Source organism: Arthrobacter sp. UNCCL28, assembly GCF_900102805.1.
Lineage (GTDB): Bacteria > Actinomycetota > Actinomycetes > Actinomycetales > Micrococcaceae > Arthrobacter > Arthrobacter nicotinovorans_A.
Map to the genome: position 1 here is coordinate 1 of NZ_FMWE01000002.1, position 55,602 is coordinate 55,602.

At 64.6% G+C, this 55,602-nt stretch carries 54 protein-coding genes; 18 read left to right on the forward strand and 36 right to left on the reverse strand.

What is annotated here, in order from left to right; genetic code table 11:
- Positions 1-1,437: 1,437 nt before the first annotated feature.
- From BLQ01_RS04625 to ftsH, 11 genes are all read right to left on the reverse strand, one after another.
- On the reverse strand, positions 1,438-2,949 hold the full coding sequence (locus BLQ01_RS04625) for a DHA2 family efflux MFS transporter permease subunit (RefSeq protein ID WP_091550387.1): 1,512 nt from the start codon (positions 2,947-2,949) through the stop codon (positions 1,438-1,440).
- A gap of 105 nt (positions 2,950-3,054) precedes the next feature.
- Positions 3,055-3,957 (reverse strand): pantoate--beta-alanine ligase, encoded by a 903-nt coding sequence (panC, locus tag BLQ01_RS04630; protein ID WP_091550389.1) that lies wholly within the window; start codon positions 3,955-3,957, stop codon positions 3,055-3,057.
- A gap of 5 nt (positions 3,958-3,962) precedes the next feature.
- Positions 3,963-4,871: a Rossmann-like and DUF2520 domain-containing protein gene (locus BLQ01_RS04635; RefSeq protein ID WP_091550390.1), complete on the reverse strand. Its 909-nt coding sequence runs from the start codon at positions 4,869-4,871 to the stop codon at positions 3,963-3,965.
- Positions 4,864-6,384, reverse strand: a complete 1,521-nt coding sequence (locus tag BLQ01_RS04640; RefSeq protein ID WP_091550392.1) for a PH domain-containing protein — start codon at positions 6,382-6,384, stop codon at positions 4,864-4,866. The genes BLQ01_RS04635 and BLQ01_RS04640 overlap by 8 nt, the downstream gene beginning before the upstream one ends.
- 35 nt (positions 6,385-6,419) lie before the next feature.
- Complete coding sequence (locus BLQ01_RS04645) at positions 6,420-6,932, reverse strand: PH domain-containing protein (RefSeq protein WP_026540847.1); 513 nt, start codon at positions 6,930-6,932, stop codon at positions 6,420-6,422.
- Positions 6,913-7,434 carry a DUF3180 domain-containing protein gene (locus tag BLQ01_RS04650; RefSeq protein ID WP_026540848.1) on the reverse strand — a complete coding sequence of 174 codons (522 nt, stop codon included), beginning with the start codon at positions 7,432-7,434 and terminating at the stop codon, positions 6,913-6,915. The genes BLQ01_RS04645 and BLQ01_RS04650 overlap by 20 nt, the downstream gene beginning before the upstream one ends.
- Positions 7,431-7,976, reverse strand: a complete 546-nt coding sequence (gene folK / locus BLQ01_RS04655; protein WP_091550393.1) for a 2-amino-4-hydroxy-6-hydroxymethyldihydropteridine diphosphokinase — start codon at positions 7,974-7,976, stop codon at positions 7,431-7,433. Before folK ends, BLQ01_RS04650 begins: the two co-directional genes overlap by 4 nt.
- Entirely contained in the window at positions 7,973-8,332 is a 360-nt protein-coding gene (gene folB / locus BLQ01_RS04660; RefSeq protein WP_091550395.1) for a dihydroneopterin aldolase, read from the reverse strand. The genes folK and folB overlap by 4 nt, the downstream gene beginning before the upstream one ends.
- A gap of 11 nt (positions 8,333-8,343) precedes the next feature.
- The gene (folP, locus tag BLQ01_RS04665; RefSeq protein WP_026547155.1) at positions 8,344-9,249 is read right to left on the reverse strand and encodes a dihydropteroate synthase; all 906 of its coding nucleotides are present in this window, start codon (positions 9,247-9,249) and stop codon (positions 8,344-8,346) included.
- A 5-nt stretch (positions 9,250-9,254) separates the two neighbouring features.
- Positions 9,255-9,890: a GTP cyclohydrolase I FolE gene (folE, locus tag BLQ01_RS04670; RefSeq protein ID WP_026540852.1), complete on the reverse strand. Its 636-nt coding sequence runs from the start codon at positions 9,888-9,890 to the stop codon at positions 9,255-9,257.
- Between the two features lie 10 nt (positions 9,891-9,900).
- Positions 9,901-11,970, reverse strand: coding sequence for an ATP-dependent zinc metalloprotease FtsH (gene ftsH / locus BLQ01_RS04675; protein WP_026540853.1), 2,070 nt, complete (start codon positions 11,968-11,970; stop codon positions 9,901-9,903).
- Positions 11,971-12,435: 465 nt separating this feature from the next.
- Between ftsH and BLQ01_RS04680 the strand changes: the two genes are divergently transcribed.
- Positions 12,436-13,413, forward strand: a complete 978-nt coding sequence (locus tag BLQ01_RS04680) for a type IV toxin-antitoxin system AbiEi family antitoxin domain-containing protein (RefSeq protein WP_091550397.1) — start codon at positions 12,436-12,438, stop codon at positions 13,411-13,413.
- Positions 13,414-13,425: 12 nt separating this feature from the next.
- Here the strand turns inward: BLQ01_RS04680 and BLQ01_RS04685 are convergent, their stop codons facing one another.
- The 5 genes from BLQ01_RS04685 to dacB form a co-directional block, all read right to left on the reverse strand.
- A complete protein-coding gene (locus BLQ01_RS04685; RefSeq protein WP_026540855.1) occupies positions 13,426-14,253 on the reverse strand; it encodes a hypothetical protein in 828 nt (275 codons plus the stop codon).
- A 330-nt stretch (positions 14,254-14,583) separates the two neighbouring features.
- Positions 14,584-15,135: a hypoxanthine phosphoribosyltransferase gene (hpt, locus tag BLQ01_RS04690; protein ID WP_026540856.1), complete on the reverse strand. Its 552-nt coding sequence runs from the start codon at positions 15,133-15,135 to the stop codon at positions 14,584-14,586.
- A 31-nt stretch (positions 15,136-15,166) separates the two neighbouring features.
- Positions 15,167-16,237 (reverse strand): tRNA lysidine(34) synthetase TilS, encoded by a 1,071-nt coding sequence (tilS, locus tag BLQ01_RS04695; RefSeq protein WP_091550398.1) that lies wholly within the window; start codon positions 16,235-16,237, stop codon positions 15,167-15,169.
- 149 nt (positions 16,238-16,386) lie between these two features.
- Positions 16,387-17,508, reverse strand: a complete 1,122-nt coding sequence (locus tag BLQ01_RS04700; RefSeq protein WP_026540858.1) for a zinc-dependent metalloprotease — start codon at positions 17,506-17,508, stop codon at positions 16,387-16,389.
- 60 nt (positions 17,509-17,568) lie between these two features.
- The gene (dacB, locus tag BLQ01_RS04705) at positions 17,569-19,011 is read right to left on the reverse strand and encodes a D-alanyl-D-alanine carboxypeptidase/D-alanyl-D-alanine endopeptidase (protein ID WP_091551114.1); all 1,443 of its coding nucleotides are present in this window, start codon (positions 19,009-19,011) and stop codon (positions 17,569-17,571) included.
- Positions 19,012-19,223: 212 nt separating this feature from the next.
- Here dacB and BLQ01_RS04710 point away from each other — a divergent pair, with 212 nt between their 5' ends.
- The 7 genes from BLQ01_RS04710 (at position 19,224) to BLQ01_RS04740 (ending at position 24,182) form a co-directional block, all read left to right on the forward strand.
- Entirely contained in the window at positions 19,224-19,712 is a 489-nt protein-coding gene (locus tag BLQ01_RS04710; protein ID WP_026540860.1) for an inorganic diphosphatase, read from the forward strand.
- A 197-nt stretch (positions 19,713-19,909) separates the two neighbouring features.
- On the forward strand, positions 19,910-20,890 hold the full coding sequence (locus tag BLQ01_RS04715) for a hypothetical protein (RefSeq protein ID WP_091550400.1): 981 nt from the start codon (positions 19,910-19,912) through the stop codon (positions 20,888-20,890).
- Positions 20,887-21,690, forward strand: a complete 804-nt coding sequence (locus BLQ01_RS04720; protein WP_026540862.1) for a hypothetical protein — start codon at positions 20,887-20,889, stop codon at positions 21,688-21,690. Before BLQ01_RS04715 ends, BLQ01_RS04720 begins: the two co-directional genes overlap by 4 nt.
- Positions 21,691-21,736: 46 nt before the next feature.
- Positions 21,737-22,372: an RDD family protein gene (locus BLQ01_RS04725; protein ID WP_026547163.1), complete on the forward strand. Its 636-nt coding sequence runs from the start codon at positions 21,737-21,739 to the stop codon at positions 22,370-22,372.
- Positions 22,359-22,994: a hypothetical protein gene (locus BLQ01_RS04730; RefSeq protein WP_091550401.1), complete on the forward strand. Its 636-nt coding sequence runs from the start codon at positions 22,359-22,361 to the stop codon at positions 22,992-22,994. Before BLQ01_RS04725 ends, BLQ01_RS04730 begins: the two co-directional genes overlap by 14 nt.
- Positions 22,995-23,065: 71 nt before the next feature.
- A complete protein-coding gene (locus tag BLQ01_RS04735) occupies positions 23,066-23,665 on the forward strand; it encodes a hypothetical protein (RefSeq protein ID WP_026540881.1) in 600 nt (199 codons plus the stop codon).
- Between the two features lie 40 nt (positions 23,666-23,705).
- Complete coding sequence (locus BLQ01_RS04740; protein WP_091550403.1) at positions 23,706-24,182, forward strand: phage tail protein; 477 nt, start codon at positions 23,706-23,708, stop codon at positions 24,180-24,182.
- A 91-nt stretch (positions 24,183-24,273) separates the two neighbouring features.
- Here BLQ01_RS04740 and BLQ01_RS04745 read toward each other — a convergent pair whose 3' ends face one another.
- From BLQ01_RS04745 to BLQ01_RS04755, 3 genes are read right to left on the reverse strand one after another with little or no spacing between them, the layout of a single operon-like run.
- The gene (locus BLQ01_RS04745) at positions 24,274-24,849 is read right to left on the reverse strand and encodes a DUF3618 domain-containing protein (RefSeq protein WP_026540883.1); all 576 of its coding nucleotides are present in this window, start codon (positions 24,847-24,849) and stop codon (positions 24,274-24,276) included.
- Positions 24,846-25,277 (reverse strand): phage holin family protein, encoded by a 432-nt coding sequence (locus BLQ01_RS04750; protein WP_026540884.1) that lies wholly within the window; start codon positions 25,275-25,277, stop codon positions 24,846-24,848. The genes BLQ01_RS04745 and BLQ01_RS04750 overlap by 4 nt, the downstream gene beginning before the upstream one ends.
- Complete coding sequence (locus tag BLQ01_RS04755) at positions 25,274-26,287, reverse strand: hypothetical protein (RefSeq protein ID WP_175493354.1); 1,014 nt, start codon at positions 26,285-26,287, stop codon at positions 25,274-25,276. The genes BLQ01_RS04750 and BLQ01_RS04755 overlap by 4 nt, the downstream gene beginning before the upstream one ends.
- Before the next feature lie 184 nt (positions 26,288-26,471).
- On the opposite strand from BLQ01_RS04755, the gene BLQ01_RS04760 reads away from it, so the two are divergent.
- Positions 26,472-27,554 carry an FUSC family protein gene (locus tag BLQ01_RS04760; RefSeq protein ID WP_245232883.1) on the forward strand — a complete coding sequence of 361 codons (1,083 nt, stop codon included), beginning with the start codon at positions 26,472-26,474 and terminating at the stop codon, positions 27,552-27,554.
- A 4-nt stretch (positions 27,555-27,558) separates the two neighbouring features.
- Here the strand turns inward: BLQ01_RS04760 and BLQ01_RS04765 are convergent, their stop codons facing one another.
- The gene (locus tag BLQ01_RS04765) at positions 27,559-28,593 is read right to left on the reverse strand and encodes an NAD-dependent epimerase/dehydratase family protein (RefSeq protein WP_091550406.1); all 1,035 of its coding nucleotides are present in this window, start codon (positions 28,591-28,593) and stop codon (positions 27,559-27,561) included.
- A 10-nt stretch (positions 28,594-28,603) separates the two neighbouring features.
- Complete coding sequence (gene rfaE2, locus BLQ01_RS04770) at positions 28,604-30,319, reverse strand: D-glycero-beta-D-manno-heptose 1-phosphate adenylyltransferase (protein ID WP_254779227.1); 1,716 nt, start codon at positions 30,317-30,319, stop codon at positions 28,604-28,606.
- Positions 30,320-30,477: 158 nt separating this feature from the next.
- Between rfaE2 and BLQ01_RS04775 the strand changes: the two genes are divergently transcribed.
- The gene (locus tag BLQ01_RS04775) at positions 30,478-31,653 is read left to right on the forward strand and encodes a glycosyltransferase family 9 protein (RefSeq protein ID WP_175493355.1); all 1,176 of its coding nucleotides are present in this window, start codon (positions 30,478-30,480) and stop codon (positions 31,651-31,653) included.
- Here BLQ01_RS04775 and BLQ01_RS04780 read toward each other — a convergent pair.
- From BLQ01_RS04780 to BLQ01_RS04810, 7 genes are all read right to left on the reverse strand, one after another.
- Complete coding sequence (locus BLQ01_RS04780; RefSeq protein WP_026540890.1) at positions 31,619-32,314, reverse strand: SDR family oxidoreductase; 696 nt, start codon at positions 32,312-32,314, stop codon at positions 31,619-31,621. The genes BLQ01_RS04775 and BLQ01_RS04780 overlap by 35 nt on opposite strands.
- Before the next feature lie 28 nt (positions 32,315-32,342).
- A complete protein-coding gene (locus tag BLQ01_RS04785) occupies positions 32,343-33,794 on the reverse strand; it encodes a PfkB family carbohydrate kinase (RefSeq protein WP_091550408.1) in 1,452 nt (483 codons plus the stop codon).
- Positions 33,791-34,441, reverse strand: coding sequence for a D-sedoheptulose-7-phosphate isomerase (locus BLQ01_RS04790; protein WP_091551117.1), 651 nt, complete (start codon positions 34,439-34,441; stop codon positions 33,791-33,793). Before BLQ01_RS04790 ends, BLQ01_RS04785 begins: the two co-directional genes overlap by 4 nt.
- A gap of 116 nt (positions 34,442-34,557) precedes the next feature.
- Positions 34,558-35,826, reverse strand: a complete 1,269-nt coding sequence (locus BLQ01_RS04795) for a glycosyltransferase (protein WP_026540892.1) — start codon at positions 35,824-35,826, stop codon at positions 34,558-34,560.
- Entirely contained in the window at positions 35,823-36,926 is a 1,104-nt protein-coding gene (locus tag BLQ01_RS04800; RefSeq protein WP_091550410.1) for a glycosyltransferase, read from the reverse strand. Before BLQ01_RS04800 ends, BLQ01_RS04795 begins: the two co-directional genes overlap by 4 nt.
- Positions 36,923-38,011, reverse strand: coding sequence for a glycosyltransferase family 9 protein (locus BLQ01_RS04805; RefSeq protein WP_091550411.1), 1,089 nt, complete (start codon positions 38,009-38,011; stop codon positions 36,923-36,925). Before BLQ01_RS04805 ends, BLQ01_RS04800 begins: the two co-directional genes overlap by 4 nt.
- Positions 38,008-38,562, reverse strand: coding sequence for a D-glycero-alpha-D-manno-heptose-1,7-bisphosphate 7-phosphatase (locus tag BLQ01_RS04810; RefSeq protein ID WP_091550413.1), 555 nt, complete (start codon positions 38,560-38,562; stop codon positions 38,008-38,010). The genes BLQ01_RS04805 and BLQ01_RS04810 overlap by 4 nt, the downstream gene beginning before the upstream one ends.
- Positions 38,563-38,648: 86 nt before the next feature.
- Here BLQ01_RS04810 and BLQ01_RS04815 point away from each other — a divergent pair, with 86 nt between their 5' ends.
- Positions 38,649-39,611 carry a glycosyltransferase family 9 protein gene (locus tag BLQ01_RS04815; protein ID WP_091550415.1) on the forward strand — a complete coding sequence of 321 codons (963 nt, stop codon included), beginning with the start codon at positions 38,649-38,651 and terminating at the stop codon, positions 39,609-39,611.
- Positions 39,612-39,633: 22 nt separating this feature from the next.
- On the opposite strand, the gene BLQ01_RS04820 is transcribed toward BLQ01_RS04815, so the two are convergent.
- Positions 39,634-40,410 (reverse strand): sigma-70 family RNA polymerase sigma factor, encoded by a 777-nt coding sequence (locus tag BLQ01_RS04820; protein ID WP_091550416.1) that lies wholly within the window; start codon positions 40,408-40,410, stop codon positions 39,634-39,636.
- A 139-nt stretch (positions 40,411-40,549) separates the two neighbouring features.
- Between BLQ01_RS04820 and BLQ01_RS04825 the strand changes: the two genes are divergently transcribed.
- Entirely contained in the window at positions 40,550-41,290 is a 741-nt protein-coding gene (locus BLQ01_RS04825) for a GAF and ANTAR domain-containing protein (protein WP_026540898.1), read from the forward strand.
- Between the two features lie 84 nt (positions 41,291-41,374).
- Here the strand turns inward: BLQ01_RS04825 and BLQ01_RS04830 are convergent, their stop codons facing one another.
- Both BLQ01_RS04830 and helR read right to left on the reverse strand, forming a co-directional pair.
- Entirely contained in the window at positions 41,375-42,220 is an 846-nt protein-coding gene (locus tag BLQ01_RS04830; RefSeq protein WP_026540899.1) for a Cof-type HAD-IIB family hydrolase, read from the reverse strand.
- 81 nt (positions 42,221-42,301) lie between these two features.
- Positions 42,302-44,560: an RNA polymerase recycling motor ATPase HelR gene (helR, locus tag BLQ01_RS04835; RefSeq protein WP_091550418.1), complete on the reverse strand. Its 2,259-nt coding sequence runs from the start codon at positions 44,558-44,560 to the stop codon at positions 42,302-42,304.
- Between the two features lie 195 nt (positions 44,561-44,755).
- Here helR and BLQ01_RS04840 point away from each other — a divergent pair, with 195 nt between their 5' ends.
- Positions 44,756-45,496, forward strand: coding sequence for a class I SAM-dependent methyltransferase (locus tag BLQ01_RS04840; RefSeq protein ID WP_091550420.1), 741 nt, complete (start codon positions 44,756-44,758; stop codon positions 45,494-45,496).
- A 104-nt stretch (positions 45,497-45,600) separates the two neighbouring features.
- Here the strand turns inward: BLQ01_RS04840 and serS are convergent, their stop codons facing one another.
- Entirely contained in the window at positions 45,601-46,881 is a 1,281-nt protein-coding gene (gene serS / locus BLQ01_RS04845; protein ID WP_026540902.1) for a serine--tRNA ligase, read from the reverse strand.
- 112 nt (positions 46,882-46,993) lie between these two features.
- On the opposite strand from serS, the gene BLQ01_RS04850 reads away from it, so the two are divergent.
- A complete protein-coding gene (locus BLQ01_RS04850) occupies positions 46,994-48,055 on the forward strand; it encodes a diacylglycerol/lipid kinase family protein (RefSeq protein ID WP_026540903.1) in 1,062 nt (353 codons plus the stop codon).
- 34 nt (positions 48,056-48,089) lie between these two features.
- Here the strand turns inward: BLQ01_RS04850 and BLQ01_RS04855 are convergent, their stop codons facing one another.
- From BLQ01_RS04855 to BLQ01_RS04865, 3 genes are all read right to left on the reverse strand, one after another.
- A complete protein-coding gene (locus BLQ01_RS04855; RefSeq protein WP_026540904.1) occupies positions 48,090-48,320 on the reverse strand; it encodes a hypothetical protein in 231 nt (76 codons plus the stop codon).
- A 105-nt stretch (positions 48,321-48,425) separates the two neighbouring features.
- The gene (pheA, locus tag BLQ01_RS04860) at positions 48,426-49,358 is read right to left on the reverse strand and encodes a prephenate dehydratase (RefSeq protein ID WP_091550422.1); all 933 of its coding nucleotides are present in this window, start codon (positions 49,356-49,358) and stop codon (positions 48,426-48,428) included.
- A 33-nt stretch (positions 49,359-49,391) separates the two neighbouring features.
- Positions 49,392-49,718: a rhodanese-like domain-containing protein gene (locus tag BLQ01_RS04865; protein WP_026540906.1), complete on the reverse strand. Its 327-nt coding sequence runs from the start codon at positions 49,716-49,718 to the stop codon at positions 49,392-49,394.
- 155 nt (positions 49,719-49,873) lie between these two features.
- Here BLQ01_RS04865 and BLQ01_RS04870 point away from each other — a divergent pair, with 155 nt between their 5' ends.
- The 3 genes from BLQ01_RS04870 to BLQ01_RS04880 are packed head-to-tail and all read left to right on the forward strand — an operon-like array spanning position 49,874 to position 53,600.
- A complete protein-coding gene (locus BLQ01_RS04870; RefSeq protein WP_091550423.1) occupies positions 49,874-50,617 on the forward strand; it encodes a Type 1 glutamine amidotransferase-like domain-containing protein in 744 nt (247 codons plus the stop codon).
- Between the two features lie 25 nt (positions 50,618-50,642).
- Positions 50,643-52,046 carry an amidase gene (locus tag BLQ01_RS04875; protein WP_175493376.1) on the forward strand — a complete coding sequence of 468 codons (1,404 nt, stop codon included), beginning with the start codon at positions 50,643-50,645 and terminating at the stop codon, positions 52,044-52,046.
- Between the two features lie 54 nt (positions 52,047-52,100).
- Positions 52,101-53,600 carry a peptide MFS transporter gene (locus BLQ01_RS04880; protein WP_091550427.1) on the forward strand — a complete coding sequence of 500 codons (1,500 nt, stop codon included), beginning with the start codon at positions 52,101-52,103 and terminating at the stop codon, positions 53,598-53,600.
- A 93-nt stretch (positions 53,601-53,693) separates the two neighbouring features.
- On the opposite strand, the gene BLQ01_RS04885 is transcribed toward BLQ01_RS04880, so the two are convergent.
- Positions 53,694-54,422, reverse strand: a complete 729-nt coding sequence (locus tag BLQ01_RS04885) for a DUF4190 domain-containing protein (RefSeq protein ID WP_091550429.1) — start codon at positions 54,420-54,422, stop codon at positions 53,694-53,696.
- A 217-nt stretch (positions 54,423-54,639) separates the two neighbouring features.
- Between BLQ01_RS04885 and BLQ01_RS04890 the strand changes: the two genes are divergently transcribed.
- A complete protein-coding gene (locus tag BLQ01_RS04890; RefSeq protein WP_026547188.1) occupies positions 54,640-55,395 on the forward strand; it encodes an SDR family NAD(P)-dependent oxidoreductase in 756 nt (251 codons plus the stop codon).
- The last annotated feature ends 207 nt before the right edge of the window (positions 55,396-55,602 follow it).

Genomic DNA, 55,602 nt, shown 5'->3' on the forward strand with positions numbered 1-55,602 from the left:
ACTACCGGCACCACCCACACCCACCAGGGTCCAGGATCGCTCCGGAGCAACTTTTCAAACTTACCCGAACCAGCCGCACAAAGCAAACCAACCCCAGGCCTCCCACACCAACCCGGAAGCGCACCAAAGCACCACCGAAACCGGCAATCTGAAGGGAGTCTGTCACCATCATTTCCGCATCAGCGGCGGCGACTCGAATAACTTTACACGCGCCCCACCCCCACACCAAATCCACACCAACACCACCCAAAAACCCCGAAAACACAACGAAAACACCAACCCCACCCCCACAAAACACCCCCAAACACCAAAAACAAACCCCCGTGAACCCCATCACACAACACAACCCCCAAGACATGAGACGCGACGCGACGTGAGAGAGGATCAACCCCCGACCCCGGGGGTTGTGAGAGAGGACCCGCCCCCAACCCCGGGGGAAGTGAGAGAGCATCGGAAGGTGCAGGGACATCCGACAGCGCGCATCCAAAGGAAGAACGACCAAGCGCACCCCAGAATGTCCCACCCGACCAGCCGCCAACCCAACCCCTGGGAAGTGAGCGGGCATCCGGCCCAAGACCGGGGGACGTGAGAGAAGATCCGCCCCCAACCCCAGGGGAAGTGAAAGAGCGTCGGAAGGTACAGGGACATCTGGCAGCCCGCGCCCAAGGGAAGAACGACCAAGCGCACCAAGGAAGACCCCCATCCAAACAACAGCCACCCCGCAACCCGGGAGACATGAGAGAGGATCCACCCCAAACCCGGGGAAGTGCGAGAGCGTTGGGAAGGGGCGGAGGCATCCCGCAGCGCGCATCCCAAAGGAGAAACGACCAGGCGCACCTAGGAAGAGCCCCGCCCAGCCGCCAGCCAAACCCGGGGGGACATGAGAGAGGATCCGCCCCAAACCCGGGGGACGTGAGAGAGGATCCACCCCAAAACCCGGGGATGTGAGAGAGGATCCGCCCCCAAACCCAGGGGACATGAAGGAGCGTTGGGGAGGGGCGGGGCCGTCCGGCAGCGCGCGCCCAAGGGAAGAACGACCAAGCGCACCAAGGAAGACCCCATCCATCCAACAGCCGCCAACCAAACCCGGGGATGTGAGAGAGGATCCACCCCAAGACCGGGGGACATGAGAGAGGATCCGCCCCAAACCCAGGGGAAGTGAGAGAGCGTCGGAAGGGGCGGGGGCATCCGGCAGCGCGCGTCCAAGGGAGGAACGACCGAGCGCGCCGAGGATGACGCCGCCCCTCCAACAGTGCGCCCCCCTTCCCCTCCAGCAGTGCGCCCCCGCCGTCCAGCAGTGCGACCCAACCAGCAGCGGGCCCCGCCCCTCCGGCAGCCAATCGAAACCGGGAGGCCATGCCGCGCAGCACCCTTAAACCCAACAGCGCTCCCCCACCGAAGTGAAGGAGCGCTGCAGGAAACCGGGAGACGCGCGGATCAGTGGCCCCCGTGTCCTCCGGCACCTTCGGTCTTGCGCATCATGGCGCCGAGCACCACTGCCGCTACAGCGATCACTGTTGCGGCCAGGAAAGCTGCCTGCATCCCGGCCACCAAACCGGACGATGCCGAAACCACTGAGTAGATGGACACAAGCAGTGCCGTGCCGGCTGCACCGGAAACCTGCTGGGCGGTGCTGATGATTGCCGAACCGTGGGAGTAAAGGTGCGGCGGCAACGGGTTGAGGCCAGTGGTGAACGCCGGCGTGAACAGCAGTGCCAGTCCAAGGCTCAGGGTGACGTGCAACGCGACGACCCAGCCGAGCGCGCTGCCTTCGTCCAGGCGGGAGAACTGCCACAGTGTCAGGACCATAAGCACGGAGCCGGAGACGGTGAGCGGCAGGGGACCTACTTTGTCGAAAATCCGTCCGATGACAGGGCCCAGCAAGCCCATGGCCAGACCACCGGGCAGCAATGCCAGCCCGGTCTCCAGCGGCTGAAGGTGCAAGGTGTTCTGCAGGTACAGCGGCAACAGGATCACGCCGCCGAACAGGGCCATCATGGCAACGACCATCAGCAGCGTGGACACCGTGAACATCCGGAACTTGAAAGCGCGAAGATCCAGGAGCGGGGCGTCGGACTTCTGGAGCTTGAGCTGCCGGAAGACAAACAGCGCCAGGCAGAGAACCCCAACTACCAGTGCGATGACGGGAACTACGCCGGCCTCGGCGCCGCCAATCTGGCTGAGGCCGTACACCAGCCCACCGAAGGCGGGAACGGTGAGGATCACTGAAGGAACGTCCAGCGTGGTCTTCTCGCGTTCACCTACGTTGGTGAGGTACTTGGCACCAATTGCAAATGCAGCCAGGGCAACCGGCAGCACGAACACGAACATGAAGCGCCACGAGAAGTTGTCCAGGATGATGCCAGAAACGGTGGGGCCCATGGCCGGAGCAACCGAAATGGCAATGCTGACGTTGCCCATGACGGCACCGCGTTTGGACATGGGTACCAGCGTCAGGATGGTGGTCATGAGCAGCGGCAGCATGATGGCAGTACCGCCGGCCTGGACAATGCGCGCCAGCAACAACACGAGGAAGCCCGGTGCCAGAGCCGCTAGCAGCGTTCCGCCGCTGAATAGTCCCATGGCCAGCATGAACGCCCCGCGGGTGCTCATCCGCTGAAGGATGAACCCGGTGGTGGGAATGACAACTGCCATGGTCAGCATGAACCCGGTGGCCAGCCACTGCACGGTGGATGCACTGACTTGGAGGTCCGTCATGAGCCGCTGGAGGGCGACGTTCATGATGGTCTCGTTAAGGATCACCACGAAGGTTGCCACCAGGAGGGTGACAATCACCGTCACGGATTCACGTGACATCTTCCCGGACACAGGGGCTTGGGACGCCGGAACCTGCGGAGCCTGGGAAGCCGCCGGCTCTGCTGAGGCGACGGAACCGGATGCACCGGATTCAGGCTTTCCGTTGGCGTCGGACGTGACGTCGGTAGACATGAGGATTCCCCAAGGGTTGGATTTGGTGTCCGGCGATCGATGCCGGTGAAGACTAGAACAGTCTAAGCGCCCAAGCAATTCCCGTCAGCAGGAAAATTCCAAACGTCAGGAGAACAATGGGGCGTTATCAATCAGGCGTACCGGCCCCACCTTTGCCGCAATGATCGCCAGGCCTTCCCCGCGGAACGGAGTCTCCTTGCAGTTCTCGGCGAGCGGCTCCAGCGTGAGGGGATCGACGACGTCGAAATAGTCCAGTTCCACCAGCGGCTGGGATTGAACAAGCGCGACGGCGGAGTCAAGGTCAAGCGGTTCGTGCGCGTTTGCGCGGGACTCAATAAGGCGCAAAGCCCGCGAAAGGACGAGGGCGGCTTCTCGTTCCTCATCGGAAAGGAATCTGTTTCGGCTCGAAAGCGCCAGTCCGTCTTCACTGCGGACAATGGGCACAGGAACTATCTCGACCGGAAAGTTCAGGTCCGCGACCATCCGCTTCACCAATGCCAGCTGCTGCGCGTCCTTCTGTCCGAAGTAAGCCCGGTAGGCCGCCGTCGTGCCGTCCGCTGCAGCACCTCCGGGAAGCCCGTAGTGCAGCAGCTTGGCCACCACCGTGAGGGCTCCGTCGAAGTGGCCGGGGCGCGATGCACCCTCCCACTTTTCGCCCAATGGTCCGGAGGTTACGCGAACCAGCGGCTGGCCGCCGGGGTAAACCTCGTCAACGGACGGGGCGAAGACGAGGTCGACGCCTTCGGCATCCAGCAGGGCCATGTCGGCATCGAGCGTGCGCGGGTAGCGGTCCAGGTCCACGGCATCGCCGAATTGCAGCGGGTTGACGAAGATGGTGGCCACCACAACGTCGTTCTCCGCCACGGCTGTCCGGGCAAGCGATGCGTGGCCAGAGTGCAGGGCGCCCATGGTGGGCACAAGGCCCTGCGCGTTTCCGCCCTTGGCAGCAAGGAGGCGGGCGCTTTCGGCGCGCAGTTCGGCTGCAGTGGTCACGAGCTTGATGGCCATGATGTTCAGTTTCCTTCCGGCGACTTGGGTTCGCCGCCCAGCGCCTCGTCAATCTCGTTCAGTTGTTCGGGCCGCAGGATCCCACGGTTTTCTGCCCGGCGCGCGGTGGCCCGAGCCATGGCCTGGTATGCCGCGAGGACATCGCCGCCGGCACCGGCGTCGTATTCTTTCAGAGCCTGGGCGTGCGCGGAAACGGTACCAACATCTCCGCGCGCTACCGGACCGGTGAGTGCGGATTCGCCGGAGGCAAGGGCGTTCTCCAGCGTCGCGCGAAGCAGCGGACCGAGCATCGATTCAGGGGATTCGACGCCGATCTCCCGCAGCATCTGGGATGCCTGGGCCACCAGCGTGACCATGTGGTTCGAGCTGTGCGCGAGGGATGCGTGGTAAAGGGTGCGGTCGGCTTCGGCAATCACCACGGGCTCGGCACCCATCTCCACCACCAATGCCTGGGCGATCGGCAGCATGGCCGCATCGGCGGTGACTCCAAAGGTGCAATCCATTAGCCGGGTCAGGTCCAGGCTCATGCCCGTGAACGTCATGGCCGGGTGCAGCGCCAGCGGAATCGCGCCCACAGCCCTGACAGGGTTGAGGATTCCCACGCCGAACCGGCCGGATGTATGGGCCACGAGTTGACCGGGCTGCCAAGCACCAAGCTTCGCCAGCCCCGCCACCAACTCTCCGAGGGCATCATCCGGAACAGCCAACAACACCAGTTCCGAGCGTTCCACGATGTCCTGGATTTCCAGGACCGGAACACCCGGCAGCAGGTTTTCGGCCCGCTCACGGCTCGCCTCGGACACCGCTGAAACCCCGACGACGGCGTGCTCGGCCGCGCGCAAAGCGGCACCCAACACGGCACCCACCTTGCCGGCGCCGATGATTCCGACTCCGAGTCGTCCTGGCCTAGCCATCGTGGCGGTCCTCCTGTTGCGGTGAAGTTTGGGATTGTTCCGGCTGTTCTGCTGCGGCTGCAACCTCCGGAGCCTGGGGTGCCACCTGCGCCAGCCATTGCTCGCTGGTCTGCCGTTTCCGGGCTTCGCGGGCTCGGGCCGCCTGCTGATCGAACAGCTCCACAGCCTGCCCAACGCCAGCCTGGTACACCCGGGGAGAAACAGGTCCGGCGGTAGTGTGCAGGACCAGGTCGGCTACCCCGAAGCGGCGGGCCAACGGTCCCTGGTGAAGTGCCATGGACTGGGTCCGCTGATGTGGCACAAGGACCAGCATGCGCCACCACCGACCGGACCGGATCAACAGCGCTGTGCGTGTGGCAAGGAACCCATTGCGACGCCGGCCAAGAGGGGCCAACCAGCGTGCACGGCGGGGAGTCGTGACAAAACCATCCGTCGGGGCAACATCCGGGCCGGCCGGAGCCAACCCATCCAGCCCGGCCGTGAAGACGCGCTCCGGGTCTTCAACTCCCGGATCCGGCAGCACCAAGGACATCATCCGCAGGACATCCGGCTTCATGCCGACGGGCAACAGCATGGTGCGGGCGGCACCCTCGGTGCTGCCCGAGACCCCATAGCCCGCCACGTTGACATGCATTCGATACCAGCCGAAGATCCTCCACAGGGGCGGCTGCGTCACCATGACTGCCTGAATGCGGCCGGGAGGCACAGTCTGCGCCTGCGTATCAAGGAGGCCATACCGCAGGCGGATGCCGTCCGGGGAAATTGCGGCCGTGAAGTTGTAGCCCTTGTTGAAGGAGTTCCAATACGCCGCACCAATGCCCAGGATGGCAGGGATGAGCGCCAGGAACAGTGTCTGGTTTTCCGTGAAAACGGAGATGGCAACCACTGCGGCAGCACCAACGAGGATCCCCACGGTTTGCTCGCTCAACACCAGCGAACCGATGAGCCGCGCAGGAGGGACGGACAGCACCACGTGCTCGGGCGCCTCAGGAATTTCCTCCTCCTGACCGGGCTCACTGACAACGCCGGCGGCCCGGGCCAGGATGGTGGCGCGCAACTGCTTGGCCTGCGCCAGCGGGAGGTACGCCAACCGCACCGCCGACTCGCCGGCGTCGGCCACTTCAAACTTGAGTTCCGCGAGGCCGAAAATCCTCGCTAAAAGGGGCTGAACGATGTCAATTGCCTGGACTCTGTCCAAACGGGCCTGCCGTTGCTGCTTGAAAAGGAAGCCGGTGTTGACGCGGACGTACCCTTCAGCCACCTGGTAGCGCGTGAAATACCAGCTCAGGATGAAGCTGCCCACCGTCAACAGGAGCACCACGGCACCGCCGGCCAGAAGCCACGGCACCCGGCTGTTCAGGTTCGGATCCAGGACATCCCGGCCCTGCAGCATTCGTTCAAAAGCGTCACGGCCAAAGAAGAACCCGACGGCGGCAAGCGCCACCCAGCCACGGACAAAAGGCGACGCCGGGTGGACGCGGTTCCAATCGCCGTCGACCTTTGCTGCCGTCATATCCGGCGGGCCAACCGCCGCAGTGTCTTCCGGGCTCACAGCCCGGCCAGCCTGGCTTCTCCACGGGCCGAAAGTTGCTCGCGCAGCCGCGCACCTTCCTCGGCGGGAAGTCCGGGGAGGTGTGCGTTGGTACCCGTGGAAGCCGTGTGGAGTTTGAGGGTGCAGAGTCCCAGGCTGCGCTCAACCGGTCCCACTGCAACGTCCACGTACTGCATCCGGCCGTAAGGGACCACCATGGTGCGCTGGAAGAAGATGCCGCGGCGGATGAGGAGGTCGTCGTCGCGTTCTGCGTAGCCGATGGCACGCACTTGGCGGGGAATCAACACCAGCCGCCACAGCGCCAGGACAAGCATCACCGACGGAACAGCAATGGCGAGCCACAACGGAGGCCAGCGCCACCAACCGAGCAGCACAAAAACCAGCGGCAGACTCAGTACGGCCAGCAACAGCACGTTGCCGATGGCCCATTCCACCAAGCGCACCGTGACGTACTTTGGGGAAACCCGCAGCCACTGGACGCCGGGGGGATCAATCGCCACGGTATGCATATTCGCCTTCACCCTTGGTTTCGCCGCGACGGGTCCCCGGTCCTGCAGAACCTCCTTCAAGGTCCTCCGGCGGAATCCGGCAAAAACGCTCCACCACGAGTCCAACCACCACCATCACCACTCCACCTCCGCCCATCAACAGGGCGTTCCAAAGAATTCCTTCGCCGCCCCGCAAGCTGCCAATACGGAGGAGGTCCATCGAAATGCCGGCATGCCAGCCAAAGAGGAGCGTTCCAGCATAAGCGCAGGCTTGTGCAAGGACCAGCGTCCTGGCCGCCAGGATCGGGTTGAGCATGTTCTTCTTTTTGCCGTTGCGCCAGCGCAGCACACGGATCCCCATGATGAGCGTGAGACCGGCAATAACAGCCATGGTCACCAGCGCCGAGACCGGCAGGACCGGAGTGGGCATGCTGTACCGGTTGGTGGTGGCGGTCGCCAACCAGCCAACGACCACAGCGACGACGGCGATGAGCACCAGAACTACCGGGCGCATGGCTTTCATGGCTGCTCCACCGCTCCCGTCGCAGGTACTCCGGCGACGTCGCCATAGCCGTCGAAACGCCGGATATCGGGCATGTCAGCGGCGACGGCGGCCAGCTCAGCAACGCCCTGCCCGTTCAATTGCGCGTGCGGTTCCAGCAGCGACCACGGGTAGAGCACGAATGCGCGCTCAGCTGCCCGCGGGTGGGGCAGGGTCAGTACGGGGTCCTCGCTGACGACGTCGCCGTAAACAACGATGTCCACATCCAATGTTCGTGGGCCCCAGCGAACCTCACGCGTACGGTGGTGCTGCTGTTCAACCCGGTGGCAATGCTCCAGGAGCTGCATCGGGGTCAACGTTGTTTCCACCGCCATGACCATGTTCAGGAAGTCCGGCTGTCCTTCGGGGCCGCCCACTGCTTTGGTCTGCACCACGGGCGAAACACCCAGGAGACGCACCTCCGGCGGATCCACCAGGGCCGCCACTGCTGTGGACAAGGTGTCGTTGCGCTCCCCCAGGTTACTGCCGAGAGCCAGGATGGCCTTGGTGTAACCGGATGTCATGACCGCTCCCGATGCACGCTGACCGTAACATCGCCGAACGGCACCTCGATGGGGGCCTTGGGCTTGTGGACAGTGACGTCGACGGCGGCCACGCTGTAGTCCGCGAGGATGGCCTCGGCGATCCTGACAGCCAGGCCCTCGATCAGGTTCAAGGGCTCGCCCTCGATATGCCGGGTGATCAGCCCCGCAACCTCGCCGTAATGCGCCGTGTATTGGAGGTCATCGGTCTCGGCCGCCTTGGCGAAGTCCGTGTGCAACACGGCATCCACAACGAAAGGCTGGCCGTCACGGCGCTCGAAATCGAACACTCCGTGATAACCGACGGCGGTGACGCCGGTCAGCGTGATCCTGTCCACAGCGTTTCCTATCAGCGGGCGATACGGGCGGCGACCTTGACGGCGTCAAGGCTGGGGCCGACGTCGTGAACGCGGACAGCCCAAGCGCCCTTGGTGGCGCTCAAAGCGGTGATGGCTGCAGTTGCGGCATCGCGCTCCAACGGGGCAGCAGACTTGCCGGCGACTGTGAGCAACGAGCCCAGGAAGCGCTTACGGGATGCGGCCACCATCACCTTGTGGCCCAAAGTGAAAAGCTGATCCAGGTTCTTCAGGATCTCCCAGTTCTGGTTCTCGTTCTTGGAGAAACCCAGGCCGGGATCGATGATGACCTGCTCAGGGGCAACACCTGCCGCATAGAGCTTGTCGCGGACCCCGCTCAGCTCAGCCACCACATCTTCCGTCACGTTGTTGTAGTCCGTGAGGTTGTCCATGGTCAGGGCGTCGCCACGGCGGTGCGTAAGGATGTACGGAACCTTGGTCCGGGCAACGAGCTCGGGCATTCCAGGCTCGATGGTCAGGCCTGACACGTCATTGATGATGGCAGCACCGGCCTCGATCGCAGCGGCCGCAGTGGACGTGTGCATGGTATCGATGCTGACCAGGGCACCGGCCTTCACCAAGGCCTGGATCACCGGAATGACCCGGCGCTGTTCCTCCTCAGGGGAAACGGGCTCGGCACCCGAGCGCGTGGATTCGCCCCCGACGTCGATGATGTCCGCGCCGGCGTAGAACATGCGCAAGCCGAGCGCGATGGCGGTATCCGGCGTCCGGTGCGTGCCGCCGTCGCTGAAGGAATCCGGGGTGACGTTCAGGATTCCCATGACGAGCGTACGGTCCGTTGGCAGGTCCTCGAACCTGGCCGCCGGACGCGGTTTGCGGAGAACCGGCAGCGGGCTTGTGGCCGGGCCGGTTCCGGGTGCTGCAGCGAGGGAGTCCATAGTGCTTACCTTCCGAGTATGAGGCTCATGGCCTCGGCGCGGGTGGCCGGGTCATGGAGTTGACCGCGCACCGCGCTGGTGACGGTCTTTGCGCCGGGCTTGCGGATGCCGCGCATGGACATACACATGTGTTCGCATTCGACGACGACGATCGCGCCGCGCGGGTTGAGGTGCTTCACCAGCGCCTCGACGATCTGCGTGGTCAGGCGCTCCTGGACCTGGGGCCGGCGCGCATAGATATCCACCAACCGTGCCAGCTTGCTCAGGCCCGTCACCTTTCCGTCGTGTGACGGAATATAACCAACATGCGCCACGCCATGGAACGGCACAAGGTGGTGCTCACACGTCGAGTAGAAGGGGATGTCCTTCACAAGGACAAGCTCCTCATGGTCGAGGTCGAACGTGGTGGAAAGGACATCCGCCGGGTGCTGGTGAAGCCCCGCGAAGACCTCGGCGTACGCCTTGGCCACGCGCTTTGGCGTGTCCTGGAGCCCGCCACGGTCAGGGTCTTCACCGATGGCCAGGAGGATCTCCCGGACAGCGGCTTCAATGCGCGGACGGTCTACTTTATGGCTGTGCTGGGAGCCCACGGCGGAACCGTGGGCGGCGGCGAGGTCGTCGTCGTCGTCGAAATGAGTCACGGCAGATAGCTTAGCCGTGATGCGTGGAGTCGTTGCCGCCGTCAGGTCGCGGTGCCTGGAAGGATTCCTGGCTGCTGACCCCCTGGGCATGCGGAGCGACGACGTCCAGCGGCTCGTCCAGACGTGCCTTCTTGGCCTCTTCCTGGGCTTCCCGTTCAGCCTTTTCCGCACGGCTTTCAACCGGCGGGATGGACTGGACCGGGCGGGATTCCTTGGACAACCAGATCTCACGGAAATCGCGCTTCCGGATGTCGTGGAAGATCTCTGCAATCTCTGCCTGGTTCAGGGTTTCACGCTCAAGCAGTTCCAAGGCCAGGCGGTCCAGGACGTCCCGGTTTTCCGTGAGGATGGCGTAAGCCTCGTCGTGTGCCTGATCGATCAGGCGACGTACTTCCTCGTCCACAACGTAGGCGATCTGGTCCGAGAAGTTGCGCTCCTGCGCGGCGTCGCGGCCGAGGAACGGTTCCCCGCCACCCTGGCCCAGTTTCACCGCACCAACACGCTCGCTCATGCCGTACTGGGTGACCATCTTCCGGGCCGTGGAGGTGGCCTTTTCGATGTCGTTGGATGCGCCTGTGGAGGGATCGTGGAACACGATTTCCTCAGCAACACGACCGCCCATGGCGTAGGCCATCTGGTCCAGCAATTCGTTGCGGGTCACCGAGTACTTGTCGTCCTCGGGAATCACCATGGTGTAGCCCAGGGCGCGGCCGCGGGGAAGGATGGTGATCTTGGTGACCGGGGCGGAGTTGCGCAGGGCAGCAGCAACCAGTGCGTGGCCACCCTCGTGGTAAGCGGTGATCTTGCGCTCGAGTTCCTTCATGACGCGGCTGCGCTTCTGCGGGCCGGCCATGACACGGTCGATTGCCTCGTCCAGCGCGCGATCGTCAATCAGGTTGGCGTTGGAACGCGCGGTCAGCAGTGCGGCCTCGTTCAGCACGTTGGCCAGGTCAGCACCTGTGTAACCCGGGGTCTTCTTGGCCACAGCCCTGAGGTCGATGCCCTGGGCCATGGGCTTGCCCTTGGCGTGGACGTTCAGGATCTGCTCGCGGCCGATCATATCCGGGGCTTCCACCGTGATCTGGCGGTCGAAACGACCCGGGCGCAGCAGCGCAGGATCCAGGACGTCCGGACGGTTGGTGGCGGCGATGAGGATGACGTTGGTCTTGACGTCGAAACCGTCCATCTCCACGAGGAGCTGGTTCAACGTCTGCTCCCGCTCATCGTTACCGCCGCCGATACCGGCACCACGGTGACGTCCAACGGCGTCGATCTCATCCACGAAGATGATGGCTGGAGAACTGGCCTTGGCCTGCTCAAACAGGTCACGGACACGGGAAGCACCAACACCGACGAACATCTCAACGAAGTCCGAACCGGAGATGGAGAAGAAGGGAACGCCGGCCTCACCTGCGACAGCGCGGGCCAGCAGGGTCTTACCGGTACCTGGAGGACCGTAGAGCAGCACACCCTTGGGGATCTTGGCGCCCACGGCCTGGAACTTGGCCGGTTCCTGGAGGAACTCCTTGATTTCCTGGAGCTCTTCCACGGCTTCGTCGGCACCGGCGACGTCAGAGAATGTCACCTGCGGCATGTCCTTGTTGACCAACTTGGCCTTGGACTTGCCGAACTGCATCACCTTGGAGCCGCCACCCTGCATACGGGAAAGCAGGAACCAGAAGAGGACACCGAGCAACAGCACCGGAATGAGCAGCGAGAACAGGCCCGAGAACCAGTTGTTCTCGATCGGCTGGTCCGTGAAGCCCTTGTCCGGGTTGGCGTTGGTGACTGCCTTCACTACATCCGGACCGCGATCGGTGACGTAGAAGAACTGGACGTTCTTGCCCTTGTCCTGGCCATCCAGGTTCAGGTTGTCCTTAAGCACCAGGTCAACGCGGTTCTCGGCGTCGAAAATCTTGGCCTGCTCAACCTTCCCGCTTTGGGAAAGGAGCTCAAGGCCTTCCTTGGTGTCAATACGGGTTGAACCGCCCGGAGCCAGTGTTGCGAATGCCACCAGGAGCAAGCCAACAACGACAACAATCCAGATGCCCGGGCCCTTGAAGAAACTCTTAGCTTTCATCTGATCGGGGCTTTGCCCCGTCCCTCCTGGTAGTGCTGCAAGGCGCAACTTCTGCGCGCGAGTGGTGCTGCTTCAGTTTCAAGCTATACACCGTTCCCAGTAATTCACGCACCGGAAAGTCCAAAAGTTCCCTCTGGGCGTACACAGGATACTCGCGTCGGTGGCGTTGGAACAGGGCTTTTGCGCTTGGTGGGCGGGCGGGTTCCCACTGGCCTTCGCTTCCGGCGCACCCGTTGGCGCCGTGCGCACCCGTAACCACGGGCGCGAACGGCGGAAAAGGGTGCGGGCGTGCTGAGGAACGGGCGCGAACGGCGGAAACGGGTGCGGCCCGTGGGGCGCGTCGCCCCGCTAAGTGCTGTTAGCAGGGCACCACCTTGGCTACTTCCGTGTGGACTCGATGCTGTTTTTCCACATAGCTCGGACGGGTGCTTTCGACTTCGCGCTAGAACGGGAAGCGTGGAACCCATGACCATTCCAGAACTCATCCTCGCTGCAGATGCGACACGCATCGGGCATGACGCGCGGCACCTCGCGAAGCAGGCCAAGCGTGGCGAGCTGGTGCGGGTCCGACGGGGCGCTTATACACGCTCTGCTTATTGGGCGGAGTTGAACGAGCGTCAGCGGCACGGACTCCAAGCAGCCGCGCTGGTCAATGCAGCCAGGACTCCGCCCCTGTTCAACTTGCAGACGGCCGCACTCCTATGGGGGCTCGGCGTAGTGGGCGTACCTCAGGGCCTATGCACTGTCACTGAAGACCCAAGAGGCGGCAGGTCCAAGCACGGGATCCGGAGAAGCTTCGGGTCTCTTGACGCCGGGGTGGCCCAACTTGGTGACTTTCGAGTCACAGATAAGGTCCGCACCACAATAGAGCTTGCCGCCGCCCTCAATTTTGCTGAGGCCTTGGCCGTAGTGGACTCCAGCCGACGCAACCAAGGGTGGGGCGATGATTTAGAGGCCGACAATTGGAACAAGGATAAAGCGTGGGGTCCTCCGGCAAGCGTCGACGAACTTGCTGAAGCTGTCTCCGCTCTCACCAGGGTTTCCAGAAAGCGACGGGCCGAGTCGATTCTCGATCTTTCCTCAGACAAATCCGAATCAGTGGGGGAATCCATAAGCCGAGCACAAATGATCTTGCTCAACTTTCCCGTACCCAGCCTTCAAGGTTCTTTTACCCTGGGAAACGGACGCATTGCCCGAACTGACTTCTGGTGGCCCGAGCTGGACCTTGTCGGGGAATTCGATGGACACGGAAAGTACCTAAGAAAAAGGTTGCGGGGAAACCAGACCATCCAGCAGGCGGTCATGGCAGAGAAGGCCCGCGAGAATGGTCTGCGGGCGCTGGGCCTCACTGTCGTGCGCTGGGACTGGGCCGAGATGATGAACCCACGCGTGTTCGCACGTATTTTGAACGACGGCGGGCTTCGTTCCTTGCGTGCAGCGTAAGGCACCGGGTGGTCAGGCTGCGACCGGAAGCACCAGCAAATAACCTGTGGGCAGGTCCGAACTCCAGCGCCGGGGCTCACGGACCACGAACTGTGTGGCCAACTGCTCCGGAGTCAGCAGACTGTTGGGCTCCGGAGAGGGACCCCACTGTCCGCTGCCGTGAGGATAGAGCGGATCCAGGACCCGAATCCCCGTTACCTGAAACTCCGGGAACTGCGCAGGATCACCCATGGACTCAAAGCCGCTCATCACCCAAGCATGCCGACCACTCCACATGACCAACCCCACCGGCCGGCCAGTTTCAGCTATGGCGCGCGCCGCCGTCTGCAGCGTGTCCTCGTAGGTTGGGACGCTGACCACCGAGTAAGGGCCCAATCCAACCTCAGTCAACACCTGCGCCCAGCCCCGGGGGTTGGCGCCGTTGAATGAATTCGAGGACCTCGCACGGGCCATCTCCCACAGCTCACTTTGCTGCGCGGAGGAGGCCCAAGAGGCTCCGCCGGTGTCGTCGATGAGATTGTGCGCCATTTGGATGCTCGCAGCAACACACCAGTCGAACGTATATTGCGGGACGAAGTCACCCTCTTGGTAGAGGTTCAGGGCAAAAGCTTGAGGTACCACTGCCGGCGCGGGCGGAGGTGCGGGCTGCGGCGGCACAGGAGCCTGCGTGGCGCTCGGTGACGGGGCCGTTTCAAGGTGGCCCGTTGCCGGCGCAGCAGAAGCGGACGCGATTGGTTGACCGGAACCGGGCTCAGCGAGATCGACCCCAGGAGTGCAGGCTGTGAGGAGAGTCGCCATGACGGCGAGCCACGCCAGAAGGCGGGCAGGAGCACCGGTCATGGTCCAGTTTAGCGCGAGAGGGTGCGCAGCGGCAGGTTCACAAACCCAACAACCGCACCCACACCCGCCGAGCGCACCCCTTAAACGCAAACACCGCACCCACACCCGCCACACGCACCAGAGGTTACGGGCGCGAACGGCGGAAAAGGGCGCGACGGCGAGGGGTTGGTGCGGCGGCAGGTTCAGAAACTCAATATCTGCACCCGCTACCGCCAAGCGCACCCCTTAAGCGAAGCGCCCCCTTAAGCACAGCCGCCGCCCCCACTCCCGCCAGTGGTTATAAGTGCAAATGGCGGAAAAGGCGCGGCGGCGTGAAGCGAAGAAGAGCGCTTACTCGTAAACGTGCGGGGCCAAAGTGCCCACGAAGTCCAGGTTGCGGTACTTCTCGGCGTAGTCGAGGCCGTAGCCCACCACAAACTCGTTGGGGATGTCGTAGCCAACGTACTTGACGTCGATCTCCACCTTGGCGGCAGTCGGCTTGCGGAAAGCCGTGCAGATCTCGACGCTGGCCGTGCCACGCGACTCAAGGTTGGACTTGAGCCAGGAAAGGGTCAGGCCGGAGTCGATGATGTCTTCAACAATCAGGACATCCTTGCCCATGAGGTCGGTGTCGAGGTCCTTGAGGATGCGGACTACGCCGGAGGACTGGGTACCGGAGCCGTAGGACGAGACAGCCATCCAGTCCATGCTGACGTGGCTGTGCAGTGCGCGCGCCAGGTCAGCCATGACCATCACCGCACCCTTGAGGACGCCGACAACCAGTATGTCGCGGCCTTCGTAGTCCTTATCGATCTGCGCTGCGAGTTCTGCAATGCGCGTCTGGATCTGTTCCTTGGTGTAAAGAACGTGCTTGAGATCTGCCTGGACGTCGTTTGAATCCACCAATGGCTCCTGTTTTGATGCTCGGGTGCGGCTACTGTTGGGACGGTTTCTGATGCCGGAATACTAGCTTCCCACAGCGCGCGGCTTCACGGGGACCGGCGTCGGGCGAATCACGCGGGCCACCAGCTGCCGGAGTGCCGGCGGACACCGAACGCTCCTGCTCCAAATCGCTGAGGGACAAACGATAAACACTGACATGGCCGGGAAGTTCCACGGGTCCGGCTGACCCTTGGCGCCGGAGCAGTGCTTCCGCTGCCTGGAGGCGTCCATAGCCCGGTTGTTGACCCCCGACGTCGGCGGCGGCCTTGGCGATGACACGGAACCTGAGGGCGGCCGGCAGCTCGCGTACGGCGTCCTCGGGAAGCCAGGCATCATCGCCTTCGCGCCGGACAAGTGAGAGATAGGTCTCCTCGGCCAGGCTTTCGAGGAAATCAGCGTCCTGCTGCAGGATTGCGGCCGTCCTCGCCAATGATTCAGCCACGCCCGGGCCCAGTTTCTCTTCCAGGACCGGCATGACCTCAACACGGGTCCTTGAACGCGCGAACGCGGGATCGGCGTTACTGGGGTCGTGCCAGGGGGAAAGTTCCTCCACCTCACAGATTTCCAGGGTCTCCTCGCGACGAAGCCCAAGGAACGGCCGGAGGAGGCGGCCACGGGCGGGCCTCATTCCTGCCAGGGATCGGGTCCCGGAACCGCGGGCCAGCCCCAGCAACACCTGCTCGGCTTGGTCGTCCAGGGTATGGCCCAGCAGGATCGCATCACAGGCCAGATCCTCGGCGGCAGAATCCAGCGCAGCATGACGGGCGTCCCTGGCTGCGGCCTCGGGACCAAAGCCGGTAGCGGCGACTTCCACAGTGCGCACCTCCACCGGAGACAAGCCCAGCTCCCGCAGCACCCCGGCAGTCCGGGAGGCGACTTCTGCAGAACCTGGCTGCAGCTGATGATCCACCACTACTCCGGCAACAGCCACCGGGTGTCCATCAACGTGGCCGCGCCGGCCGAAATAGGCGGCGATGGCTGCCAAAGCCAACGAATCCGGTCCGCCGCTGCAGGCTACGAGCACCCGTTGGGGGTAGCCGGCGGAAGCCAAGGCGTTCTGCAACTGCTTCCGCGCCTTGCCGACGACGGGCGCGAGACGTCCAGGCCGCCGTCGCCCCTTACCCGCGACTCCGGAACTGGACCCGGCAGGCCCGGCTACGGAACCCGCAGCAGGCCCGTCACTGGAACTCCCGACAGAACCAGGTGAAACGCTCAAAGCCCCATCCGCTCAAGCCACAGCTTGGAGTTGTGGATCTCTTCTTCGGTGGGAAGGTATTCGGCGGACGTCCACACCCGGTTGAAGCCTTCCATGCCTGCCACGGCAACCACTTCACGGACGAACTTGGCGCCATCGGTGTACTGGCGCATCTTGGCATCCAGGCCGAGGAGATTGCGGATGAACTTCTCCACGACACCGCGGTCCTTGCCGCGCTCGTTGAAGCGCTGGCGGATGGTCCTCACGGACGGGACGATGCTCGAATCCACGGCATCCATGACCACGTTCGCATGGCCTTCGAGGAGACTCATGACAGCCGTGATGTGGGACAGGGACGCTTTTTCCTCGGGATCCTGCAGGATGTCGAGGATGGCGCCCCGTCCGGGTGCTTTCTCGGAGGGATTGCGGTCCCGCAGGGACTTGGCAACCGCGCCCGCGCGCTCCACCAGCGAGTCCATGTTGCCCAGGAGGTTGCCGCTGAGCTTTTCGATTTCGTCCAGCATGTGGTGCCGGAGCCACGGCGCGGCGGCGAACTGCACACGGTGTGTTTGCTCGTGCAGGCAGACCCAGAGCCGGAAGTCGTCGGGATGGACGTTGAGTTCACGTTCCACGGAAATGATGTTCGGGGCAACGAGCAGGAGCCTGCCGCCCGGGGGAACGTTGGAGTCGGGGGCCAACGCAGCGAATGGGTCGTACTGGCCCAAAACCTTGCTGGAGAGGAAAGCCAGCACGGCCCCGAGCTGGGTGCCGGTGATGGCACCGCTGGCTGCGGCGGCGGCCGGGGTCATGGCCGCACCGTTGCGGCTCTCCAGCATCTTCTTCAGCGCGGGCTGGAGCATCACTGAGAAACTCTGCGTATTGGCTTTGGACCAGGAGGCACGGTCAACCACCAGGACGTGCGAGTCCCGCAGGTCCCGGGCCGCTTCCAGGCCAGTGATGTCGTGGACGTGCGGAACCGAGATATCCGCGTTGAAGCGCAGGTTCTCCACCGCCTTGCCGATCTCCCCGGCGCTAAGCTCCGGACCGGGAGGGGCAAGCCGGGCAGCCGTAGAGGAGGCCAGGTCCCAATTGATCAGGGACGGGGCCCCTGCTGACGAATCGCGGGCAGATGACACCATAGGGACCATCACACCACATGAGACTGACAGTGGGCCGTTAAGTTCGCTCCACGCGGAGCATCAGCCCCGGCAACCGCACGAGGCCAGCACCGACGCAGAACGGTCCATGGCAACCTTGTTGGCAGCGGCACCGGGTTCAAGGTCGTTGCCAATAAAGGAGAACACCAGCAGGCGCCCGTCGGCATCCACCACGTAGCCGCTCAACGCGATCACCGTATTAAGTGTCCCTGTCTTGGCCCGCACCAGCCCGGCTCCGACGGCAGTTCCGGCGTCCACATACCTGTCATCAAGGGTGCCGGTCAGGCCGGCCACCGGGAAGCCATCCAACGCCGCCCGCAGGGATAGATCGGGGCCGCTGGTGATGGCACGGACTACTTCGGCAAATTGCCGGGCGCTGACCTGGTTCTCCAGGGCAAGGCCGGAAACATCGGCTAGCTGCATCGAATCCGTGGCGATTCCCAGCTCCCCCAGCCTTTGCCGCACGGCGGCAGTGGCGCCGTCGTACGTCCCCTTCTGACCGGACGCCAAAGCGGTCATCCGCCCCAACGCCTCGGCGAGGAAGTTGTCCGAGGACTCGAGCATGAGGTCAACCTGCTCGCTGACGGTGGCGGACCGGGCAGCAGCGAGCTCCCTCGCGGGGAGGCCTTTACCGCGTTCGACGCCGGGACTCACGGCCACGCCTGCGGCCGCCAACTGCTCGGCAAACGCCTGGGCGGCAGTGATGGCGGAATCCTGGGGGCGCGGACCAGTCAGAACGTCGGGGGCGTAACGGCCGGAGTTCAAAGCCAGCGAAAACAAGGGTGCTGTCTCCCCGGCGGCGACGTCATCCAGGCTCCAGGCAGGGTTGAGGGGTGCGCCGGCGAACAGTGAATCGTCCACTTTCACCGAGACCGGCCCCTTGATGCCTGCCTCAGTCAACGCAGCGGCAGTATCCACAGCCAGCGAACCAAGACCGGCGTGCCCGAGGACCGAGGACGGATCCGATGCGGCTGCACCCAGCAGGACGTCCCCTCCCCCGGTCAGCACCACCGTGGAGGGATCTTCGGAAGCGAGCACCCGTGTAGTGAAACGCGACTCCGGGCCAAGTGCCTTCAGCGCAGCAACCGCGGTCAGCAACTTCATGTTGGACGCAGGGATCCTGTTGGCGTTGGCATCGCGGTCAAAAAGGACCTGGCCCGTGGAGGCGTCCAGGACCACGCCGCTGATGGTGCCCCCGCCGGCGGGTTTCAGCGTGGCATCAAGTTGCCGGGCAACTTCGGCCGGCACTGGAACGGGGGCGCCGGTATTCAGGGGAAGCACGCCGCTCGTGTCGCTCAGGTGGTCAGGCACTTGCTGCCAGGAAGGAACGGAAGGGGACGGCTTGGGCGCTGCGAACAGTCCGGGCGCCAGGCCTGCCACCACCAGCGCGGCGGCGCACAACAGGACTCCGGCCAACAGCACCGGCCATTTCAAGCGCCCCCACGCCGCGGATACCCAGCGGGCACCCCCGTTTTTATCGCCCATCATGGAAGTTGCTTGGTCCTGTCAGTCCTGAAATGTCCCCGCCGTTTCAAGAAACCCGGGCCTCTCGCTATATCCTCAATAGTAGTCGGCGGCACCGGCTGCCCTTTTGCCTGCCGCCAGCCCCGGGCTGAGCAGCCTGCCTGAGGCACCGTCACCCGTGACGGCCGCTTCGGCGGAGCGACGCCCCACCCACACCCGTCAAGGAGCATTCCATGAAGCACGACGTGACCATCGAGATCCCCAAGGGATCGCGCGTCAAGTACGAAGTTGACCACGAAACCGGCCGTGTCCGCCTGGACCGCGTCCTGTTCACCTCCATGCAGTACCCCACGCACTACGGTTTCTTCGAGAACACCCTGGGCGAAGACGGCGACCCGCTGGACGCACTGGTGCTCCTGCAGGACTTCGACCTCCACCCGGGCGTCATTGTTGAGTCCCGCCCCATCGGCGTCTTCAACATGACCGACGACGGCGGCGGAGACGCCAAGGTCCTCTGCGTCCCCGTTGACGCACGGTTCGACCACATCCAGGAAGTCAGCGACGTCAGCGAATACCTGATCAAGGAAATCGAGCACTTCTTCACGCGCTACAAGGACCTGGAGCCCGGCAAGTGGGTCAAGGCCGAGGGCTGGGGCGACCGCGCCGCTGCCGAGGCCGAGCTGGAAGCTTCCATCAAGCGCTACGTTCCGGCAGCACACTAGTCATCACCGATTGACGCCCGACGGCGGCCGGCGCGGTTCCCTGCGAACCGCACCGGCCGCCGTCGTACTTTTTAAGGCAACGCGGGGGTTCGCGTTGTGGATGGGCATGTCTCCCCATCGCGGCGACGGCCGCCTCCGCCTAGGCTGGGACGAGACTTTTCGACGGCTTACACAGATGGCTTACACAGGGGGTTCACATGGCTGGGTTCTACGGCGCGGACATCACGCAGCTTCGCAGTCTGGCAGGCGTGATGGGCAAAGCTGCCGACGCCATCAGCCTGCAAAGCACGCAGTTGTCCAACGCCATCAATTCCACCACCGCGTGGCAGGGCAAAGACGCAACGGTGTTCAAGGGCGATTGGAACTCCCAGCATCGGCAGAGCCTGGTCAAGGCCGCCAACATGCTGCGCGAGAATGCCAGCCAGCTGAAGAAGCACGCCAACCAGCAGGAGTTCGCCAGCCACAATGATGGTTCGGGCTCCTCGGTGGGTGTCCTCAAGGACGTCTATGACACCGCGATGGGCGTCAAGGGCCTGGCCGCCCCGCTGTGGACTGCCTACAAGTACCTCAAGCTCGGCAACGCCGAATGGGTGAAGACCCGCGAAGTCCTGACCAACTGGCGGGCCGGCGGGACGGTTGTCCGCGATGCCATGACCGCGCTGCGCAATGGGGAAAAGGTCACTGACGTCCTCACGGACTTCAAGGCCAACATCCCCTTCAGCCAGGCGTTCCAGGATGCCAGCAAATTCTCCAAGGGCCTCCGTGTGGCCGGAGCGCTGGCGGCACCCTTGAACATTGTGGGCGGCATCAGCGACATGATCAACCCGCAGCACGATGGCTGGCGCGGCACCGGTGACCGTGTGGCCGGCGGTCTTTCCGTGGTGGGTGGCGTTGGCAGCATCATGCTCATGACGGCCGGTGGCGCAGCCCTGCTCGGACCGATCGGTGCCCCCATTGTGATCGGCGCGGGCATCGTTGCCGGCGCCTGGGCCCTGGGCAACCTTGTAGCCGACAACTGGGACTCCATCAGCAACTTCGCACGCAATCCGGGCAGCTACATCGCCGATGGTGCCAAGGAAGTGGCGGGCTTCGCCAAGGACGTAGGCAGTAAGGTGGCAGACGGGGTCAGTGACGCCGCCAAGTCAGTCGGAAACTTTGTCGGAGGGATATTCGGATGACCACCAGCACCATGAAATGGACCCAGCGGGACGTTGAGGCAGCAGCCAAGGTCCTGGCCTCGGCCAGCGCCGTGGGCTCGGCCCTGCCCACGCTGACCGATGAAGAAGTTGTGGCCCTGGACGGCGTCCAGCACGAACAGCTGGTTGCCCTGCCATGGCTTTCGGCCCAGGATGCCAGCAAGGAACTGATGTGCGCCATCGCCTTGCGCGGCCTGCTGGCCAAGGAACTTGTGTATCCCGTGGTGTTCGAGGGCGAGACCGAGCCGTCCCGCCTGCACGCAACAGAGGAAATCACCGGTGCCCTCACCCTGCGCCGCAGCGGCAGCAGCGTGGTCTCCGTGGAACGGACAGTATCCACCGGCAAGCGCTGGCTCTACGGCTACCTTCATGACGAAGGCGTCCTGCTGGAGGAAGTGGACGAAAGCGGCCTGCACGGCTTCACCGTGGTCACCCGCGACCAGCTGGTTCCACGCCTGGCCGAATTCGTGGACCCCCAGCAGGCGGCTGCCCGCGACACCGAGGCCGCCCTCTACACCGAAGCCCAGTTCGAGGCACACGCCGCCACGGCTTTGGCGGACACCCAGGCAGCGAGCAACGTGGTGGCCTTCAATTCCGACACCAACGAGTTCCCCACCGTGACCGTATACACCGGCCCGTCCGGGGTCCACGTACTGACTCCGCGCGTGGAGGGTACGTCCGGCAACGGTGCGGAACAGGCAGAATCCGTGGCGTTCGAGCTCCAGGAAACTTCTGCGGCAACGTTGGCCCGCGTCCTGGGCGGGCTGGCCGGACTGGCCTGACGTTCCGTACCCAAGCCGCAGACCGCCGTCGAGCTGAAAGTCCCTCATGAGCACTTCGAAGTCCACCACCCTCACCGGCCTGCTTGACCCTGTCAACGGCCGCCCTGTCCGCCGCCACCCTGACACCGGCGCGTACTTCGTCAAAGCATCCGGGGGCGCCCACTTCTGGGGCCGGGTACTGGACGCCATGGTGTTCCTTGTTGGGTATGTGGTCCTGGCCGTGATCCTTGCAGTGGTCCGGGAATCCATGATGAACAGCGGCTCTGCGCTCGGGTACAACGACGGTTTGTGGCTGACCCTCTACGCTGTCCTGTGGTTCGTGGGGCTGTACGTGTACGGCATGATCTGGGGATCCGTGGGCAGCGTGGGAGACGCCGCCGCAGGGATGCGCTCAGTGCGGATCAAGAACGGCACGACGGCGGGCGCCTGGTTGGGCGGATGGCGCGCCATCTGCTGGTCCTTCTTCCCGTTCTTCGTGGTCATGCTCATTGCCTCCGCCATCAGCGGCGGCGGAGATGACACGTGGGACCCGAAGTTTGCCGCCATCGATCGCCGCTCCGGCATTGCCCAGGGCCAGGCGCCGGTTCCGGACCCCAAAGCGGCGGCAGCCGATCAGGCCGCTGCGGCCGAACGCCGGGATTTGCCCAACCTCTACGGCCAGCGCCCGGATGCACGGCCGTAACTGGCTGGTTCGCCGTGTTGAACGGGAGCTCTCCCCTGAACTGGGCCGGCTCCGGTATGTAGCGTCGTCGCGCCGCATCTACTGGAAGGTCCTCATCCCCTGCCTGGTGGTGGGGTTCGTTTTCGGGACCATCGCGGAGTTCGTCAGCCCGATCCGTTCCACCCGGGAAGCCGGGCACTTCAATGATCCCGCTTTCTTTGTGCTGACCAGCATGCTGACCGGCTTGGTGCTCTGGTCCATGACGTTCCTGGGCAGTTTCCGGAAGCTGCTGGTTTTCGACGGCGGTGTGGTTGCCAAATACTCGCAGAAACACACGCTCTTGGTCATCCCCTGGGACGAAATTGTGCCCGGGACCATCAAAGCGGTGACCACGGCCGACGGCACCGACCCCGATCGGCGCTTGGTGGCCCGACGCAAGTTTTCCCTGGGCGCCGGAGGCCACAACGCCGTGGTTTTCCAAGCCCGCGGGACGTTCTGGGTGTTCGCATCACACCAGGATCCTGCCCCTTTGGTCCTTGCCATCCTCGGGGCCATGAATGATGCCGGAACACCCGGCGCCGCACGGGCAGCGGCAGGTGCGCTGCCCGCCGTCGTACTGACCGGGCGAATGGCGCTCGACTGACCGGTTCTGCTCAATAATGGGTAAATTTGGCCCTTGCAGACCGTCTACCAGCCGGTAGCATGTGATCCACTATGTTCACTCTCACCATCAACCAACGCGACAGCCGCCGTGACGGCGACCTTGTGCCGCAGCTGCTCAAGGACCTGCGGCACATCCCTGCGCGGCTCGACTTTGACCGCTCGGTTGAAGATGAGGTGCAGGGCATCGTCGAATCGGGCCACCAAGCCGTGGAGACTGCACTGATCGCCCTCCGCTCCAGCCAGTGGTACGTGGGTATCGGAGTGGGACCCATCAACGAGCCACTGCCAAACCTGGTGAAGGACGCGTCCGGGCATGGACTTGTCTACGCCCGGAGGGCCGTGGACCGGCTGCGCAACGGCAAAGAGCGGATTCCGGTTGCGGTGGACGGCCCGCTGGGTGCGCTGGCCTCGGAGGCCGAGGCCGTGCTGCGGCTCCTGGGGCACATCGTCCAACATCGCAGTGCCGCGGAATGGCGGGTCCTTGACCTGCTTACACCGGGCGTCCGCGGCCAGCAAAAAGCAGTGGCCCAGGAACTGGGCATCACCACGCAGGCGGTCAGCAAAGCCCTGGCCCGTGCGCAGTGGTCCGAGGAACACGCTGCCCGTCCGGCCGCCGCCCGGCTCCTGCAACTGATCCTCGACGTACGCTGACTGTCACGTACCACACCCAACCAGCCTGACCAGGAGACCCATGCCCTACACCGTTGACTTCAAGAATGTCTCCACAACCGGCCTGGAGTCGTCGCCGGTGGCCGATGCTGCCGCGGGACTGCGCGCCAACGAAGCCCGCTACTTCCACAACAAGTACCAACACGTTTTTACCGTGAGCCCGGCGGAAGAGGTTCCGGCCATAGTGGATCGGGTGAGCCGGATCCTTCGGGAAGAACGCGACATTGTTATTGAGTCCCGCCCCCTGGAAGCCACCGCCTTCCAGGTGGAAGACCTCCACATGGCGTACGTGTTTTATGAATCAGGGCTGTCCATCAACGTGATGTACAGCCTGGAAGACGGGAAGAGGGCGGTGGGCTTCAAGCTGGCCGACGGGATGGAGGTCCCGGCCGAGTTGGAAGCGAAGTTCAAGTTCGCACGGCAAAAATCCAAGCTCGCCGGAACTATCCGCGGCTCCTACTTCGTCATCAAGGGCGAGTATCCGCCCACCCCCGCCTAAACACAGCCGTCACGCAACTGAGTCGCAGTTAATGCCTTTCTGAGGGTTCAAAAGGGCATCTGCTGCGACTCAGTTGGGTGAGGCGGGAACCTTACTGGTTGCTGACGTTGTCCTTGGCCGTCTGCGCACGGTCCTGGACATCGGCTGCGGCTGCCTGGCCTTCGTCCTTGACGTTGGCGGCGGCTTCCGTGGCGGTGTCCTTCACGTTCTGCATGGCGTCCTGGGCTGGTTCACGCAGGTGCTCGGCAACTTCCTGGGCGGCGTGGCTCAGTTCCTCGGTCAAGGGTTGGGCTGCTTCCTTCAACGCCTGGGCAGCCTCGCGCTCCTTGTCCGACGGTGGAATCAGTGCTGAGACCAGCAAGCCCGCACCGAAGGCGATGAGTCCGGCCGCAATCGGGCTGCCTTGGGCCTTGCGCGTGATGGCCTGCGGTGCGTCGCTGATGTCCGAAACCACTCCGGAAACAGCGTCTCCTGCATGGTGCGCCGTTTCACTGGCACGGTACTGGACGTCGTCACGGGCTCCGAAGACGGCCGTCTTGATCTTGTCCACCCTGCGGTTGACGATGTGGGACGGCGTAACTTTGTCCGCTACAGCGTCAACGTTGGTGCTGAGCCGCCTGCGGGTTTCTTCGATATCGGCGCGCAGGGCGTCGGGGTTCTGCGTCATCGTGTCTCCTCAGTGTTCGGTTTCAGAGCGGGGGGTATTTCCTTGACGGTCTCAGCTGTCCGCGGCATGCCCTTGATGGCGTTCAGCTCCTTGCGGCCCATCGTGGCGAGGATCGCCGCGATGATTCCCCAGATCACCGCGACAATCACCGCGGACCAGCCCAGGCCAACCAGTTGCCCCAAAGCCCACCAGAGGGCGATGGAGAGGAACAGTACGGTGATGTGGCCGGCCCATGCGGCTCCGGCCAGCATTCCGGCACCCTTGCCGGCCTTGGTGGCGGACTCTTTGAGTTCCACCTTGGCCAGCTCCACTTCCTGGCGCATCAACGTGGAAACATCGCGCGTCAGGTCGCTCAACAGCTCGCCGAGAGGAAGGTTTTCCGCTTTCTCGTGCGCTGTTGTGGAAGGCAGGTCGGCAGGACTACTCATCGGGGACCTCCGTACTGTGGGTCATCCGGATCAAGGGGGCTCTCCGGGTCGATCGGTCCGGCCAGGGGGTCACCCTGTGCCTTGACCCCGCCGGCGTCGGTTTCCGGGTAGGGAAGCGTCGATCCGTCATAGCCACCAGTGGTCCCTGCGTCGTAGCCAGTGGCTGCGCCGCCGGTTGCTACCCCCGTGGTGGTTGCCGAGCCGTAGCCGGCAGTGGTGGTGGTAGGACCGGGAAGGTCCACGGCCGGAGGAGTTACAGCTCCACCCTGGGTTGGGTAGTAAACGGCGCGTGGAGTTTCAGTGGTGGTCCCACTGGAAATGTTGCCCTCCGGTGAGTTGTCTGCCATGCCTCGGCCGAGGCGGCCTGCAAGGACACCGGCACCGGCGGCAAGAAGCAGGAAAGCTCCTGGCTTGCGGCGCGCGAACCCCTTGACTTCATCCAGCAGGGAACCGGGATCCCGGCCTTCCAACCACTGGGCGATCGAGGAAGAACGCTGGGCTGCCTGCTGGACCAGGTCCGTGGCAACGCCGCCGTTCTGGCTTGAATTGGCCATGGTGGACAGTTCATCGGAGATGGAGCGCAGGCCCTCGGCAACACGCTGCTGCTGGACCTGGGCCTGGTCAGTCAGTTCACCCTTGGTCTGCGTGAGCAGTTGGCGTGCATTTACCTTGACTTCGTGGGCTACATGGCCGGCCTCGGATTTGGCGGTATCCATCACTCCACCGGCGGCATCCTGCACGGCACCGGCAACTCCCGCGGCTTCCTCCTTGGCGGTGTCCACCTTTCCGGAATTGCCTGAAGTACCCGTAGTGCCAGTGGTGCCTGAAGTACCCGAAGTGCCGGAGTAGCCCGACCCTGCCGGGGTTCCGCTGATTCCCGTGGTTCCCGCAGTTTCTGTTTCAACGTCCGGCGAGTCGAGGTAGCTTCCGGAAAATGGTTCGGTGCCTGCATGGGCACCGGTGGTTGGCGCCGCGAAGCTTCCGTCCTGCGGCGATTGGCTCTCAGTCATTGTCGCTCTCTTTCCACAGTTGGCAGGCTGCGGACAGCAGCCGGGATAGTAAGTATCGTTACTATCAATGGGTGTGTACCCGCTTGCCGGGGATCTAATCACCCAATCGAACTAATTGATGTCCCTGCTCACGTTCGGCACTTTCCGCTCGACAGCCGGGACCAGACCTGCGAATGTGGGGTTGATGAGCCAATTGCCCACGAGGCGACGGCTGATTCCCGCGCTTCGAAAAACCGTCACCCGCCACCGACTCCTGTTTGCCGCCAAAACGGCCATTGCTGCAGGCCTCGCGTGGTACCTCGCACCCTTTATGCCCGGTCCTGCCGCCGCCTATCCGTACTATGCGCCGCTTGGCGCCCTGGTGAGCATGCACCCCACCGTGGCCGACTCGGCCAAGCATGGGCTCCAGAGCCTGGCGGGGTTGGTGTTGGGCATCGGCATGGCCTTCGCCATCACCACAGTTGCTGCCCCCACCGCCCTGGCCGTTGCCGTGGTAGTAGGACTCGGCGTGCTCATCGGCGGCCTCCCCCGCCTGGGTACTGCTTCTGAATGGATCCCCATGGCAGCACTGTTCGTGCTGGTGCTGGGCGACTCCAACGCCGAAGGCTTTTCCTTCGCCTACGTCCTCCAGATGGCGCTGGGCGTCACGGTGGGATTTGCGGTGAACTGGCTGATATTTCCACCCCTGCACCTGGACGACATCGATCCCGCCATCGCCGGACACCAAAGCGCCTTGTCCCGCCAACTTAGGGATATGGCACGGGCCATGGAGGAGTCGTGGCCGCCCAACCACGAGGCCTGGGCCAGCCGCAGCGACGAACTCTCGCTTACGGCAGCGGGCGTCCGGACTGCGGTGCATCAAGCGGAACTGAGCGCTAAAGCGAACCCCAGGTCCCGCCGTCGTGCGACCCGCCTGCCCAGCGACCTTGCCGGCCTGAAAACCCTAGAACGGCTCACCTTCCACGTCCAGGACATCACCGATGTCCTTGCCAGCGCCATTTGGGAAGAAGGCGCCGGAACAGTCATCCCGGATGCGGTGGTGACTCCGCTCGCAGAAGCCCTGGAATCGGTGGCGTCCGTTGTGGATCACTGGCGGGACGCCGAGAACGGCGAGCTGGCCAACCGGCTGGCGCGGGCCAAGGACAGCATCACTGCCCTGGGCGATGCCGTAGCCGGGGCGGCCGCCGACCAGGCCCCGGTGAACGCCCCGGCGTCGGTGGCCATGAGCCTGCGCCGCATCCTGACCGTGGTGCTGTCCTCCGAATAGGAAGCTACCGCGGTTTCAAGGGAGGAGAAGCTTCCCGCCCCTTCCCCGCACCGATTCCCTCCAGCATCTCCGCCAGGGACTCCAACGAAGAACGCTTGGGCGACCACCCCAAAACCGCGTGAGCCCGTGCCGTATCCATGATGGGTGCGTTGGCCGCCATATCCACCCATCCGGCGTCGGTCACCTGCAGCCGCAGCCTCCAACTGACGTCGACGACGGCGCGGAGCACCTTGAGGGGGAACGGCATCAGCCGCCGGGCGTTGAGAATCCACGCCAAGGCGTTGGGGTCGATGACCGGTTCGGCGGCGATGTTGAAGGCACCTTCGGCCTTGCGTTCCACCACCCGCCAGTAGGCATCGGCGACGTCTGCGGTGTGGGCGGCTTGGAACACCATCTCCTTGGGGATGGCGAGGAACGGCAGCCAGGGCTTACGCGGCACCAGCCGGGGCAAGACGCGTCCCAGGAAGTAGCGGCCAACCTCGCTCCCGCCCCCGGCGCTGAACATCAGCGCCGGGCGAAGCCGCGAGACCACAATGTCCGGGTTTTCCTGGGCAAAACGGTCCAGGAGCCTTTCCTGTGCCGCCTTGTCCACGCTGTAGTGCGAGCTGCGGACGCCGTCCGTCGGCCACTCTTCAGTGGTCCGCTGGTCTTTGGGAGCGGGTGAGTAGGCTCCCACGGACGAGGCACACACAATGTGGCCCACCCCGGATGCCCGCGCCGCGGCCAGCACGTGGGATGTTCCGGCCACATTGGTCCGGCGAAGCGCTTCCCGGTTGTGGTTGGGCTGAATCAGCCAGGCGAGGTGCACCACGGCATCGGCTCCCGCTAAAGCTGCCTCCAAAGCCGGCTGCTCCGCTGGGGAGCTGATGTCCACAGTGTGCCACTCCACACCGTGATAGGGATCCGCGTCCGGATCCGGTTGCCGGCGGGCGATGCCCACCAACTCGAGGTCAGCGCCCTCTTCGGACCGCGCCCTCTGGAGCCGCTTCAGCAGTTCCGTGCCGCCATGTCCTGTTGCACCGGTGATCACAATACGCATGGTTGATGCCTCAGCCCTGCGGAGTTTCGCCCGTGGAACGGATGCGTTCCAAGACCGCCGTGGTGGAATGCTCCGGTACATAATCCAGGATCGTCACTATGCCGCCGTTGCGCTCCACCGCTTGGGTTTCCTGCAGCATCTCCGGTGTGTAATCCCCGCCCTTGGCATAGACGTCGGGCCGCAGCAGATCTATGAGCGGTATGGGAGTGGGGGTGTCGAACACGGTGACGTGGTCCACGCAGCTCAGCGCAGCGATGACTGCCGCACGGTCGGCCTCGTGATTGACCGGCCGGTCCGGGCCCTTGAGCTTTCGAACCGAGGAATCGCTGTTCAGCGCCACCACCAGGACATCCCCCAATTGCTTGGCTTGGTTGAGGTAGCGGGTGTGGCCGCGGTGAAGGACATCGAAGCACCCGTTGGTCAGCACAATCCGCCGGCCCTCCCGGCGATGCTCCTCCACCTGAAGGGCCAACTCGGCATCCGTCAGCGCAGTATCGGCAAAACCACGGAGGTGTTTGGCCAGTTCGTCAGTGGTGCACACCGAGGTACCCGGCCGGTGCACCACAACATCGGCCGCGGCCTGGGCCAGATCCACACTGGTGGTGAGCGGCAATCCGGCTGCACGGGCAATGGTCAGGGCCGCCACGAACGTGTCCCCGGCCCCGGACGCCTGCTTCTCTGCCTGCGGCCGGGCCCACGTCCGGTGGGTTGTCGGTTTCCGGGCCTCACCTTGGGGGCGGATGGTCAGGGTCCCTTCCCGGTCCAAAGTCACGACGACGGCGGCCGCACCTGAGGTGCGAAGAAGCTGCTCCGCGTGCGCTTCCACGAAGGGGCACCTGGCAGCGCCGCCGGGGAATTCGGTCCCGAGCAACCGTGCCGCTTCCTGCGCGTTCGGGGTTGCGAGGTCCGGATTGAGCTGGGCCCAACGTCCCGGATAGTGGGCGTCCACCACTACCAGCGTGTCTTGGCGGGCAATGGCAGGACCGTTCCCCTCGGAAGCGTCACCCTGTGGACCGAGGTGTTCAAAAATTGCCTCCCGCACAGCGCCTTCCAGGGTGCCCGAGCCGTAGTCGCAGAGGACCACGGCTGATGAACCACCGACTGCTTGGGGGATGGCGGCGGCAACCTGCCGGAGCCCGTCTGCGGGGACCTCGTCCGCGGCATCGTCCAGGCGCAGCATCACCTGGCCGCCGCTGCTCACCCGGAACTTGGTGGTGGTGGTCATGCCCGCATGGGAGACCACGTGCGATACGTCCACGCCGGCGGCTGTGAGCTGTTCGAGGAGGGTTTGGCCGCCCTGGTCTTCGCCCACGAGGGATACGAAACGAACGTCCGCCCCCATCGCTGCGAGGTTCATCGCCGTATTGGCGGCACCTCCCGGGGCAAAATCGCGGCGCTGGACCTGAACCACGGGGGCCGGGGCCTCGCGGCAGAACCGCTCGATGGTTCCATCCCACCAGCCGTCCAGGATGGAATCGCCGATGACGGTGATCAGGGGATGTGCCTCGGCCAGGCGGCCCGGTAACCAGTCGGCCAGACCTTCCTGGCGGGACAGGCTCGCTTGGCTGGCCAAGCCCTCTTGGGTGCTCAGGCTCTCTTGGCTGCTCAGGCTCGCTTGGCTGGCCAGGCCTTCCTGGCGGGACAGGCTGTCATCGTGGGCCGGGCCCTCTTGGTTTGCCCGGCCTTCCTGATTGGCCGGGCCCTCTTGATTGGATAGGCGTGCCATGGGGTACCTTCCGGTTGGGCTTACAGTTTCCTGTTCCCCTCAGGTACCCCGCGGCACGGGCTTCACACGCCGGCTCCGGGAGTTTCCCACGGAACCACTGCGGCTCCGGAACTACGGAAAGTACCGGCCCGCAGCATTGGCAGCGAAAGGAATGATCCATGGAGAAACCGCTGACGAATCCGAGCCCCGGCGTGGGCCCCGTGCTGGACAAGTTCAGCGGCGTCAAGCGGATTGCCGTCCTCAGGGGTGGCGGACTGGGCGACCTGATCTATACGTACCCCGCCCTTTATGCGCTGAAGAGCGCGTACCCCGAAGCCACCATCACGCTGCTTGGAACCCCCATCCATGCGGCGGTTGCCGCTGCCACGGAAGGTCCGGTAGACGACGTCGAAATGCTTCCCGTGGCCCGGGGTGTACACGACGGCCCGCGCAACGGCGAGCGCTTCGAGGACGATGCCGAGGACGTTGCCGCGCAGGAAGCCTTCTTCGAGGCCATGCGGGCCAGGGAGTTCGATGTTGCGTTCCAAATGCATGGAGGCGGACGTTTTTCCAACCCGTTCCTGCTCCGCCTCGGTGCCCGGCATACCGCGGGCACGCGGACCAAGGACGCGGAGCCGTTGGAGCGGAACCTCGATTACGTCTACTACCAGAACGAGCCGGACCGTTGGTTGGAGGTCGCGGGCCTCGCAGGGGCTCCGAGCATCATCTCCCCTCCCTTGCCCCCCAGCCCCGAGCATCTGCAGAACATCGTGGGCCTGCGGGACTACGGGAGGACTTCGCTGGTGGTGGTCCACCCGGGTGCCACCGATCCGCGGAGGCGATGGCCGGCGTCGAACTTTGCTGAAGCTGCGGCCGGATTGGCACGGGAGGGGGCCCAGGTAGTGATCGTGGGCGACCGCTCGGAGAAGGCGCTGGCGCAGGAAGTGGCGGAATTGGCGGTCCGCCAGTTGCCGGCAGCAGAGCACAACGCGGTGCGCTCCGTGGCCGGGGAGCTGGACGTCGGCGACCTGGCCGCCCTCCTGGCGGAGGCCACCGTAATGCTCGCCAGCGACAGCGGACCCCGGCACCTCGCCCAGGCAATGGGAACGCCGACGGTAGGCATCTTCTGGGTGGGGAACGTGTTCAACGCCGGTCCACGCGGCAGGAGCATGCACCGTATCCACATGTCCTGGATGATCCGGTGTCCGCGCTGCGGGGCGGACATCACGCAGGTTGGCTGGACGGCACCGCACTGCGGCCACGACGACACCGTGGTGAGCGGCATCGCCGTGGCCGATGTTGTTCAGGACGTGCTGGACCTTACGGCCACGAGCCTTCTTCTGCGGGGCAGATAAGGAGTTCGCGGACTTCGCTGCCGAAGGGCTGCGAAAGGGCGAACACCACGGCCTGCGCCACGTTGGCGGGGTCGTTGAGCTTGGAATCGTCCTGCGGCTTGTACTGCTCATCGCGGTCGTCGAAGAAGTGGGTCTTCATGCCGCCCGGGATGATGGTGGTGACGCCGATGACGCCGCCCGTTTCGGCGGCAAGTGCGCGGCTGAAGCCGATAACGCCGAACTTTGAGGCGCAGTACGCCGTGGCGTCCGGCAGTGCCCGGAGCCCAAGCGTGGAGGCGATGGTAATGGCCCGGCCCCGGGATTCCTTGAGGTAAGGCAGTGCCGCCCGGACTACGGAAACCGTGCCCATGAGGTTCACTCCGATGACCTTTTCCCATTCTTCCGCCGGGACGTCGCCGAGTTTTCCGCAACGGTCGATGCCGGCAGCAGTCACCACTCCGTCCAGTCCGCCAAGGGTTTCGGCGGCTTCCTTGACGGCGGCTTCCACTGCTTCACGGTTGGAGACGTCCACTTCCAAGGACTTTGCGCCTGCGACGTTGCTGACATCGCGGTCGAAAACGAACGGTGTGCCGCCGGCGTCGCGGATGGCTTCCACGATCGCAGCGCCCAGTCCGGAGCCGCCTCCAGTAACGATGACGCGGCCTGGTGTTTGCGTGTTCATGCGTTTCCTCTCGATTGATGGTTGCTTGTCAGCTGACCTTGGCCAATGCTTCTGCCAGGCCGCTGGTGGAGCGTGCCGGGTGGAAGGGCACGGTGACGCAGCGCCCTCCCCAACCCGCCACCAGGCGGGCTTCCGGCAATTCTTCGGGGGTGTAGTCGCCACCCTTGACCCAGATATCGGGTTGTATTTGGGTGAGGCAGGCTTCAGGGGTGTCCTCGCCGAACACCACCACGGCGTCCACGCATTCGAGCGCCAGAAGCAGCTCCGCACGGTCTTCCGCGCTGACTATCGGCCGGTACCCGCCTTTGAGCCGCCTCACGGACTCATCCGAGTTCAGGCAGACGATCAGGCAGTCACCCATGCTGCGGGCGGCGGCCAGGGTGCGGGCGTGCCCTGCGTGGAGGAGGTCGAAGCACCCGCCGGTGGCCACCACCGTGCCGCCTCCCGCCCGCACGGCCCGGGCGAGTTGGACGCCGTCGGGGTGGAGGTCGCCGGCGTCCACCAGTTCCAGGCCCTTAAGCTCGACGACGGGTCCGGGCCCGGGTGCTTCGGGCTCTGGCACTTCGGGGCGGGGCGCTTCGGGCCCTGGCGTTTCCACGACCGCCAGCGACGCCGCTCCCCCGTTGGCCAGGAATTCGGACGCATCCTCCACAGCCCGGGTGGCTGCCTGCGCCAAGTCCAGCCCGAGGCCCAGGTGCACGGCCAGGCTCCCAGCCAACCGGTCCCCGGCCCCGCAAGGATCACTGACGTTGGTCTTGGGTGCGGGAATGCCCTGTGCGGCATCACCGGCAGGGAGCAGAAGTGCCCCTTCTTCGCCCCTGGTCACCAGGACGGCTGCACTTCCCCACTTTTCCAGCAGGTACCGGCCGGCTTCTTCCGCACCCGTGCCGGATGGAGCCAAACCACCGGCTTTTGCCGAGGCCAGTGCCTCAGCCAGGTTGGGCGTGACGACGGCGACCCCCGCCACCGGCTCGGAACCGGCAGGATGCGGGTCCCACACCACGGGGACGCGGCGCCCGGCAGCTGTGAGTGCCGCACGGATATCCGGGTTGGCGGTGATCCCCCGCCCGTAGTCGGCCACCACAATGGCCTCCGCCGATGCGATGGCCTCGAGCATCTCCGCGGTGCCGGCCGGGATGGGAGCGGGTGAGCATCCTTCGTCGAAGCGGACCATGGGATGTGTTCCGATCCGCACGCGCGTCTTGGTGGGCGTCGGGGCGAGCGGGGCTCCGGCGAGCACAGACACACCGGACAGTGCGCGCCGGAGGTGGCCGGCGCCGTCGTCGTTGGACAACGCGGTAACCAGCGAAACGCTGTGGCCGTCCTGGGCCAGCACCGTTGCCACCAGGCCGGCACCGCCTGCACGACGCCGGATGTCGGCTACGTCCACAACCGGCACCGGCGCGTCGGGGCTGAGCCGGGTGGCTGCCCCGTTGATGTCGACGTCAAGGAGGACGTCGCCTACCACTGTGATCCTCATGGCTGCCGCACTCCCAAAGAGTTCGAGCCGGCCCGCTTGGCGATCTCGGCGTCGAACGCCCGGCACACGGCGTGGATGGCGATGAGGTGGCCTTCCTGGGCGTTCGCCGGGATGGCATCAACCGTGATGGCCTGATCGCAGGCCTCGGCGAGCGGGTTGGGGCCGCTGCCGGTGAGCGCCCAGGTGGCGATGCCGCGTTCCTTGGCCGCACGGACGGCTTTGAGCAGGTTGGGGCTGCGGCCGCTGGTGGAAAGGAGGATGAGGACATCGCCGGCGCGGCCATGGGCCCGGACTTGGCGGGCGAAGACTTCCTCGTAGCCGTAGTCGTTGGCCAGGGCAGTGACGGCGGAGGACTCGGCGTGGAGGGAGATCGCGGAAAAGGGTGCGCGCTCCTCATCGAACCTGCCCACGAGCTCGGCCGTCAGGTGCTGCGCCTCAGCCGCCGAGCCGCCGTTTCCCGCCGCCAGCAGGCGTTGGCCGGACAGCAACCGCTGGGCCAGGACAGTTCCCCACTGGGACAACAGGCCGGACTGCGAGCGCAGGGAGTCCAGGGCGGGCAGGACGTTGTTCAGGTGCTTGGTGACCTCGGCGGTGTGGTTGAAGTCAGTGAGATCGGGAGTCCACCGTGCCGGTACCGTGTCCGGGATGCTGCGCCCGCTGGGAGCTGCGCTGTGCCCGGCGGGGGCTGCGCTGTGCCCGGTGGATATGGCGCCGTCAGCGGTGGAGGGGCGGCTGGTCTTGGTGGTCACAGAGCCTTTGGTGTTCACAGTGCCGTTCCTTCCAGTGGTTCCAAGCCTTCTCCGGCCTGCCGGGTCAATCCCGCGGCCAGGACGGATCGGTACGCTTTCTCGGTATCCGCTGCAATCCGTTCCCAGGAGTAGCGCGAGCGTGCCCGGCGTGCCCCGGCGCGGCCCATGTCCGCACGCAGATCCGGATCCCCCAGCAGCTTTCCGAGCGCTTCGGCCAGCGCTTCAGGATCACGCGGAGGGACGTGCAACCCGGTTTTCTGGTCCACCACGGTTTCCCGCAGGCCGCCCACGGCCGCTGCCACCACCGGAACCCCGCACGCCATGGCTTCAAGGGGCACAATGCCGAACGGCTCGTACCAGGGTGTGCAGACCACGGCGTCGGCACTGCGGAAGATGGCCGGCATGGCATCCCGGGGAACTTGCCCGCGCATGGTCACCTTGTCCTCCACTCCAAGTTCCTTTGTCATGGCCCGCAGGCGCTGCGCTTCAGGATCTTCCTCGAGGTTCAGGGCATCGCCGGAACCTCCGACGATGAGGAGCTCGACGTCGTTGAAGCCCGCCTCTGCCAGGAGCGGCAGGGCCTGGATGATGAGGTCCACGCCTTTGCGTTGCACGAGGCGTCCCACGCTCAGGATGCGGTGCGTGCGGGACTTGGGTTCGGCGTCGGACGTTCCGGGGAACAGCGTAAGGTCCACGCCGCAGGGGGCAATGGAGATTTTGGACCTGCTGATGCCCAGGGCCTTGAGTTCGAAGACCTCGTCCGGGCAGGTGGCAATGACCCAGTCGGCGGTGCGTCCTACCCAGGGTTCCAGCCACTCCCTGGCCGGCGGGCTGGTATCGGCAGCGCCTTGGTGCCGGCGTTTTACCGAGCCCAGGGCGTGGAACGTCTGCACTACGGGAACGGGATCGGCGGCCCCTGTGCGACGCGATGCCTGGATGGCGGCGAGGCCGGACATCCAGAAGTGCGCGTGGAGCACGTCCGGCAGGTCACCGGCCCAGTCGGCACAGATCCCGTCGGCCAGCTCTCCCATGTAGGGCAGCAGTTCGTCCTTGGGGATGCGGCGCGCGGGACCGGCATCCACGTGGACAACTGTGAGGCCCGGCCCCACCTCCACCCGCTCTGGTAGCTCGGGGTCATCACGCCGTGTGTACACAGTGACTTGATGGCCGCGATCTGCCAAGGCGGATGAAAGCGCTGCCACATGGACGTTCTGCCCTCCGGCATCAACGCCTCCCAAGGCAGCCAGCGGACTGGCGTGTTCGGAGACCATGGAGATTCTCATGGGTGCGTCCTCTCTGTGTCATGGGTGGCGTTGGAGTCATCGCGGGCGTTGGCGTGATTGCCGGTGTTGGCCTCATGACCGGCGAAAGCTGTTCCGGATTGCGGACGGCTTCCCCGGCGCGTGCCCTTGGGGAGTTCGGCCAGGAGTTCGTCCCAGGCCCGAAGGAATTTGTTCAGCCCATAGCGCTGCAGCGCTGCCTCACGGGCGATCATGCCCATGGCATAGGCGTCGTCCGGATCGTCCAGCAGCCGCCGGGCGAACTTTTGGAGATCGTCGACGTCGTTGGAGACCAGGCCTGCACCGTGCGGGACGGCGCGGCCCGCCTCGGTGGTGGCCAGGGCCAGGACCGGCATGCCAAGGTGCATGGCTTCCAGCAGGGCCAGGCCCAGCGAAGTCCAGCGGAGCGGGTGGAGGTATAGGCGGCAGCGGGCCAGTTCCTGGTGCAGTTTGGGCGCCTGCACGTCACCGGCAATATGCAGCCTCTCCTCACTGAGTCCGTAGCCCTTCAGGTTCAGCGCCGCAGGCAAGGCTTCGGTGCCCATGCCGAACACCCGCAGCGGCCCAACCCCGGCGAATCCGGGCAGGAGGTCGGTTCCGGTGACCCGGCCGCGGCGGACGGGTTCATTCACAACCACTCCCATTTCTTCCTGTTCACCGGTGTACAGGTGCCCGGGATCGGGGACGCCGTGCTCGATCACCGTGGAGGTTGCAGTGCCGGTGTCCCAGAAGAGCTGGTTGAAGTGGGTTACGTGGACAACGGGGATGGTGCCCTGGTCCGCCAGGGGGTGCAAGGTAAAGGGGACGTCACCCTTGGGAGTGTTGTGTTCCAGGTACACGGCGGGGAGGTCAACGCCCGGCCGGCGGCCCAGCGACCGGGCTACCGCGGCGATTTCTTCAGGGCGCTGAAGCACAACAGCGTCAACGCTCGCAGGGTCCAACGTTTCCAGGTTTACTTCGCGGGCGGCGGCAGGCCAGTCCCGGCCACCGCGCCCCAAACCCCAAGCGCCGCCGTCGGACGATGCCGGCAGCAGGTATTCGTGCCGGCCACGGACGAACGCTTCCATCCATCCGCCGTGGACGTGCCACACCAGGATCCTCATGGTTTCCAAACCTTTCGTCGGGTGGACAGGGAGGACACGCCTCCCAGGAGCCTTTCAACAGCTTCGACAACCTGCTCGGGGGTTACCGAGCTCAGGCACGGATGCCCGGGAACCGGGCAAACACGGGCCCGGGAGTTCTTGCAGGCGGCTTCCTGGTCTCCCAGCAGTTCCAGCGGAACGCCGTAGGGCGCCCATCGGATAGCCGGAACAACCGGGGAGAACAGGCACACCACGGGTGTTCCGACTGCTGCGGCCAGGTGGGCGGGTCCGGTGTTGCCGGTGACCACGACGGCGGCTCCGGCCAGTACCGCTGCGAGCGTCCGCAGGTTGGTTCCGCCGCCGAGGTTCCTGGCGGAGGGGCCGGCCACTGTCGCCGTGAGTGAGGTTTCGCCCGGTCCGCCCGTGACCACTACCCGGTGTCCGTACGCTTCAAGGAGTTCCACGGTTGCTGCATGGTGAAGTGCCGGCCAGGCCCTGGCGGGAGCGGCGGATCCGGGGTGGACCACTATGTACGGTCCTTCATCAGCCAGTTCCCCGGCCACCCCTTCAGGGTCCGGGCCGGAGGTGATCCGCAGCTTTCCGTCGTCGCCATTGGGAAGCACATAGCCGCCGGCCTCAGCAATGGTGAGTGCACGGACTGCTTCGGGCTGGTCCTCGGGAAAGTCCTCCCCGGGCTTCAGCCGGACGTCCAGGAGCGAGCCGGCATAGTCCGTTGACGCACCCGTGATCTTCTTGACGCCCGCCAACCGCAACAACATGGCCAACGGAAGGGGCGACTGATGGAAGGACGTCAGGATGACTGCTTCCTGTATCCGGGAGCTGCGGACAAAATCGATCAGGCCACGGGTCATCTCTTCCGTGACAGGTGGTGCCGGGTTCCCAATCCATGGGCAGGCCCACGTATGGACTTGGGTCACTCCGGGGAGCATTTCCGCCGCGCTGGATCCTTCCGGACCGCAGAGCAGGACCACGTCGTTGGGCCTGCTGCCATCGGGGCGGCTTCCGTTGGCCACGGCGCGAAGGGCCGGTCCCGAGAGGAGGACATCGCCCATGCTGTCCAGGCGGGCTACCAGGACGCGGCTCATACAGGGGCTCCCTGTTCTTTCAGGACCCCGGAGAGCAGGAGCTCAACGGCCTGGCCCAGGTCCTCGGCAACAATGGCGGCGGCCTCTACCTCCTCCTGCCGGGTCACTGCGGTGGGCACCAGCACAGAACGTGCTCCTGCCGCAGCGGCCGCTTCCATGTCGGCCCCGATGTCACCCACAACGGCAACCTCGTGCGGCATGAACCCCAAAGTGCTGCACGCTCCCAGGATCATTCCGGGCGCAGGCTTACGGCAGTTGCAGCCGTCCCGGGGTCCGTGCGGGCATACTTCCCACACGTCGAACGGACCCAGCAGCTCGTCCACACGCTGGTTGACGGAGTGCATCTGCTCCAACGTCAACAGCCCACGCGCCACGCCCGACTGGTTGGTCACCACTCCTGTGGCCAGCCCTGCCCGGCGGACTTTCTGCAATGCTTCGAGAGCCCCGTCCATGGGCCGCACCAGCTGCGGATCACCGTTATAGGGCACGTCAACAACCAGTGTTCCATCGCGGTCAAACAGGACCGCCTTCAACGTTACGGTTCCTCCCATACCCGCAACGTTCCCCAGTTCTCCGGACGCTAAACAGCGCGGCGGTGAGAAGTTTCCTCCCGCTAGACTCCTAGCGGGAGGCCACTATGACCACAGCTTTGGACAATCTCGAGAACAACGATCAGCCCCTGCTGCTTGCCCTGCGCGCGCTCAAGCTTGGCGACCTCCTGGTCGCAGTTCCGGCGCTCCGTGGCTTGCGCCGGGCCTTTCCTGAACACAGGATCGTGTATGCGGCGCCGGCCTGGATCGGCGAGGCTTTGGAGCTGGTGGGGGGTATCGGCCACCTGCCGACCCCCGGGCTTGATGACCCGTTGACAGTCCCACGGGGTGCTGTGGACATCGCGGTCAATCTTCATGGAAACGGTGCCGAGAGCCGGCTCCGGATCGAGGAATTGCAGGCCAACAGGGTGGTGGCGCATGCCTCCGCCGACACCGACGGCCCTGAATGGATCACCGGCATCCCTGAACGCGAGCGCTGGACGCGGCTGCTGAACTGGCACGGCATCGACGCCGATCCGCTGGACTACCGGCTGAACCGCCCGGCCGTTCCGTCACCGCGCCCCGGCGCCACGGTGATCCATGTTGGCGCCGCCTACGGCAGCCGTTTGTGGCCGGTGGAACGGTTCGCGGACGTGGCAGTGGAGCTGACTGCGGCCGGGCACGAGGTAGTTCTCACCGGCGGCAACTCCGAGCGTGCCCGGGCAGAGGAGACTGCTGCTTTGGCGAAACTCAAAGGAGCAAACCTCGACGGCGGCCTGCTGGCGGGGCGGCAAGGCCTCGCCGAATTCGCGGCGACCATTGCCGAAGCCCGGTTGGTGGTCTCGGCCGACACCGGCGCAGCGCACTTGGCATCCGCCTATGAGCGGCCCTCGGTGGTGCTGTTCGGTCCCGCCCCGGCCGAAGAGTGGGGACCGCCGCCCGGACCGCACGTGGTGCTGACCGCCGTCGAACTCCGACGCGGCGATGTGTTCTCCGCCGATCCTGATCCGGCGCTGCTGGCAGTGGGTGTGGGCGACGTGTTGGAGGCAGTGGAGCGGCTCGGGTGCTAGCCGGCTCTTTGCTGCTGCCTCCTCAGCGGGCCGTGGCGTCCTTCAGGTTGGCCTCTTCGTCCAGCAACTGGGTCTGGAGTGAGACCAGGATCTTGGACAACTTCCGCGATACCTGCATCTGCGACATCCCCAGGGCCTCTGCGATGGTGGACTGGGTTTCCTCGCGGTAGTAGCGCCTGTACAGCAGGTGCCGGTCCTCCGGGCTCAGGTCCCGGATGGCGTTGCGGAGGGCCAGCACGTCCTCGAGCCGCTCAGTGGGGCAGCCGAAAGCCGAGAGGGTGCCCGGCAGTCCGTCCCGGCCATCGGATGCCGGGGCGTCCAGGGAATCGGGTCGTTTGCTGGTACCGGCCACCAAGGCTTCACGCACTTGGCAGGGCTCCAGGTGGAGGTCTTCGGCCACTTCCTCGGGGGACGGCGTCCGTTGCAGGGATTGGGTCAGTTCCTCTGTCCGTGCCAGGACTTGGCGCCGGACGTCCTGGATGGTCCGGGGCGGGCGGACAACCCAGCAGTGGTCCCGGAGATAGCGTTTGACCTCGCCGGCGATGGTAGGTGCGGCGTAGGCCGGGAAACTGACGCCCTTGGATTCGTCATAGCCCCGCGATGCCTTGATGAGGCCCATGTACGCAACCTGCCTGACGTCGTCGAGGTCGTGCGTGTGGGCTGAGTATCTGGCGGCGATGGACTTGGCCAGATTGAGGTGGTCCAGGACCAGGCTGTCCTGAAAGCTCTGGCGAATGCTGCCTTCAGGTTTAGCTGCGGACGTCCTCTTGCGGAGGTCAAGTTGTTGGGTCTGTCCCATGGGGCTTCAATCCTCTGACCGGCTGAAAGTGAGCCCACGGCAAGACTCCTTAAAAAGAGAAGCACACTTACTATTAGCTTTCAACGGGTTCCCGGGGTTAGTCTCGAAAGGTAGCCGGAATCAGGGATCGGAGTTCCTCATGGAAGACCCCCAGCTTGCAGAGCCTTCTACGGTCGTGGCCGATATCCAGGACCTGCTGCTCGACACGCCTGATGTGGAAGCGTTCCTGGAGGAACTGGCAAGGCACTCAGCGGCCTTGTTCAGCTCCCCTGGCAACGAGGTTTACTGCGGCATCACCTTGATGCGGCATCGCTCCGCAGGCACCGTGGCCAGCAGCGGCGAGCGCGCCCGAATGCTCGATGAATTGCAGTACAACTTCAACGACGGGCCCTGCCTGCGCGCCTGCCGTGAAATTACCCAGGTCCACATCCCTGACTTCGACAAGGACAACACCTGGCCGGAGTACAACAAGCTGGTCACCGAAAACGGCATCCGGTCCGTGCTGGCCGTACCGTTCCCCCTCAGCGACGAGGCCGCCAGGGCTGGACTCAACCTCTATTCCGAGCACCCCAACGCCTTTGACCAGGCCGCCGTGCAACGCGCCAACGACTACGTGGAACAGGCATCCAAGGGCATGCGCCTGGCGGTCCTGATCGCACAGCACAGCCAAACTGCCGCCAACCTGCGGGCGGCCATGGAATCGCGGACCGTGATCGACATTGCCACCGGCATCATCATCGCCCAAAACCGCTGCACCCAGGAGGAGGCAATCGAACTCATCAAAAAAGCCTCAAGCAACCGGAACGTCAAGCTGCGGGTGGTTGCCCAGGCCATTGTTGAGTCGGCCGGCGGAGGGCAAATCCAGACCGTGTTTAAGTAGGAGCTGGGTTCAAATAGGCGCTGGGTTCAAACAGGCGCTGGCCAGTCCCACCCCGACGGTGGGCCGGGGCGGGACGAGTGGCTGTTACAGCAGGCTGCGCAAAACCTGCGCCGCGCCGTCGTCGAGCACTGACGCGGTGACCTCGTCCGCAACGGCGATGACCTCATCGGGAGCCTGGCCCATGGCGACGCCGCGACCGGCCCACGTGAGCATCTCGATGTCGTTGCGGCCATCGCCCACGGCAACCGTGTTGGCTTGGTCCGTGCCGAGCTTCCCACGCAACGCCTCAAGGGCACTGGCCTTGGTGACACCCTCGGCGGCAATGTCCAGCCAAGCCGTCCAGCCTACGGAGTACGTCACGCCTGACAGCCCGATGTGCTTGATGGCCTCGTTGAATTCATCAGAGGTGTTCTCGCTGCTGAAGACCACCACGCGGACCGCGGTGGCATCCAACATGGTCTGGAAATCCACGCCGATGGATTCAACGCCAAAGCTGGCATCCTGGAAACGCTCCGTGGAGAGGAAGTTTCCGTCCTCGTCTTCCAGCGCGTACTTGGCATTGGGAAGCCGTTCGCGCAGCGCCTTCAGGGCCGGAGCGGGATCGAAGGTTGCTTTGTGGATGATCTCGTAACCCTTGTCCAAAGAAGGATCCAGGTGAAGGGTCACGCCGCCGTTGCAGCACACCGCGTAGCCCCGCTCGAGGCCGATCTGCTGGATGATGGGCAGGGTTGCATTGAGTGAGCGGCCCGTGGCAATCATGACGTCGTGCCCGGCGGCAACCACTGCCTGCGCAGCGGAGCGGACAGCCGGGGACATGTGGCCGTCGTGGTCCACCAGGGTGCCGTCAACGTCCAAGGCGATCATGAGGTTGTTGTTGTTATTTGGCTGGTCATCGATGCCAGCAACTGGAGTATCAGTCAAAATAGTCATACTTACAGTAGAGCAGACACCTCCGACACTGAACTAGGACCGGCGCCACAGCGGTGGATTAACGCACCGTGAACAGTCGGGTCAGTCTCTCTGTTCCTGGCCGCTCCGAAGGATCACGAGTTGCCGGGTGGCCCGGGTCATGGCGACGTAGCGGTCCACGGCGCCTTCGACGCCGCCGGTTCCTGAGGTGGCAGCGGTTCCTGCACCGGTTCCTGCACCGGCACCGGTTCCTGCACCGGCACCGAAATCCTCCGGATCAATGAGGACCACGAGGTCGAATTCCAGGCCCTTGGACAACTCAGGGCTGAGCCAACTGACGCGCTCCCGTTCGCCCGCGGCCATGACTCCCGGCCGGCTGATAACGCAAGCGATGCCTTCGGGGTTTTGGCCGAGCCAGTCATCCAGGATGGTGCTGAGCGCTCCGGTTCCTGCATGGAGCACGGGAATGCCGGTACTGCGGACCGACCTTGGCACGTTGGCGTCCGGGAGGGCGGCCCTGATAACCGGTTCAGCTTCAGCCATGACTTCCTGGGGAGTGCGGTAGTTGATGCTGAGGCCGGCCACCGTCACCGCGCCCAGGCCCACCCGCTCCAGCCGTTGCTCCCAGGTTTCCGTGAACCCGTGCCTGGCCTGGGCGCGGTCGCCCACCACCGTGAAACTCCGTGACGGGCAGCGAAGCAGGAGCATCTGCCACTCAGCGTCCGTCAACTCCTGTGCCTCGTCCACCACGATGTGCGCAAACGGCCCGGCCAGGACGTCCGGATCGACGGACTCCAAGGCGTCCAGGTCCACCAACTTTTCGCGCATGTCATCGCCGCGCAGCATGTACATCTCAAGGTTCTCGGAATCATCAGCAGCGATGAGGTCATCCACCACCCGATCCATCAGCTCCTTTTCAGAGGCGAGAGCTGCTGCCTGCTGCCGCTTTCGCCGTGAAGCTTCAGGGTCGCCGAGGCGTTGGCGGGCTGCGTCCAAAAGCGGCAGATCCGCCGTCGTCCATTCTTCCGCGCCGTGACGCTTCAGCGCTGCCCTTTCAGCGGGTTGCAGCCAGGGTGCACACAACGCCAGGTAAGCCGGTACCCGCCACAGGTCCGCCACCAACGCCGGGTAGTCAAGGAGTGGCCAGGCCTTGGCGAATGCTGTTCGCAGTTCCCCGTTGCCGGTCAGCGCGCGGCGAAGAATGCTGTCCGGAACGTCATACTCCGCCAGCTTGTCCACGAGGATCGCGAGCAGTGCATCCCACACGTCCTCGCGGGCTTCGTTGTGCGGGGTGCCGGCTTCTGCGGCGTCGAAGGCCTCTGCCCAGTCCTCGCTGCTGAGCCAAACGTCGGCATAGGGCGTCTCCACTTCCATGCCCTCGGCCGGCGGCTCCTCATAAAACGCCGCCGCACGCTCAATGGCTTTCACCATCCCGGCGGACGACTTCAGCCGCACCACCTCAGGATCGCTTTCGACGACGGCCGTGGCACCTTCCGGAACCAGGTCCCGCAGCGTGCACGTCTGCACTCCTTCTTCGCCCAGGCTCGGAAGGACGTCGGCCACGTAGGCCAAATATTGCTGATGCGGGCCGACGAACAGGACATCACTCCTGCGGTGGTTGCCGCGGTGACTCAACCGGGGATCCGAATAGAGGAGGTATGCCGTCCTGTGCAGCGCCACCACCGTCTTTCCGGTACCGGGACCGCCGTCCACCACCAAGGCGCCACGCGAGCCGGCACGGATGATCCGGTCCTGGTCCGCCTGGATGGTCCCCAGCACGTCCCGCATCCGCGGCGAGCGGCTGCTGCCCAAGCTGGCGATAAAGGCAGACTGGTCATCAAGGGCCGCGTTGTTTTCCAAGTCCTCGGCAGTAAACACCTCGTCCCAATAGTCGCTGATCCTGCCGCGCGTCCAGCGGTACCTGCGGCGGTTGGCCAAGCCCATGGGATTCGCGTGGGTCGCTCCGAAGAAGGGTTCGGCTGCCGGTGAGCGCCAGTCGATCAGGAGCCGGCGGCCGTCCTTGTCAGTCAGGCCAAGCCTGCCGACATAGACCGCCTCTGAACTGTCCGCGCCCACCATCCTGCCCAGGCAAAGGTCCAGGCCGAACCGCCTTAGGGCCCGCAGCCGCGCGGTGATCCGATGGATCTCCTGGTCCCGGTCCAAAGCCGCCTGCCCACGGCCGCCAGGCTGCTTTCGCGCGGCATCGAGGCGGGCGGACAACTCCATGATTTGTTCCGCCAGGCTGGCCCTGATGGCTTCGAACTGCTGCTCGTCATCGCCGATCAACGTCGGATCGGCCTTGCGTGCCAGATGCTGGGGCAAGGCGAAGGCACTGGTTTTCAATGGGCTGGTTTCGGGCATCACACGACTCCCTTTTCCTTTGGTGATGGGGTTCGTGGATCAATTGTTCGGCACGCAGGGGGCCTTGCCGCAAGCCCCCCTGTGGGTTATAAATTGAATATGGAAGGGATGATTTCCCTTCCTTTTTTGTGCCCGTTTTTTGTGCCCGGTACCGAATGAACGCAGCTTGGCTCGCGCGGGGCTTAGGGTAGGCGGATGTTCCCACGAATGACCGGTGCCCAGCTGTCAGCCCTCTACGACGCCAACAATGAGTGGGCCGGGGACGATGACTTCTTCCTTGCCTTCGTGAATGAGCGGCCAAGCAGCCGGGTGCTGGACCTGGGCTGCGGCACCGGGCGGATGACCCTGGCGGTTGCAGCCGCCGGTCATCGCGTTGTTGGCATCGACCCGAACCCTGGCTCCCTGGCAGCTGCCCGCATGAAACCGGGGGCTGGACAGGTGACGTGGATAGATGGCACATCGGCGGCGATCCCCGGCGGCGCCACGTTTGACGTGGCCATCATGACCGCGCACGTGGCCCAGGCGATTAACGACGACGGCGACTGGTCCCGCACGCTTGCCGACGTCCACCGTTCGCTCGTACCCGGGGGCCGGTTGGTGTTCGATTCCCGCGACCCTGCGGCGCGGGCATGGGAGCACTGGACTCCGGCCAGGACGCGACGCGTACACACACTTCCCGACTCATCCGTAGTGGAAGCGTGGGCCCAAAGCACTCCGGAATTGGAAGGACGCGTTACCCTCACCGAGTACCGGGCCGTCAACGGGAGCATCCCTGAAACGGAGACCTCGGTCCTCGCATTCCGCACCGAAGCCCAGCTGCGGCAGGATCTGGAAACGGCCGGTTTCACAGTTGAGCGTGTCTACGGCGGATGGGCCGGCGAAGACGTGGGCTCCGGGCAGGGCGAACTGATCGTGGTTGCGCACAAAGCCGGCTAGGCGTTAACGCGGATTCCCGCCCCGGTAACGAAAATCCCGCCCCTGTCCGTCACGCGGGCCATACAACGGCGGGCGCAACGAACGGGGACGGGATCCGCCAAAAACTAGAGAACCGGCAAAACCTCAAGCCCGCCAAGGTACTTCTGCAGAGCCTTGGGAACGTTGACGGAGCCGTCCGGGTTCTGGTGGTGCTCAAGGATGGCAACGATCCAGCGCGTGGTGGCCAGGGTGCCGTTCAGCGTGGCCACCGCACGGGTTCCCTTGGCAACACCTTCGTCGTTGACCACGCGTTCGCGGATGTTGAGCCGGCGCGCCTGGAACGTGGTGCAGTTGGAGGTCGAGGTGAGCTCGCGGTAGGCATTTTGCGTGGGTACCCAGGCTTCACAATCGAACTTGCGCGCTGCGGACATGCCGAGGTCACCAGCGGCGGTGTCGATCACGCGGTAGGGAAGCTCGCACTTGGCCAGCATTTCCTCTTCCCACGCCAGCAGGCGCTCGTGCTCAGCTGCCGCTTCTTCAACCGTGGTGTAGATGAACATCTCCACCTTGTTGAACTGGTGCACACGGATGATGCCGCGGGTGTCCTTGCCATGCGAACCGGCCTCACGGCGGTAGCAGGAGCTCTGGCCCGCGTAGCGGATGGGACCGGCAGAGAGGTCCAGGATCTCGTCCGCGTGGTAACCGGCGAGGGCCACCTCCGAGGTTCCCACAAGGTAAAGGTCGTCTTCAGCGAGACGGTAGATCTCGGCGTCGTGCTTGACATCAAAACCGGTGCCCTGCATGGTCTCGGGGCGCACCAGAGTGGGGGTGATCATGGGGACGAAGCCGGCGTCGATGGCCTGCTCCATGGCCATCTGCAGGAGCGCCATTTCCAGGCGGGCACCCACGCCGCGGAGGAAGTAGAAGCGTGAGCCCGAAACCTTGGCACCGCGTTCCATGTCGATCGCGCCGATCAGCTCACCGATTTCCAGGTGGTCCTTGGGCTCGAAGTCCGTGAATTCGCGGGGAGTACCAACGGTTTTGACCACCACGTAATCGTCCTCGCCGCCCTCGGGGACACCGTCCACTACGAGGTTGGGGATGACCCGGAGCAGCTCTTCCTGCTTGGCTTGCGCAGCGGATGCTTCAGCGGCAGCGGCTTTGACCGAGTTGGCCAGTTCCTTGACCTCGGCCAGCAAGGCCTGCTTTTCCTCGCCCTTGGCCTGCGCCACCTTCTTGCCGAACGCGTTCTGCTCGGCACGGAGCGTCTCGTGGCGGATCAGCGCAGCGCGGCGATCGGAGTCAGCGGAGATGATCGCGTCCACAACGGACTCGTCGGCGCCACGGGCGCGCTGGCTGGCACGGAACTTGTCCGGATTTTCGCTGAGGTCTTTTACGTCGATCACCAGACAAGAGTATCGAATCCGCCGCGGATTTCCGGTCCGCAGCGGGCAAAGGCCGCCGGTCCAGGACGCGCGGCAGGGATGGACCCGCCCAGGAGGATAGTGTTGGAGCACCATGAGCGACTGGATCCTGTACGTGATTCTCGCTGGGGGCGTGGCTTTTGCCGTCTCCAGTTGGTGGGGTGTGCGCCGATTGAAAGCCCGGCACATCAGGAGCGCGGTCCGGGAGGATGCCCACAAGCCAGGCGCCGGCGACCAACGCGTGGCCGTCATCCTCAACCCGGTGAAAAACAACGCCGAAGCCGCCCGCCAGGCCATCATCGACGCCTGCGATCTCGCCGGATGGGATGCGCCCAAATTCTTTGAAACCACGGTGGAAGATCCCGGCTACGGCCAGTCGCGCCAAGCGCTGGCTTACGGGGCCGACGTCGTACTGGCGTGCGGCGGTGACGGTACCGTGCGCGTTGTGGCGGAGTCGCTGGCACACAAGAACGTAGCCATGGGCCTCATCCCGCTGGGGACCGGAAACCTGCTGGCGCGCAACGTGGATCTGGACGTCACAGACCTTGCCGATTGCATCCAGGTGGCACTGTTCGGCCACCAGCGCTACATCGACACCGCCACCATGGGCGTGGACAACGACATCACCGGTGAATCCGCGGAACATACATTCCTGGTCATCGCCGGGATGGGCCTGGATGCCGAGGTTGTTGGCGACACCAAGGACAATCTCAAGAAGAGCGTCGGATGGCTGGCCTACACCGAAGCCGGCGTCCGCCACCTGCCTGGCCGGCGTAAACGCGTCACCATCACCATGGATGACCAGCCCGAGCAATCACGGAAAATCCGCAGCGTGCTGTTCGCCAATTGCGGCTTGATTCCCGGCGGCATCGACTTCATTCCGCAGGCCATGATCGATGACGGAATGCTGGACATCGTGGTGATGAGCCCACGCAGCGCTTTCGGCTGGCTGGCCATGTACACCAAGGTCCTTTTCAAGCACAACGCAAACCTGCCGATGATGAGCTTCTACCGGTCCGGCAAGGTCATCATCCGCAGCCAGGAACCCATGGCAACACAGCTCGACGGCGACCCCTCAGGCGAGGCGACAACCGTCACCGTGCAAGTGGAGCCGTCGTCCCTGCTGGTACGCGTGCCGAAAGCCCGGACTGCCTAGCCTGACCTGGACCGCCTAAAGTGTGCCGGACTGCCTAGAGTGTGCCGACGTCCGGCTGGGCGGCGTTCCTTTCGGCTTCCTCGGTAGCTGCCTTGGCTGCAGCGCGGGCCTCAGCCTGCTCCTTGATCATGGCTTGTTCTTCTTCAAACCGGAGCCGGTCTGCACGATCGGCTTCATCGCCATTCCAGTCGTCCTGGTTTTCGCCTTTGGGCTTCGGATTGACGATCATGCCCTGGCCATCTTTGTCATCCCGGTGGACGGACATGACCGCTCCTTTCACTTGGCATTCATCCATCGTTTATGGATCAGGCAAGCATACGCACAGAAGCATCCTTGCGAAAGGGCAGACGCTCCGCTTGTGGACAGGTAGCTAGGAACCCTTCAGGATCGACTCAACCCACGCGTGTGCGGAGGCGAAAGCGGCGTCGGAAGTGTGCGGAGCCACCACTGCCGGCTGTTTGTCGGCCCGGGCGTAGGACCCCAGGAACCGCGTGGCCGGGCTGATGCGGTGGAGGCCCGCGAGTGCGTCCGCCACGCGTGAATCCGTGGCATGGCCATCGGCGTCGATGCTGAAGAAATAGTGGCCCAGGTACTGCCCTGTGGGCCTTGATTCGATGCGGCTGAGGTTTACGCCGCGGGAGGCGAACTGGTCCAGGATTTCCATGAGGGCGCCGGGGTGGTCCTCCGGTAGCGGGACCACAACCGTGGTTTTGTCCGCGCCGGTCCGGTCCGGGAGTAGGCCGGGCTTGCTCACCAGGATGAACCGCGTGACGGCTTCGGGATTGTCGCCAATATCCTCAGCCAGGACGTTCAGACCGGGTTGTCCTGCAGCAACCAACGGACCACATATGGCGGCGTCATACGCAGCGTCGTCCTCCAGCAGGCCCATGGCGGATGCCGCCGTCGACGATCCCGGAACGTAATCGGCGTCCGGAAGGTGCTCATCCACCCAGAGGCGGCACTGCGCCCACGCGTGGCCATGGGTGGAGATCCGTTTGATGTCGGAAAGTCCGACGCCGGGCCTCGCCACGAGCACGAAGGTGATGGGAACCAGGGCCTCGCGGATGATCCGCAGCTCCTGGCCTGTGGCGATCGCGTCCAAGGTGGCGGTGACCCCGCCCTCCACCGAGTTCTCGATGGGCACCATGGCCGCATCAGCTTCACCGGCGCGGACCCGTTCCAGTGCTGTGTTGACGTTGGTGCAAGGAATTCGATGAGCGTCGGCAGCCCCGGGAACCTGCAGGAGGGCCGCTTCGGTGAAGGTGCCCTCCGGGCCAAGGAAGGTATAGGTAACTGCGGTCATCTGTAAATATTCCTTGCTGGTTATATACGAGGGCTAGAGGACAACCGGCTTCAACCCGTTGTCCGAAACCATTGGCTTTCCGGCCTCGAACCACATATCCATGCCTCCAGCCACGTTCACTGCCGAGTAGCCCTGGCCCACCAGCCACTGGACCGCGCGGAAGGAGCGGCCACCGGTCCGGCAGATGACAAAGAGGTCGTCGTCAGGATCGAGCTCGTCCAAGCGGGCAGGCAACTGGTCCAAGGGAATGTGGCGGGCGCCCTCCGCATGGCCGGCCACCCACTCGTAGTCTTCGCGGACGTCCAGAATGCTGGCGTCGGCCGGAATGTCGCCCACAGGCACGGTATCGAAGTCGCTCATGGCGGTCCTTTCCCATCGATTAAGTCCAGGATCCAGCCTAGTCCCCGGCACACGGCACCGTAACTTCACCAGTGGACCGAGCTTGCTTCCCGACGCGCTGAAGCTAAGACTGGGAGCCAAGCACTCCCCCACCACTGGCGCGTTAGGAGTACCCCATGGCTGCTGGGCTCCCCACCATTCTGGCGACATCCGGCGGCTACAAGCCGGGAGGCCGCACCAGGATCGAGTTCAACCACTTGATGCACTATGCGGTGGAGTTGTCCGGTGTCACGGGCCGGGCGCCCCGCGTCACACATCTCGGCACGGCGTCCGGTGACCAACGTTGGTGGGCCGCCGAAATGGACCAGGCTGCGCGCATAGCCGGCTTCGATTTCAGCCATCTCAACCTTTTCACCATGCCCAATATTGAGGATCCTGAAGCCCATCTGCTGGAGCAGGACGTGGTGTGGGTCCATGGCGGTTCAGTGGTGAACCTGCTGGCGGTCTGGCGCGCCCACGGACTGGATGAAATCCTGCGAAAGGCCTGGGAAAGCGGCGTGGTGCTGGCCGGGGTCTCCGCCGGCTCCATCTGTTGGTACCAGGGTGGTGTTACCGACTCTTTTGGCCCTGAACTTCAGCCGGTCACCAACGCACTCGGCTTCCTCCCCTACGGCAACGGAGTCCACTATGACTCCGAACTGCGGCGCGCACCGGCCATCCACCGGCTCGTGGCCAACGGCACGTTGGGCGAGACGCACTGCACGGACGACGGCGTAGGGCTGGTTTACCGTGGCACCGAACTTGTGGAGGTGGTGTCCGAAGTGAAAAACAAAGCCGCCTTCCGGGTGACGGCAGGGGCCGGCGAGAGCGTGGATGCTGTTGCTGTGGAGGAACGGTTGGAGTCGCGTTTCCTTGGCTGATCCTTACGGGCATGGGCTCACGCGGATGTCTGCCGTTGAGCTCCGTGATGCCCTGGCTTCGGGCGAAGTCTCCGCCAGCGAGGCCGCCACCCATTTCCTTGAGATCATCGAGTCCCGGAACAAGCAACTGGGCTCTTTTCTCACGGTCACAGCTGACCAGGCCTTGGCTGACGCCGCAGCAGCAGACCACCTGCACGCCGGGCTGGTGAAGAAAGGGCGCCGGGAAGACCTCCCCCTACTCCACGGCATGCCGATCGCGTTCAAGGACCTCACCGACGTTGCGGGTGTTCCCACCACCCATGGGAGCGCCGCGTTGGAGCACAAACCGGCGCCCGAAGACGGTGCCCTTGCGGCAGGCCTGAAGGCCCAAGGTGTCATCTCCCTGGGCAAGACCCAGGTCCCGGAATTCGGGCTGACCGCCTACAGCGAAAACCGCGTGGCACCGCCGTCGCGCAATCCACACGCCTTGGGCCGCAGTTCCGGCGGGTCCTCCGGCGGCAGCGCTGCCGCGGTTGCTGCGGGACTCATTCCGTTCGCGCCGGGGACCGACGGCGGTGGATCCATCCGTATTCCGGCTGGCGCCTGCGGGCTGGTCGGCCTGAAACCCGGAAGGGGCTTGGTGCCGTCCGGTGCGGGCGCGGGCGATGCTGCCAAGCTCGTTGTCGCCGGCCCCCTCGCGAGGACCGCTGCGGATGCGGCGCTGCTGATGGACGCGCTGGTCCCACGGCATGAAGCGCCCGACGGCGGATACCTCGCCAATGTTGGGCGGGCGCCCGAAGCCCTGAGAATCGGCGTGACCCTGGATAGCCCGTGGGCCGGCATCTACCCATTCCAGGTCGAACAGGAAGCCATGGACGCCCTGGCTTTGGGGATCAAACTGCTGGAAAAGGCAGGCCACAGCGTTGGTGAAGCCGAAATCCGCTATGACAACCGCTATCCCGAAGCGTTTACGGCCGCCTGGACCGCCGGCGTCGGAAGCGCCCGGATAGCACCCCAACGTGAGGCGTTGCTGACCCCGCTGACCCGGACTTTCCGGCGTCGTGCGCAGCAGCGGAGCGCATTGAAGGTTAACGAGGCCCTGCAGTTCCTGCGGCAGTTCGAGCACGACACCGTCGCGCAGTACTCGGACTGGGACCTCATGCTCATGCCCACCTTGGCGCAAACACCACGCCCGATCGGGTGGTTCACCGGTGGCGGCCACAGTGGTGAGCCTTGGCCGAGCGAGTGGGCCGGGGACGCTGATGAGGACTACAAACGGCAGTGCCAATATGCACCCTGGTCCTCCATGGTGAACGTGTGCGGACTCCCGGCCATCAGCATCCCGGTGCACACCACCCATGGCGGCCTGCCCATGGGGATCCAGCTCATTGGCATGCCGGGATCTGAGCTGCTGCTCCTTCAGCTCGCGGCGGTCCTGGAGAACCGCTGAACCTGCTGTCTAACATATGGAAACTGGTTGCCTCGGGCATATATCGATGTGACAATGCCCGCAGTCAGTGCCAGCATTGAGAAAATGAGCACACCTCAAACCACGGCTGAGTCCGCAAAGCCAGCGGGCGATACGTCATTCTTCGGCCACCCAAAGATGTTGGCCAGCCTCTTCTCCGTGGAAATGTGGGAGCGATTCTCCTTCTACGGCATGCAGGGAATCCTGCTCTACTACATGTACTTCACCGCCGAGCAGGGCGGCCTTTCCATCGACCAGGGCCTCGCCGCTGGTTTGGTGGGTGCGTACGGTGGTGGCGTTTACCTGTCGACGATCCTCGGTGCATGGCTCGCCGACCGTCTCTTCGGCTCCGAAAAGGTCCTGTTCGGCTCGGCCATCATGATCATGGCCGGCCACATTGCGCTGGCACTCCTGCCGGGCATTCCGGGCTTGATCGCGGGCTTGGTGCTGGTGGGCATCGGCTCCGGCGGCCTGAAGGCCAACGCCACAGCCCTTGTTGGAAGCCTGTATGGCGAGAAGGACGAGCGTCGCGACGCCGGCTTCTCCATCTTCTACATGGGCATCAACATCGGTGGGCTCATCGGCCCGCTGGTGACAGGCTGGCTGCAGACGAGCTACGGCTTCCACGTCGGGTTCGGCGCCGCGGCCGTGGGCATGGCGATCGGCCTGGTCATCTACTCGCTGGGCCGCAAGCGCCTTCCCGAGGAAGCCCACCGCGTTCCCAACCCGCTCCCGTCAAAGGACCGCACCAAGTACGGCCTGATTTTCCTGGGCATCCTGGTCATCATCGGCGTCCTGCTCGGCACGGGACTCGTCAACGCCAACAATCTGGCCAGCAGCATGGCCTACGCCGCAATCGGCGCCGCGGTGGTCTACTTGTTCCTGATCTTCCGCAGCCCGCTGGTCACCGGCGTGGAGCGCAAGCGCGTGATCGCGTTCATCCCCTTGTTCATCGCATCGGCCGGGTTCTGGGCACTGTTCCAGCAGCAGTTCACCTTCATCGCTGTGTACTCCCAGGAGAAGCTGGACCGCAACCTTTTCGGCTGGGAAATGCCGGCCGCCTGGGTCCAGTCCATCAACCCGGTGTTCATCATCATCTTCGCCGGCGTCATGGCTGCCCTCTGGACCAAGCTGGGTTCCAAGCAGCCGAGCTCCCCGCTGAAGTTCGCCGCGGGCCTGTTGATCATGGGCCTGGCATTCCTGGCGTTCATCCCGCTGGCCGGCGAAGGCAAGACGCCCCTGCTTGCGCTGGTGGGCATCCTGTTCATGTTCACCTTGGCGGAGCTTTTCCTCTCCCCCATCGGACTGTCCGTGAGCACCAAGCTCGCCCCGCAGGCGTTCCACACGCAGATGGTGGCGCTGTTCTTCCTGTCCGTGTCGCTCGGCACCACCCTGGCCGGCATCCTCGCAGGCCTGTACAACCCCAAGGACGAGCTCCCGTACTTCCTGGGCATTGGAGGCGTGGCATTGGTCCTGGCCGTTGGCATGGCTGCGGCATCGCCGGCCATCAAGAAGCTGATGGGCGGCGTCCGGTAACCGCCGCCCTCGCCTGACGTTAACCAACGACGGCGACCCTCGCCTCCGGTGGGATTCCCACCAGAGGCAAGGGTCGCCGTCGTACGTTTTTGCTTAGTAGTTGTACCTGCTGGTTGAGGCTCCGATCGCGGCGAAGAAGATGATGCCGAAGATCACCGTCAAAGCAATGCCGATGTACCCCATGACCAGGCCGGCGATCGCCATCCCCTTGCCTGCGGGCTCGCGCTTGAGGCCGAGGTGACCCAGGATCACTGCGGCGATCTGCGGAAGGATGAAGAATCCGAAGCCCACAAAAATGGCAATTCCACAGCACATGCTGGCAATGCTCAGGCCCTTGGGCTCGGCCTGCATGGCGTAGTACGCGGGCTGGCCGTAGGGTGACTGCGGCTGACCGTAGGGCTGCTGGCCGTAGGGCTGCTGGTTGAATGCCTGCTGCTGGTACGGGCTGGGCGGCTGGCCGTACGGGGAAGCGGGCTGCTGGCTGTAGTCGCCGGGCGTGTAAGTGCTGGCGGGCGGCTGCGGCTGCGAGTAGAAGTCGTTCTGGCCCTGGGCGTTCTGCGTGTACGGGTCTTGACCGTGCGCGCTCTGCTCGTACGGCGGGAGGGGCTGCGTGGCGTTGGCGCCCTGATCTGCCTCGGCTTGGCCCGCGCTGTGGTCCGGCGCGCTGTGGTCCGGCGTTGTGTCGCCCGGCGTGCTGTGGCCCGGCGCGCTGTGGTCCGGCGTGCTCGATTCGGGGGCGCTGAACTGTGCGGGCGGGACGTACTGGGGCGGTTCGTAGCCCGCCGGCTTGTCTTCGTTGCCCTTGGATGGCTGATCTGACATAGGAATCCCCCTGAAAGTGGTCTTTGCTCCCCACACTACCGCCGTCCGGGGCGCCACATAAGGCAACGCGCACCAAAGCCATGGGTACAACACCCCATCCACAAAGATTCATGCAAAAGCATGGAATTTTTTCGAGTCCGACTCGGTTTATGAAAGTAGCGACTTAAGCAGCGCTCACCAAAGAAATCGGCGGGATCCGTCCCGCGAAGGAGGAATCATGGGTAACTTCGAAGGCAAGACCGCGCTCGTCACCGGCGGCGGCTCAGGACTTGGGGAAGCGATCAGCAAGGACCTCGCAAAGAACGGCGTCAACGTGGTGGTTGCGGATGTGAACCTCGACGCCGCCACCCGGGTGGCCAACGAGATTACGGCCGACGGCGGCACTGCAGTTCCGTTCCAGGGCAACACTGCGGTGGCTGAGGACAGCAAAAAGGCGGTCGACTTCGCCGTGGAAACCTACGGGGCCCTCAACTACGCCGTGAACAACGCCGGGATCGGCGGTGCCAGTGCCCCTGTAGGCGACGTCGACATCGAAGACTGGGACCGGGTCATTGCCATCAACTTGAGCGGCGTCCTGTACGGCATGCGCTACCAGATCCCCGCCATCCTTGCCGCCGGCGCCTCTGAAGGTGCCATTGTGAACATGGCCTCCATTCATGGCGCGGTCGCTGCTCCGGGCAACGCCGCCTACACCGCCGCCAAGCACGCCGTAGTTGGCCTGACCAAGAACGCCGCAGCTGAATACGGCGCGCAGGGTCTCCGCGTCAACGCCATCGGCCCCGGCTACATCGACACCCCGTTGCTGGCCGCCGCTCCGAAGGAAGTTGTGAGCGGACTTGAAGCGAAGCACCCGCTTGGCCGCTTGGGCACAGCAGAGGAAGTCGCGAACGTCACCACGTTCCTGCTCTCGGACAAGGCCAGTTTCATGACCGGCTCCTACGTGCTGGTCGACGGCGGGTACACCGCCGTCTAGCACCGCTATTGAAGTGCTCCGGCCGGGGGTAAGGGTGGATTTTTCGCCACCGTTACCCCCGATCGCGCCCGCAACCTCTGGAGCGAATCGCGCGAAAGGGTGCGTCCCGGGCCTACGAGCGGCGGGCCAAGCGGGAACAGCTGCACCACGGGGGGTCTGAACGGGGAATGAATCTTTGCAGGCTTCGCGGTTTTTAGTCCTGCCGTA

Coding starts and splice junctions, on each gene's coding strand:
- pheA (WP_091550422.1), bottom strand. CDS start 49,358: ATGACCGCAGTTACCTATACCTTCCTTGGCCCGGAGGGCACCTTCACC.
- BLQ01_RS04850 (WP_026540903.1), top strand. CDS start 46,994: ATGAGCGACTGGATCCTGTACGTGATTCTCGCTGGGGGCGTGGCTTTT.
- BLQ01_RS04625 (WP_091550387.1), bottom strand. CDS start 2,949: ATGTCTACCGACGTCACGTCCGACGCCAACGGAAAGCCTGAATCCGGT.
- BLQ01_RS04700 (WP_026540858.1), bottom strand. CDS start 17,508: ATGGTGTCATCTGCCCGCGATTCGTCAGCAGGGGCCCCGTCCCTGATC.
- BLQ01_RS04885 (WP_091550429.1), bottom strand. CDS start 54,422: ATGTCAGATCAGCCATCCAAGGGCAACGAAGACAAGCCGGCGGGCTAC.
- BLQ01_RS04750 (WP_026540884.1), bottom strand. CDS start 25,277: ATGAGTAGTCCTGCCGACCTGCCTTCCACAACAGCGCACGAGAAAGCG.
- BLQ01_RS04880 (WP_091550427.1), top strand. CDS start 52,101: ATGCCCGCAGTCAGTGCCAGCATTGAGAAAATGAGCACACCTCAAACC.
- BLQ01_RS04795 (WP_026540892.1), bottom strand. CDS start 35,826: ATGAGAATCTCCATGGTCTCCGAACACGCCAGTCCGCTGGCTGCCTTG.
- BLQ01_RS04640 (WP_091550392.1), bottom strand. CDS start 6,384: ATGACGGCAGCAAAGGTCGACGGCGATTGGAACCGCGTCCACCCGGCG.
- helR (WP_091550418.1), bottom strand. CDS start 44,560: ATGCCCGAAACCAGCCCATTGAAAACCAGTGCCTTCGCCTTGCCCCAG.
- BLQ01_RS04740 (WP_091550403.1), top strand. CDS start 23,706: ATGCCCTACACCGTTGACTTCAAGAATGTCTCCACAACCGGCCTGGAG.
- folP (WP_026547155.1), bottom strand. CDS start 9,249: ATGGACTCCCTCGCTGCAGCACCCGGAACCGGCCCGGCCACAAGCCCG.
- BLQ01_RS04680 (WP_091550397.1), top strand. CDS start 12,436: ATGACCATTCCAGAACTCATCCTCGCTGCAGATGCGACACGCATCGGG.
- BLQ01_RS04805 (WP_091550411.1), bottom strand. CDS start 38,011: ATGAGCCGCGTCCTGGTAGCCCGCCTGGACAGCATGGGCGATGTCCTC.
- BLQ01_RS04685 (WP_026540855.1), bottom strand. CDS start 14,253: ATGACCGGTGCTCCTGCCCGCCTTCTGGCGTGGCTCGCCGTCATGGCG.
- BLQ01_RS04775 (WP_175493355.1), top strand. CDS start 30,478: ATGGAGAAACCGCTGACGAATCCGAGCCCCGGCGTGGGCCCCGTGCTG.
- BLQ01_RS04650 (WP_026540848.1), bottom strand. CDS start 7,434: ATGAAAGCCATGCGCCCGGTAGTTCTGGTGCTCATCGCCGTCGTCGCT.
- BLQ01_RS04745 (WP_026540883.1), bottom strand. CDS start 24,849: ATGACGCAGAACCCCGACGCCCTGCGCGCCGATATCGAAGAAACCCGC.
- BLQ01_RS04715 (WP_091550400.1), top strand. CDS start 19,910: ATGGCTGGGTTCTACGGCGCGGACATCACGCAGCTTCGCAGTCTGGCA.
- BLQ01_RS04710 (WP_026540860.1), top strand. CDS start 19,224: ATGAAGCACGACGTGACCATCGAGATCCCCAAGGGATCGCGCGTCAAG.
- dacB (WP_091551114.1), bottom strand. CDS start 19,011: ATGGGCGATAAAAACGGGGGTGCCCGCTGGGTATCCGCGGCGTGGGGG.
- BLQ01_RS04760 (WP_245232883.1), top strand. CDS start 26,472: ATGAGCCAATTGCCCACGAGGCGACGGCTGATTCCCGCGCTTCGAAAA.
- BLQ01_RS04785 (WP_091550408.1), bottom strand. CDS start 33,794: ATGAGGATCACAGTGGTAGGCGACGTCCTCCTTGACGTCGACATCAAC.
- BLQ01_RS04815 (WP_091550415.1), top strand. CDS start 38,649: ATGACCACAGCTTTGGACAATCTCGAGAACAACGATCAGCCCCTGCTG.
- BLQ01_RS04825 (WP_026540898.1), top strand. CDS start 40,550: ATGGAAGACCCCCAGCTTGCAGAGCCTTCTACGGTCGTGGCCGATATC.
- BLQ01_RS04765 (WP_091550406.1), bottom strand. CDS start 28,593: ATGCGTATTGTGATCACCGGTGCAACAGGACATGGCGGCACGGAACTG.
- BLQ01_RS04725 (WP_026547163.1), top strand. CDS start 21,737: ATGAGCACTTCGAAGTCCACCACCCTCACCGGCCTGCTTGACCCTGTC.
- BLQ01_RS04800 (WP_091550410.1), bottom strand. CDS start 36,926: ATGAGGATCCTGGTGTGGCACGTCCACGGCGGATGGATGGAAGCGTTC.
- BLQ01_RS04870 (WP_091550423.1), top strand. CDS start 49,874: ATGGCTGCTGGGCTCCCCACCATTCTGGCGACATCCGGCGGCTACAAG.
- BLQ01_RS04890 (WP_026547188.1), top strand. CDS start 54,640: ATGGGTAACTTCGAAGGCAAGACCGCGCTCGTCACCGGCGGCGGCTCA.
- BLQ01_RS04735 (WP_026540881.1), top strand. CDS start 23,066: ATGTTCACTCTCACCATCAACCAACGCGACAGCCGCCGTGACGGCGAC.
- BLQ01_RS04720 (WP_026540862.1), top strand. CDS start 20,887: ATGACCACCAGCACCATGAAATGGACCCAGCGGGACGTTGAGGCAGCA.
- BLQ01_RS04855 (WP_026540904.1), bottom strand. CDS start 48,320: ATGTCCGTCCACCGGGATGACAAAGATGGCCAGGGCATGATCGTCAAT.
- BLQ01_RS04840 (WP_091550420.1), top strand. CDS start 44,756: ATGTTCCCACGAATGACCGGTGCCCAGCTGTCAGCCCTCTACGACGCC.
- BLQ01_RS04830 (WP_026540899.1), bottom strand. CDS start 42,220: ATGACTATTTTGACTGATACTCCAGTTGCTGGCATCGATGACCAGCCA.
- BLQ01_RS04810 (WP_091550413.1), bottom strand. CDS start 38,562: ATGGGAGGAACCGTAACGTTGAAGGCGGTCCTGTTTGACCGCGATGGA.
- BLQ01_RS04645 (WP_026540847.1), bottom strand. CDS start 6,932: ATGCATACCGTGGCGATTGATCCCCCCGGCGTCCAGTGGCTGCGGGTT.
- BLQ01_RS04755 (WP_175493354.1), bottom strand. CDS start 26,287: ATGACTGAGAGCCAATCGCCGCAGGACGGAAGCTTCGCGGCGCCAACC.
- BLQ01_RS04875 (WP_175493376.1), top strand. CDS start 50,643: ATGTCTGCCGTTGAGCTCCGTGATGCCCTGGCTTCGGGCGAAGTCTCC.
- rfaE2 (WP_254779227.1), bottom strand. CDS start 30,319: ATGGCACGCCTATCCAATCAAGAGGGCCCGGCCAATCAGGAAGGCCGG.
- BLQ01_RS04730 (WP_091550401.1), top strand. CDS start 22,359: ATGCACGGCCGTAACTGGCTGGTTCGCCGTGTTGAACGGGAGCTCTCC.
- BLQ01_RS04865 (WP_026540906.1), bottom strand. CDS start 49,718: ATGAGCGACTTCGATACCGTGCCTGTGGGCGACATTCCGGCCGACGCC.
- folK (WP_091550393.1), bottom strand. CDS start 7,976: ATGACATCCGGTTACACCAAGGCCATCCTGGCTCTCGGCAGTAACCTG.
- BLQ01_RS04820 (WP_091550416.1), bottom strand. CDS start 40,410: ATGGGACAGACCCAACAACTTGACCTCCGCAAGAGGACGTCCGCAGCT.
- BLQ01_RS04635 (WP_091550390.1), bottom strand. CDS start 4,871: ATGGCTAGGCCAGGACGACTCGGAGTCGGAATCATCGGCGCCGGCAAG.
- BLQ01_RS04780 (WP_026540890.1), bottom strand. CDS start 32,314: ATGAACACGCAAACACCAGGCCGCGTCATCGTTACTGGAGGCGGCTCC.
- ftsH (WP_026540853.1), bottom strand. CDS start 11,970: ATGAAAGCTAAGAGTTTCTTCAAGGGCCCGGGCATCTGGATTGTTGTC.
- panC (WP_091550389.1), bottom strand. CDS start 3,957: ATGGCCATCAAGCTCGTGACCACTGCAGCCGAACTGCGCGCCGAAAGC.